Origin of the sequence: Bradyrhizobium sp. NBAIM14 (assembly GCF_020193895.1) — a bacterium.
Classification (GTDB): Bacteria; Pseudomonadota; Alphaproteobacteria; order Rhizobiales; family Xanthobacteraceae; genus Bradyrhizobium; species Bradyrhizobium yuanmingense.
Window position 1 is genome coordinate 1 of the sequence record NZ_JADYVQ010000012.1, and the last position, 55911, is coordinate 55911.

The following is a 55911-nucleotide window of genomic DNA, read 5'->3' on the forward strand; positions in this document are numbered from 1 at the left end:
GCTGGACGTTCAAGGCCGAGTACATCTACATCAATCTCGGAAAGTCGAACGGCAATGCTCTTGCATTCCCCGGCGCGTCCTTCACGGACACCGAGGTTCAGCTTCATACGGCCAAGGGCGGCATCAACTATCGGTTCTGATCCGATCGGCATCAGCTCGTAGGGATGGGTTTCGCCGTTGCGAAACCCATCCTTGTGCCACTCCCGGCGTCGCAGCAGTCTCGTATTGTGATTCAGCTCGTGCTAACCGGCGCAGCTCGTCTTGCAAACGCGGACCAGACTGCTGCTTGTCCAGGGAGACGCCATGAAAGCACCCGCAAATCTCGCCGAGAAGCTCGCAACCTTTACTGATCGCTTCTCCCCGCGCACGGTGGCGACCTATAACGACAACGACATCATGGTGGCCAAGCTTGAGGGGCCGTTTCATTGGCACAAGCACGAGGACACGGACGACTTCTTTCTCGTGCTCAGCGGGACGCTCGACATCGAGCTGCGGGACCGCACGGTCACCCTCAACCCCGGCGAGGTTTTTGTCGTGCCGAAGGGCGTCGAGCACCGGCCGGTGGCGCGTGGGGAAGTGCACATCCTCTTGATCGAACCGACGGGGACGCCGAATTCCGGAGACAGGGCCACGGCGGCGCCTCGTATCCTCGTCTGATCAACCCGCGCCCGTCATCGGGGCCGCGGTGAGGCCCTCGACGCACAGCGCCTTCACCGTCGAGCCATTGGCGGCGAGCTTCGCTTGCGAAATCCATCGCTTGCGCTTCTGCGACATCCAGCGATGTCCGCTATCGCCCTGTGGTTGACAGGGAAGCGGACATCGGGCGCGCCGGAGCCGAACTCGGCTCGCACGAGAATGCAGTCCGAGAAGTGCCTACTCCTCGTCATCATCTTCGTCTTCGTCGTCCTCGTCGTCTTCTTCCACCTGCACGAGCACGGCGAGCGGCAGCGTCTCGCGGAACAGGTCGCCTTCCATGCCCATCCACAGGCACAGCGCCTCGTTCTCCTTCACCTCCGCGACGGTCAGCGGCTGACCGCCGGATTTCAGCATCACGACATCGCCGGCCTTCAGATCCATGGATTGTCCTTTCGGTTGATCGACACGGCCGACGCTAACAGGCCGTCATGACAGGCCGATCACGCCGGCTACCGGTGCCGGAAGGTGTCTCCGCGGTACGGCTCAGCTGCGCTCGCTCGTGACCGGCTGGTTCGGCAGGCACTGGTTGCTGAAATAGCCGATGGCATCGCGCGCGAGCGGAACATGGCAGAAGAAGCCGGTGGGGCGGTATCGCACCCTGATGCGATCCAGCTGCGCCATGGTCAGCGTCATGAACGCGTCCAGCCGGCGGGCCTGAAGCTGTAGCCTGTGCTCATTGCTGTCGCGTGGTTTGTCGAGCTTGCGATCGTTCGGCACGTCGTTGCCGGAGGCCGGAGCTTGCAACGCATTCGGTCCGCCGCGGAGCACCTCGAAGCAATGGTGCATCACCAGGACGTGGTGCTTGGCGCTCCACCAGTTGATGGTCACGACCTTCTGCAACGCATCGATCTCGCCATCCGCCCACCTGGCACAGAGGTTGACGTAGGATTTGAGCCCATTGGCCGTCGGGTCGTTGCACAATTCGTCGCTGGGGCGTCCAGGATCGGCGCCATTGAAGATCGCACCCTTGAACTGCGGAAGGTTGGCGTCGGAATCGCAATCGAAGTTGTACTTGGTGAGCAGCGTTGCCGTCAGGGGATCCTGGTCAAGCGTGTGCTCTGCGGCCGGATCGCGCCCGAGGTCGCTGGGCCAGTCGATGTAGATCTCCGCCTTGCGCGCAAAGATGGCGCCGTTCCGCCGCAGCGACGTGCGCGCCTTCCAATAGTCCGAGAACGAGCCGAATGTCTTGGAGTCCACCGGAATGAAAGCGGGGCTTGCCTGCGCCTTCAGCGAGCCGAACTGCTCGCGCAGCATGGTCTCCTGCTGGATCTGCACGTCGGCGAAGGCGTCCGAGATCTCGAGGAAGGTGTCGGTCGCCTTCTGCATGTCCGCCTTGGCCTGCTCGCCGACCTTCTGTTCATAGGAATTCAGGTACTGGAAATATCCGCCCAGGAAGCCGGTCAGCAGGGTCACGGCCGTCAGTCCCTTGGTGACCGAGAGGCGGCTGTCCCAGGATTGAATTCTCTGCCAGATACCCGCCGCCTTCACCGGGGATCGCGTGCGCGCTGCCTGCTTCGGAAGGTCCTGCTCCATTGTCGCCTCCAACTCGCCACGCCCCATGGCACGAGGCTACCGCAATCCCGGATTGCGGCTTGTGAAGCATTTCACTTCAAGTAAGGCAGGCGGGCTGCCGGATGTCGGGCGGCGGCAGCTCCTCGATCGAACGGGGAGGGTGTCTGGACCACCTCCCACGCGATGCGAACGTCGCCTTGAATTCGCGGTCGGCATCGCCTAGTTTTTCGGCGTGCCGCACGGTGTCCGCCACCATCTTCGTCAACTCGCCAGAACGGCCATGTTCGTGGCGATTTTTGCGTTTGTGCTTCAGGCGGCCCTGATCTCGGTCTCGCAGGTGAAGGCGGCTGTTGGCGCCATGCCGATGCCGTCCGTCACGCTCAGCGGTTCCCTGCATTTCCACGATCAGCTGGCCGGCCACGTGCATTCCCACGCCGGCGACGACGCGGAAGGCCACGTCCATGACGGGCCGGATCACGACGAGGACGGCGCTCCCGGCGTGGCCTGGGACATGTTTGGCACCTCGATCGCCTCAGCGCAGGTCGTTCACCTGCTCAGCGTCTTCGAAGTGCTCGGCGCCATGGACCTGCCGCTCGCGCGGGCCATTGTCGGGGTGCGCCCCGACGGACTCGTCCGGCCACCAAGTACCTTCAGCATCGCGTAGTCCCGGCGGCGCTTCGGTCGCCGCCTTTTCGCATGTCTGAAGGATCTTTCGATGTTGATGAATCAGCGCTGCCCGAAAGGGCTCGCAGCTCTTGGGCTGGCTGGCGCTTTTTGGTTGGCGAGCCTGGTCTTTGCCTTGTCGGGCGCCTTTGGCCATGAGGGGCACGATCACGGCGACGCCGAGAAGACGGCCGTCGTGTCCTCAGCCTATCCGAGGATTGCCGCGCGCTCCGAGCTCTACGAAATCGTCGGCATCCTGAAGGACGGCAGGCTGTCCGTCTTCATCGATGATGCCGCGACGAACGAGCCGGTCTCGGGCGCCGCCTTGCAGGTCACGATCGGCGATTCCGCCCCGATCGAGGCATCGAGCCAGGAGGACGGCGTCTACACCGCCCCGATTCCGAACGGCACACCATCCGGATCGGTCGAGGTGATCTTCTCGATCAACGCTAGCAGGGGAAATGATCTGCTGGTCGACTCGTTCATACCGCGTGCAGAGGCCCGGCCCGCAGAGCAGAAGCACGCGCCCGGCTGGCTTCTCTCGACCCGAGCCGCCATCGCCGCGTCCGTGCTCGCCGCCTTGGGCTTCGGCGGTCTCTTCGCCTATTGGAAGCGGCGTGGCCGCTTCATGGCGGCCTCGATGTCCGCGGTGTTGGCGGGGGCTTTCGTCATTCTCGCCTCCGTCATGTTCGGCGAGGGCCGGACCAATGCAACGCAACCAAGTCCGCCGGATGTTCCCGCGCTGAGCGATGCCCCGCGCCGTCTGCAAGACGGCACCGTCTTCGCGGCCAAGCCGACGCAGCGTCTGCTCGAGGTACGAACCGCTGCAGCCGAGCCGCAGACGATTCATCCCGCCGTCACCCTGATCGGCCGTGTCATGGCCGACCCCAACCGCAGCAGCATCGTGCAGAGCATCTACGGCGGCCGCGTGGTTCCCGGCGATGACGGCATCCCCCGCATCGGGCAAACCGTCCGCAAGGGCGATCTGCTCATCCGGATCGAGCCGCATCTGCCAATCGCCGACCGCACGACGATCCTCGAGAAGGTCGGCGAGATCGAACAGCTGATGGCGATCACGGACAACAAGCTGCGGCGTCTCCGGCCGCTGGCCGAACGCGGCGCGGTGCCGCAAGGGCAGGTCAACGACCTCGAAAGCGAATTGGAGGGTCTGCGGGCGCGCCGCGAGACCGTTCGCAATTCCCGCACCGGCTTCGAGGAACTGCGGGCATCGACCGATGGCATCATCACCGCAGCCAAGGTCGCGCCGGGCCAGGTCATACAGCTCCAAGACGTCCTGTTTCAGATCGCGGACCCAAGCAGTCTTTGGGTCGAGGCGCTCGCCTATGACGAAATCGGCTTGAAGCAGCCTGAAGCCGCAACGGCAATGGCTCCGAACGGGCAGCAGATTGCGCTGAGCTTCGTCGGGACGAGCCGGGCGCTGCGCCAGCATGCGTCCGTGGTTCAGTTCGCCATTCCGGAGCCACCAGCAGGTCTCAACATCGGTCAGCCGTTGAATGTGATGGTCCAGGCCGGAGCGCCCGTGTCTGGCCTGGTCGTGCCGCGCAATGCCGTCGTTCGAAGCGGCAACGGTGAGAATATCGTTTGGCTACACACGGAGCCCGAGCGCTTCGAGCCGAGGCCGGTTCGCGTGGTGCAGGTAGACGCAGCCCGCGTGATCGTGGCCGCCGGTATCAACGAAGGCGAACATGTCGTCGTTCGCGGCACCGACCTCATCAACCAGATCCGGTAGCCGACCATGTTCAAGCTCATCGTCCACACAAGCTTGCGCAATCGCCTGTTCGTGCTGGTGGTCGCCGCCGTCCTGGTCGGCTACGGCCTGTTCGTCCTGCCGAGCGTTTCGGTCGACGTCCTGCCTGACATCAACCGCCCGACCGTCAACATCCTGACCGAGGCAGAGGGACTGGCGCCCCAGGAGGTCGAACAGCTGGTGACGTTCCCGATCGAGACGTCGATGAACGGCATGCCCGGCGTCATTCGCGTGCGCTCGGTCTCGGGCGTTGGTCTGTCGGTCGTCTATGTCGAGTTCGACTGGGGCGTCGAAATCTACCGCGCCCGGCAATTCGTCTCCGAGCGGCTGGCGCTGATCCGCGAGCAATTGCCGTCCGCGGTCAATCCCCAGATGGGCCCGGTGACCTCGATCATGGGCGAGATCATGCTGATCGCGCTGACGAGCGATGGCACGGCTTCACCCATGGACGTGCGCGAGATCGCCGACTTCGTCGTCCGACCGCAACTCCTCGCCATTCCCGGCGTCGCCCAGGTGATACCCATCGGCGGCGAGGTCCGCCAATATCGCGTGACGCCGAACGTCGCCACCATGCAGGCACTCGGCGTCACCCATGATCAGATCGAGCAGGCGGTCGCAAGGTTCGGCACCAACAGCGGCGGCGGCTTCGTCGACCAGCATGGCCGCGAATATCTGATCCGCAATGTCGGTCTCACCAGGCGTATCGAGGACCTCCGCAACACCGTCGTCGTCAACCGCGGAGAGCAGCCGATCCTGCTGAAGCAGATTGCCTCTGTGGATTTTGCCGCGCGGACCAAGCGCGGTGACGCAGGATATAACGGCAAGCCCGCCGTCATCGTCAGCGTCATGAAGCAACCGGCTGCGGATACCGTAGCACTGACGCGCAATGTTGAATCAACGCTGCGGGAGCTGCAACGCACTATGCGCGGGGGCATCAGCGTCACCAACGTGCAGTTCCGGCAGGCCACCTTCATCGAGACCTCGATCGGCAATGTCGAGCGCGTCCTGATCGAGGCCGCGATCGTCGTCGCAATAGTCCTGTTCGTCTTCCTGATGAACGGTCGCGCCGCGTTCGTGTCGCTGACGGCCATTCCAATATCGATCCTGGTGACGGTCCTGGTGTTTCGCGCCTTCGGCCTCACGATCAACACCATGACGCTGGGCGGCCTCGCCATCGCGATCGGTGAGCTGGTCGACGATGCCGTCGTGGACGTCGAAAACATCCTGCGGCGCCTGCGGGAGAACGCTGCGTCGAGCACCCCGCGCCCTGTTCTCGACGTGATCTCCGGCGCGAGCCAGGAGGTTCGTTCCAGCATCGTCTATGCAACGATGATCATCGTTCTCGTCTTTGTGCCGCTGTTCGCCCTTCCGGGAATCGAAGGGCGGCTGTTCACGCCGCTTGGCGTCGCCTATGTGGTCTCGATTCTGGCTTCGCTGCTGACCTCGATCACGGTGACGCCGGTGCTGTCCTACTATCTGCTTTCGGGACGAGCTCATTCAGGTGACCGCGAGAGCTTTGTCGTCACGAAGCTGAAGCAGGCCAATCGGCGGGTGCTCGGCTGGGCCTTCCAGCGGCAGGGTTTGGTGCTGGTCTTCGTCGCCGCTGCGGTCGCGGTGGCAGGCTATGCCGCGAGCCAGATGCCCCGCAGCTTTCTTCCTCCTTTCAACGAGGGGACGCTGGTCCTGTCGCTGCAGTACAATCCAGGCATTTCGCTCGCGGAATCCAACCGTCTTGGCCTATTGGCGGAGCAGTTGCTCGCAAAGGTGCCCGAGGTGAAATCGGTCGGACGGCGCACCGGCCGCGCCGAACTGGATGAACACGCCGAAGGCGTGCACTACAGCGAGGTCGATGTCGATCTCACACCGTCCAAGCGCCAGAAGGCGGACATCTATGCCAGCATCCGGGAAGCCCTGTCCGCGCTGCCGGCGTCGGTGGCCATCGGACAGCCGATCAGCCACCGCCTCGATCATCTCCAGTCCGGTATTCGTGCCCAGATCGTGCTCAAGATCTTCGGCCAGGACATCGAGATGTTGCGGCGGCTGTCCGAAACGGTGCGCCAGCGTCTGTCGACGATCCCGGGTCTGGTCGATCTCCAGGTCGAGAAGCAGGTGCTGATTCCGCAAGTGCGGGTTCAAATCGACCATGCTCGCGCCGCGCTTCACGGCCTGACGCCGGCTGCGGTCACCCAGGCACTCGACGCGCTGTCCAATGGCCGGAAGGTCTCCCAGATCGTCGACGGCAATCGCCGTTTCGACGTCGTGATGCGCCTGTCGGAGCAAGACCGTTCGACCACGGGACTGCACAATTTGCTCATCCCGACCGGCTCGGAGTTCGTCCCGCTGAGCGCTTTGGCCGATATCGTCGAGACAGACGGGCCGAACCAGATTCAGCGGGAGGGGACCCAGCGCAGGATCGTCGTGTACGGCAACGGGGACGGACGCCGCGACATCGCCGATATCGCTGCCGACATTCAGAGGTCGGTTCGCGAGCTCGACTTCCCGCAAGGTTACACGACCAGCCTCGAAGGCGCGTTCCAGGCCCAGCAGGAGGCGACCTGGCGCATCGGCATTCTGTCGCTGGCCTCCATGGCGATGATCTTCGTCGTCCTCTACAGCCGCTACCGGTCGATCGCACTGGCGCTGATCATCATGGGAGGTATTCCGCTCGCCCTGATCGGCAGCGTCGCCGCGCTGAAGATCTCCGGGCAGCCCTTGTCGGTGGCATCGATGATCGGTTTCATCACGCTGGCCGGCATCTCGGCGCGCAACGGGATCTTGAAGATCTCGCACTACATCAATCTCGCCATCCACGAAGGCGAGCGTTTCGGGGCCGGGCTGGTCATTCGCGGCAGCATGGAGCGCCTCAGTCCGGTGCTGATGACGGCGCTTTGCGCAGGACTAGCCCTCACGCCGCTCTTGATCGGCGCGGACGAGCCGGGTCGGGAAATCCTGCACCCGGTGGCCGTGACGATCTTCGGCGGCCTGCTCAGCGCCACGGTCCTCGACACAATCGTGACCCCGATTCTGTTTCTGATGTTCGGCAAACAGCCGCTGCAGCGGCTGGTGGCCGGGCACGCCGCAACGTTCACCCCCGCGGAAGCCTATTGATGCGCGCGGACAACCACCGAGGAGCCTGCAATGAGAACTTATATCGGCCTCGCCATGACGGCTGTGATGATCGTGACGCTGGATGTTGCCGCGGCGCAGACGAAGGGCAGCAACGGCGGCCCTATCGTCAAGTCGCAAGGGCATCCGATCGAATTCGTCAGTAAGGGGACGGACATCGTCTTTTACGTTGGGGATGACGATGGATCGCCGCTGTCGACGAAGGATATGCGGGGACGCGCAACGATTCAGGATGGCGGCAAGACGGTCACCGTTCCGCTTGCGCCGGCCAATCCCAACATGATGACGGGAAAGCTGCAAGCCGAGCTGTCGCCAAAGGCGATCGTGGTGTTCTCCGGCAGCTTGCACGGTCATTCGTTGACCGCGAGATACGCTGCGCAATGATTGGGGCGTGAAAGACCGCGTTTGCGCCCGCAACGCGGCGGAGCTCGCGACCTACATCGCCGAGAAAGGCAAGCCGCTGCTGACGCTCAAGGTGAAGCGTGGGAGTTGAGACAACGCGTAGGCAAAACTCGACAACGCTTGGAAGAGCGAAGCGCCACCCCTCGGCAGGTTTGCACGCCGGCGATTTCACCGCGACAAAGCGCCTGTGATAAATAGTGGATCAATCAATACAATCTGAGCATCAATCGGGATGGCATGTGCACGTAAAATAGGCCCTCAGAAAAATGTCGCAACGGAGGATCGACAATGGGCAATGCTACTTTTTTATCGAAGATTCGATTTGGTGCAGCTGGCATCCTGCTTCTTGCCGCAACCTCGATGGCATACGCGGCCTGGCCGGAAAGGAATATCACCTTTATCGTTCCATTCCCGGCGGGAGGCTCGTCCGACATGGTCGCGCGCGCAATCGGACAGAAGGTCTCCGATACGCTGGGGCAGCCGGTGGTCGTCGAAAACCGCTCCGGCGCAACGGGCGCTCTTGGAGCAACGGCGGTGGCCCGGGCGCCAGCGGACGGATACACCATTCTCGTCGGCTCGATCGGTGTCTATGCGACGAATCCATTTCTTCAGCCTAATCTGAAGTATGATCCTCTGAAGGACTTCGACCTTTTGACGGTCGCCGTGCGCGCACCGAACGTCCTGGTCGCCAACTTGAACTTTCCGGCAAACACCGTCGCCGAATTGGTGGAGCAACTGAAGAAGGCCCCCGGCAAGATCACTTTTGCAAGCTCGGGTGCGGGTTCGTCCGATCATCTCACGGCGGCGCTGTTCTGGCAGCGCACTGGGACGACCGGTCTCCATGTGCCGTATCGCGGCGGGGCGCCCGCTGTGAGTGATCTCCTCGCGGGGCATGTCAACGTATCGTTTCAAAACATCAACGCCGTCATCGGGCAAATTCAATCCAAGCAGCTCAAGGTTCTCGCCATCACCGGTGATGCCAGATCCCGTCTTTTGCCCGAAGTGCCCACCTTGAAGGAACTTGGGATCGATGGTGTCGACGTCTTTTCGTGGCAGGCGGTGGCTGCTCCGAAGGGGCTTCCTGCCGATGTGAAAGCAAAATTGCATGGCGAGATCGTCGCGGCGCTGAAGGCACCGGACGTACGCAAACGAATGGAGGATATCGGCCTCGAAATCGTGGCTAACACCCCGGAGCAATTCCAGGAGTTTCTGGTCTCTGAGTTGGCCCGCTGGAAGCGGGTCATTGAGACCGGCAATATCACCGTGGAATAGGTTGCCTTGGGCGTGCTCGAGCCTCTCGCGGGAGGGACAAGAGCATGATCCGGAAAAGTGCGTAGCGGTTTTCCGAAAAGATCATGCTCAAACAATAAGCTAGAGCGCGATGACGATTCATCCTCATCGCATCGCGCTCTAGGGTCGATGGCAACCCTCGCGACGATGCCACAATACCCCTGTTTTGCCCGACGGGTCAGAAATTTTTCGTAAAATCCGCAAGTCCTTGATTTTACAGCAGCGCGCTACTGTGCATGGGGTTGTTTTTCGAGTCTTGTTTTGACCGGCTGATTACGGCCGGTCCGGCAGCAGTTCGCCGAGCGAGCGGATGATGCGGTCGGGCCTGACCGTCGAGCCCTCGGGCAGGCCCTCGCCATGCACGTCCATCCAGATCGCATAGATGCCGAGGCGCTGCGGCGTCACCACTTCCCATTCCAGATTGTCGCCGATCATCCAGGTGTCCTCAGCGGTGACGCCGAGCGCCTGCATCGCGTGCAGATAGGCGCGCTCCTCGGGCTTGCCGAAGCCGTGCTCGCCCTCGATCTGGATGTGGTCGAAGCGGTGCGCCAGCTCGAAGCGTTCGACCTTGGCGCGCTGCATGTCGGCGGCGCCGTTGGTGACCAGCGCGAGCTTGATGCCAAGCGCCTTGAACTGGTCGATCGCCTCGTGCGCGCCGGGAAAGACGAACATCTCCTCCTCGCGATAGGCGGTGAAGCGGTCGGCGAGGCGAATGGCGAGGTCATCGGGCAGGGCGCGGTGGCCTGCGGCCGCGAGCGCGGCGAAGCCGCCCTTCACGGTCAGGTGCCGCGCCTCGGCGAGCTTCATCCGCCACGCCGGTTCGGCATTGGCCCAGAAGTTTCGCGCGAAGGCCAGCACTGCGGTCGCGACCATCGGCGGTGGCAGCGGGGCGAGCTCCTCGGCGAATTCGGCCGTGATCGTGTTCCAGGCGATCTCGGGCCGGCCATAGGCCGACAGGATGGTGTCGTCCATGTCGATCAGCATGGCGCGGGGCAGCGGCGGCAGCACGGCGTTCATGGCCACTTCACCTCGGGCGGCAGCGACGACAGGATGGAGTCCACGTTGCCGCCGGTCTTCAGTCCGAAGATGGTGCCGCGGTCGTAGAGCAGGTTGAACTCGACGTAGCGGCCGCGGCGGATCAATTGCTCCTCGCGGTCCGCAGGCGTCCAGGTGCTCGCGAAGTTGCGCCGCACGATCTCGGGATAGATCTTCAGGAAGGCGCGGCCGACGTCCTGGGTGAAGGCGAGGTCGGCGTCCCAGTCGCCGCTGTCGTGCCAGTCGTAGAAGATGCCGCCGATGCCGCGCGCCTCTTTCCGGTGCGGCAGGTAGAAATACTCGTCGCACCATTTCTTGTACTTGTCGTAGTCGGCAACACCGCTCGGCTGCACGCAGGCCTGTTTCATCGCGGCATGGAAGGCGATGCTGTCGGGATCGTCCTGCGTCCGCCTTCGCTCCAGCACCGGCGTCAGGTCGGCGCCGCCGCCGAACCAGGCCTTCGTGGTGACGACGAAGCGCGTGTTCATGTGCACGGCGGGGACGTTCGGATTGCGCATATGCGCGATCAGCGAGATGCCGGAGGCCCAGAATTTTGGATCCTCCGCCGCGCCGGGGATCTGGGCCCGGAATTCGGGTGCGAACTCGCCGTGCACCGTCGAACAGTGCACGCCGACCTTCTCGAACAGCCGGCCATGCATCATCGACATCACGCCGCCGCCGCCGGCCGCGCCGGAATGGTCGGTGCGCTGCCAAAGCGTGCGCTTGAAGCGGCCGACCTCGCCCGGATAGAGGCTTTGCGGCGCGTCGTCCTCGAGCCGCTCGAAGCTCGCGCAGATGTCGTCGCGCAAGCGCTCGAACCAGGCGCGGGCGCGGGCCTTGCGGTGTTCGATCGTCGTGACGTCCATCTGCATTCGCGGGTCGCGTCCTATCTGATGCCGAGCGATTTGTGGGTCTGCACGCTGAGCCGCCATTGCGGATGGTGCAGGCAATAATCGATCGCGCGCGCGGTGTTCTCGATGACCTCAGGCCCGTCCATCGGCTGCAGCGAGAAGCGCTCGAAGGCGAGATCCTCAAATGCTTCGGGCATCGCCAAGGCCTGGGGATAGACCAGCTTCAGCTCGTGGCCCTGGCGCAGGACCAGGTCGCTGCCGCCCTTGGGGCTAACGCAGATCCAGTCGAGCCCATCAGGAGCTGCGATCGTGCCGTTGGTCTCGACGCCGATCTCGAAGCCTCTTTCGTGCAGCGCCTCGATCAGCGCGGCGTCGACCTGGAGCAGCGGCTCCCCGCCGGTCAGCACGACGTAGCGATTGGCGGCAGCCGCCGTCCATTGCGCGGCGATGGTATCGGCGAGTTCCGCAGCCGAGCCATAGCGCCCGCCGAGCGTGCCGTCGGTGCCAACGAAATCCGTGTCGCAGAACTTGCAGGTCGCATCCGCGCGGTCGGCCTCCCGCCCGCTCCAGAGGTTGCAGCCGGCAAAGCGGCAGAACACCGACGCGCGCCCGGCATGGGCGCCTTCGCCTTGCAGGGTCAGGAAGATCTCCTTGACCGCGTAACTCAAGCCTCTCTCCTCAACCTGTCAAACCTTGCGGGTTCCGGGTCTGCCGCAGCGCCTCGCCGGCGGCCATGGCTACGCTCATGGCCACATTGAGCGACCGCAGCCCCGCCTTGATCGGGATCACCAGACGCGCATCGGCCGCCTCGACCACTGCGTCGGTGACGCCGGCGCTCTCGCGCCCGAATAGCAGGATGTCCGAGCTCTGGTAATGAAAATCGCGGTAGTCGGTGGCGGCCTTGGTGGTGAACAGCAGCAGCCGGTGGCCCTGGCTTGCACGCCAGTCCTCGAATGTCGCCCAGGAGACGTGGCGGGCCAGCCTGACATGGTCGAGGTAGTCCATTCCCGCCCGGCGGAACAGGCGGTCCGAGATGGGGAAGCCCGCCGGTTCGATGATATGGGCATCGAGCCCCAGGCAGGCGCAGAGGCGAAGAATCGTGCCGGTGTTCTGGGGGATGTCGGGCTGGAAAAGTGCGATCTGCATGGGCGGCGGCGAGTTGGCTTGCGGGCGCAAAATGTCTCAATAAAACATCGCCCGCCCGGGAATTCGTGCATTGCACGCTCCCACGCCGTTAGCGGGCTTGCGCTCGCCCGGCAAGGGTGCCAATAGAACGATTCTGGACTGCTGTTTCACCCGTTTAGAGGTGAACAAGCCAAGTTCTGCCGCCGCGGGGGGCCGCGGGTGCCGGCAGCCTTTCCGGGGACCTCTTGGGCGCCCCTCGGAGCGGTTCCACCGGTAGCGCAAGAAGAAAGGGTTGGAATCGTGACGACAGCGTCTTCGGCGGACCATCCGACACGCCGTGATTTCTTATTCGTTGCAACAGGGGCATTTGCAGCAGTAGGGGGCGCGGCTGCGCTCTGGCCCTTCATCTCCCAAATGAATCCGGATGCCTCGACCATCGCCGCCGGTGCGCCGATCGAGGTCGATCTCAGCCCGATCGCGGAAGGCCAGGACATCAAGGTGTTCTGGCGCGGCAAGCCGATCTACATCAGCCACCGCACCAAGAAGCAGATCGACGAGGCGCGCGCCGTCAACGTGGCGAGCCTGCCGGATCCGCAGACCGACGAGGCCCGGGTCAAGTCGGGCCACGAGCAGTGGCTGGTCGTGATCGGCATCTGCACCCATCTCGGCTGTATCCCGATCGCTCATGAAGGCAGCTACGACGGGTTCTTCTGCCCCTGCCATGGTTCGGTCTACGATACGTCCGGCCGCATCCGCCAGGGCCCAGCGCCCACGAACCTGGCCGTGCCGCCGTACCAGTTCGTTTCCGACACCAAAATCCAGATCGGCTGAGCTTCGGACTCAAGTCCGAAGCTTCGCGCCGTCTCGTCGTACTATTTCCTCAGGATCGCATCATGAGCGGACCATCCGACTACCAGCCGAGCAATCCGGCCCTGCAATGGATCGAGCGGCGCCTGCCGATTTTTGGTCTCATCCATTCCTCCTTCGTCGCCTATCCCACCCCGCGCAACCTGAACTATTGGTGGACCTTCGGCGCCATTCTTTCCTTCATGCTCGGAATGCAGATCCTGACCGGCGTGATCCTGGCGATGCACTACACGCCAAACGCCGATCTCGCCTTCAAGTCGGTCGAGCTGATCGTCCGTGACGTGAACTACGGCTGGCTGCTGCGCAACATGCACGCGGTCGGCGCCTCGATGTTCTTCGTCGCCGTCTACGTCCACATGTTCCGCGGTCTGTACTACGGGTCGTACAAGGAGCCGCGTGAGGTGCTGTGGATCCTCGGCGTCATCATCTACCTCCTGATGATGGCGACCGGCTTCATGGGCTACGTGCTGCCCTGGGGCCAGATGAGCTTCTGGGGCGCCACCGTCATCACCAATTTGTTCTCGGCCGTTCCCTATGTCGGCGAGAGCATCGTGACGCTGCTCTGGGGCGGCTATGCAGTCGGCAACCCGACGCTGAACCGCTTCTTCTCGCTGCACTATCTCTTGCCGTTCGTGATCGCAGGCGTCGTCGTGCTCCACGTCTGGGCGCTGCACGTCGCTGGCCAGAACAACCCTGATGGCGTCGAGCCGAAGACGGAAAAGGACACGGTGCCGTTCACGCCGCATGCGACCATCAAGGACATGTTCGGCGTCGCCTGCTTCCTGCTGCTGTACGCTTGGTTCATCTTCTACATGCCGAACTATCTCGGCGACGCCGACAACTACATTCCCGCGAACCCGGGCGTGACGCCGCCGCACATCGTGCCGGAATGGTATTACCTGCCGTTCTACGCGATCCTGCGCTCGATTCCCGACAAGCTCGCGGGCGTCATCGCGATGTTCGGGGCGATCATCATCCTGTGCTTCCTGCCCTGGCTCGACACCGCCAAGACCAGGTCCTCGAAGTACCGACCGCTCGCCAAGCAGTTCTTCTGGATCTTCGTCGCGGTCTGCATCCTGCTCGGCTATCTCGGCGCACAGCCGCCGGAAGGCATCTACGTCATCGCCGGCCGCATCCTGACGTTCTGCTATTTCGCCTACTTCCTGATCGTGCTGCCGCTGCTCGCGCGCATCGAGAAGCCGCGGCCGGTGCCGAACTCGATCTCGGATGCCGTGCTGGCCAAGACCGGCAGCCGGTCGACGCCGATGGTCTCGACCGCGATCGTGCTGGCGCTCGCCGGCTCGCTGTTCGCGGGCTCGATCGACAGCGCGAAAGCAGCCGAAGGCAGCGATAAGCCGCCAGGCAACACATGGTCGTTCTCGGGCCCTTTCGGTAAGTTCGATCGCGGCGCGCTGCAGCGCGGCCTCAAGGTCTACAAGGAGGTCTGCGCCAGTTGCCACGGCCTGTCCTTCGTCGCCTTCCGTAACCTCGCCGAGCCCGGCGGGCCCGGCTATTCGGTGGCGCAAGCCGCGGCGTTTGCATCCGAGTACAAGGTCAAGGACGGCCCGAACGATGCGGGGGATATGTTCGAGCGTCCGGGCCGGCCGGCGGACTATTTCCCGTCGCCGTTCGCGAATGAGCAGGCCGCGCGTGCCGCGAACGGCGGTGCGGCGCCGCCGGACCTGTCCCTGATCACCAAGGCGCGCTCCTACAAGCGCGGCTTCCCCTGGTTCATCTTCGACGTCTTCACCCAGTACCAGGAGCAGGGGCCTGACTACGTCGCCGCATTGCTCCAAGGCTATGAGGACAAGGTGCCGGAGGGCGTCACCCTCCCGGAGGGCTCGTACTACAACAAGTACTTCCCGGGCCACGCCATCAAGATGCCGAAGCCGATCAGCGACGGCCAGGTGACCTATGACGACGGCTCGCCGACTACCGTCGCGCAGTACTCCAAGGACGTCACCACCTTCCTGATGTGGACCGCCGAGCCGCACATGGAAGCGCGCAAGCGCCTCGGCTTCCAGGTCTTCGTGTTCCTGATCGTCTTCGCGGGCCTGATGTACTTCACCAAGAAGAAGGTCTGGGCCGACTCGCACTGAGCGGCGAAAGACGAGAATGCAAAAGCCCCCGTACGGGGGCTTTTTTGTTGGTCCCGTGTCCCGGACGCGCGAAGCGCGCGAGCCGGGACACTGGATGCGTGGGGCTGGGCCCCGGATCAGCAATGCATCGCCGCAAACGATTTGCGCATCGCCAGGGGCGCGCTGCATTTCATCCGGGCACGAGAGTGTGTTGCTCGGCACGATTGCCTATCGCCCTCCCACCCGCCAAAATGCCGCCAACCGATCCCCCAGAAACTCACCGGAGGACACCATGGGAACCAGCATCACCTTCAAGCGCCCGGACGGTAAGGACGCCTCGGGCTATCTCGCCAATGCCGGGCGCGGCAATGCGCCGGGCGTCGTCGTGATCCAGGAATGGTGGGGCCTGTCCGATCAGATCAAGGGCCTGTGCGACCGCTTCGCGCTGGCCGGCTTCGACGCGCTGGCGCCCGATCTCTACAAGGGCAAGGTGGTGCCGTATCACGACACGGACAGCGCCAACAAGGAGATGAACTCGCTCGACTTCATGGACGCCACCACGCAGACCGTGCGCGGCGCCACGCAATATCTGTCGCGCAACGGTGCCAAGGTCGGGCTGACCGGCTTCTGCCTCGGCGGCGCCGTGACCATCATCGGCGCGACCAAGATCCCGGAGCTCGCGGCGGGCGTCGTGTTCTACGGCATCCCGCCCGAGCAGGCCGCCAAGCCTGCCGACGTCAAGATCCCGCTGCAGGCCCATTTCGCCAACAAGGACGATTGGTGCACGCCGGAGCTGGTCAACGGTTTCGAGAAGGCCATGAAGGCCGCCGGCAAGTCGCTGGAGCTGTTCCGCTATGACGCCGAGCACGCCTTCGTCAACGAGCAGCGCCAGGCCGTGCACGACCGCGAAGCCGCCGAGCTCGCCTGGGGCCGAGCGACGGAGTTTTTCAGGAAGCATCTGGGGTAGGGGCGTGAAGGACAAATCTGAAGCCGATGCGCAGTCGAAGCGTGAGGCCTTCAAGGTCCCGGAGGACCATCGCGCTGCCGTTCTTGAGGGGCTCCGCGAGGCCGATCGAGCCGAGTACGCGACCGATGCAGACATGGCCGCGCTTTGGAAGCGGTGCGGCCTCTAGTCCGTAGCCCGGATGGAGCGAAGCGGAATCCGGGGACTTTCCGATTGTGGACGAACCCCGGATTGCGCTGCGCTCCATCCGGGCTACCGCCTTGCCGCACCCTTGACGGCGCCCCCGCGCCATGGTGATTATCCGCCCATGAGCACCGCCGTCCGCCCAGCCCGTCTTTGGTGGCGCACCTCCTGACGAGGTGGCCGGTGCGATTTCTTTTCCCAAAATCGTCTGAGGTCGCCAGCACAGCGCGGCGGCCTGATCGTTTGTCCTGTGTGGCGTTCCCTCGACAAGTTTCGTAAGAGGACGACATGAACAGGACAGTCTTTGCCCTCCCGGCTCGAAGCGACTACGTGACCCGCGCGGGGCTTGCGATCACGCGTGTGGCCGAGCAGTTCACCGGCGGCGCCAACCGGCTCGACGACCTGATCAACCTGCTCGACCGCCGCCGCGGCGTGGTGCTGTCCTCGGGCACGACCGTGCCCGGCCGCTACGAGAGCTTCGATCTCGGCTTCTCCGACCCGCCGCTCAAGCTCGAGACAGTTGGCGTCAATTTCAAGCTGGAAGCGCTGAACGCGCGCGGAGAGGTGCTGATCGCCTTCCTCGGCGATGTCCTGCGCGAACCCTGTGTCGTCATCTCCGAGAGAACGGCGAGCTGCCTTGCCGGCCACATCATCCGCGGTGATGCGCCGGTCGAGGAGGACCAGCGCACGCGGCGTGCCAGCGTGATGTCGCTGGTGCGCGATCTCGTCGCCGCCTTCTCCGCCAGTGATGACGGCCTGCTCGGCCTGTTCGGCGCCTTTGCCTACGACCTCGTCTTCCAGATCGAGGACCTCGTGCAGAAGCGCCCGCGCGAGGCCGACCAGCGAGACATCGTGCTCTACGTGCCCGATCGTCTGCTTGCTTATGATCGTGCCACCGGCCGCGGCGTCGTGCTCTCTTACGATTTCGCCTGGAAGGGCAAGTCGACCGAAGGCCTGCCGCGCGAGACCGCCGACAGCCCCTATCTGAAGACGCCGCGTCAGGGCTTTGCCGATCACGCGCCGGGCGAATATCAGGCCACGGTCGAGACAGCGCGCGCCGCCTTTGCCCGCGGCGATCTGTTCGAGGCCGTGCCCGGCCAGCTGTTCGCCGAGCCCTGCGACCGCTCGCCGGCCGAAGTGTTCCAGCGCCTCTGCGTCATCAACCCGTCGCCCTATGGTGCGCTGATGAATCTCGGCGAGGGCGAGTTTCTGGTCTCGGCTTCGCCCGAAATGTTCGTGCGTTCGGACGGCCGCCGCGTCGAGACCTGCCCGATCTCGGGCACGATCGCGCGCGGCCTTGATGCGATCGGCGATGCCGAGCAGATCCGCCAGCTGCTGAACTCGCAGAAGGACGAGTTCGAGCTCAACATGTGCACCGACGTCGACCGCAACGACAAGGCGCGCGTCTGCGTACCCGGCACCATCAAGGTCCTGGCGCGCCGCCAGATCGAGACTTACTCAAAGCTGTTCCACACCGTTGATCACGTCGAGGGCATGTTGCGCCCCGGCTTCGATGCGCTCGATGCCTTCCTCACCCACGCCTGGGCTGTCACCGTCACCGGCGCGCCAAAGCTGTGGGCGATGCAGTTCGTCGAGGACCACGAGCGCTCGCCGCGGCGCTGGTATGCCGGCGCGATCGGCGCGGTGAATTTCGACGGCAGCATTAACACCGGCCTCACCATCCGCACCATCCGCATGAAGGATGGCCTCGCCGAAGTGCGCGTCGGCGCCACCTGCCTGTTCGATTCAGACCCCGCCGCAGAAGACCGCGAGTGCCAGGTCAAGGCGGCCGCGCTGTTCCAGGCGCTGCGCGGCGATCCGCCGAAGCCGCTCTCGACCTTTGCGCCTGATGCCACCGGCTCGGGCAAGCAGGTGCTGCTGATCGACCATGACGACAGCTTCGTGCACATGCTCGCCGATTATTTCCGCCAGGTCGGCGCCAGCGTCACCGTGGTCCGCTATGTGCATGCGCTCGACATGCTCAAGCAGAAGAGGTGGGACTTGCTGGTGCTGTCGCCCGGCCCCGGGCGCCCTGAGGATTTCGGGATCAAGGCGACGATCGATGCGGCGCTCGAGAGGAAGCTGCCGGTGTTCGGCGTCTGCCTCGGCGTGCAGGCGATCGGCGAATATTTCGGCGGCGAGCTCGGCCAGCTCACCCATCCCGCCCACGGCCGGCCCTCGCGGGTGCAGGTGCGCGGCGGACGGCTGATGCGCAATTTGCCGAACGAGATCGTCATCGGACGCTATCACTCGCTCTATGTCGAGCGCGACAGCATGCCGGAGGTGCTCAGCGTCACCGCCAGCACCGAGGACGGCGTCGCCATGGCGCTGGAGCACAAGACCCTGCCGGTCGCCGGCGTGCAATTCCATCCGGAATCGCTGATGTCGCTCGGCGGCGAGGTGGGGCTACGTATTGTCGAAAACGCGTTCCGGCTGGATGCGCCGGTCAATTGAGAGGCACGAATGACTTTTGACCACGACATCAAGGCCAGCGTCCGCACCATCCCGGATTATCCCAAGCCCGGGATCATGTTCCGCGACATCACCACCCTGCTCGCGGATGCGCGCGCGTTCCGCCGAGCCGTGGACGAGCTCGTCAACCCCTGGGCCGGCAACAAGATCGACAAGGTCGCCGGCATGGAGGCGCGCGGCTTCATCATCGGCGGCGCGGTGGCGCATCAGCTCTCGGCGGGCTTCGTGCCGATCCGCAAGAAGGGCAAGCTGCCGCATACCACGGTGCGCATCGCCTATTCGCTCGAATACGGCATCGACGAGATGGAGATGCATGTCGACGCGGTCGCACCCGGCGAGCGCGTGATCCTGGTCGACGATCTCATCGCCACCGGCGGCACCGCGGAAGGCGCGGTCAAGCTGCTGCGCCAGATCGGCGCTAACGTGGTTGCCGCCTGCTTCATCGTCGACCTGCCCGAGCTCGGCGGCGCCGCCAAGCTGCGCGCCATGGACGTGCCCGTGCGCACGCTGATGTCGTTCGAGGGGCACTGAGCGTCAACGAGGCAGAACAAGCTTCGGGGGCGGTGTGTGGGCCAAGGACGCGGTTCACCTCTCCCCGCTGGGGAGAGGTGAACACCGGGCTTCCCGATCGAATGCTTCACGACCGCTGCAATATCAGGCTGAGCTCGAGCTCCCGGAAGGCGATGTAGTTGCGCCGGGTCCATTGGTGCAGCTCGGTCGAAGAGTCCTTCTCCTGGCGCAGATAGCCCGTGAAGGAGAAATTCAGCCGGTCGATATAGGTCTTGAGGAAACCGGGCAGCGCGGGAAGGCGGAACAGCCGGCCGCCTCCCATTGCCGGCGGCAGCTCGCCGCGGACGACATATTCGTTGTCCACCGTGACCAGGTTCATCCGCGGGATCCGCCCACGGAGCATCTCGTGGGCGCGGGCCGAGACGCGGTCGGTGTCGGCGACGAACAGGATCATCGGCGCAACGTGGCGCCGCGCCGCCTCCTTCAGCAGGCCGATCTCGTCGGTCATCTTGAAGAACTCGTCGAAGGCGTGGAAGCCGAGGTCGATCACCTTGGCAAGTCCGTCATCGACGATGACGCGGTCCATCAGCTGCATCTTGCCGAAGGTGTCGATCACGTCGGCGGTCTCGGTCACCTTCGGCAGGTAATCGAGCAGCGACGGCTCCTTCAGGTTGACGTCGAAGGCCGCGACGTTGCCGTTCTTGAGCAGCAGGAATTCGCTCAAAAGCCGCGCCAGCAAGGTCTTGCCGACCTGCGGGCGGGGCGAGCAGATGATGTAGACGGGTGTCGCGGGCATCGCCAGCTATATCAGGCCAACTCACCGCCCAATCCAGCCGTATCAGCCCGGCTTGCGCAACTATTTTTCGCTGTTGCGGGTGGCGGATTTCGACCCGACGATGTCAGTCAGGCGGATGCGGTCGTATTCGCTCCAGACATTGGCCAGCCAGTGCCGGACATAACCGCGCAGCACGAAGGAATAGTTCGCGGCCTCGTCGCTGATGCCCTTGTTGGCCACGAATTTCAGGAACGGGACGGAGGAGACCTCGACCTGCTCATAGGCCATTTCGTTGAGCTTGGGGATGGTCAGCTCGGTCGCGTCCTTGATGCGGTGGAAGTAGGAATTGTAGGTCGCCTGGTCCCACTGGAAGAACTGGGTGTCGTTGATGAAGTTCTTCACCAGGAAATATTTCGCGCCCCCCATGAAGCCTGCGGTCTCTGCGATCTCCTCCAGCGAGGCGATCGAGGGTCCGAGGATGTGGAACACGGCGAAGGTGATCTGGCCGGCCTTGGCGGCGTCGAGGAAGCCGATGTCGCGCAGCGAGGCCAGCGCCGGCGAAAGCAGGCCGGCGCGGACGTCGATCACGGTGACCGAAGGGCTGACAGCGTTGAGCGTGTCGAAGATCTTCATCTGATCGGCCGTCGTCGTCATGTCGACGATCTCGGTGATGTCGGGGTGGAAGCGTTTCAGGGTTCCGCGCGGCGACTCCGTATCGAACGCCCGCGTCGGCACGTTGTTGGCCGAGAAATAATCGAGCAGGGTGCGCGATACCGTGGTCTTGCCGACCCCGCCCTTGTCCGCGCCCACCACAACCACTGCCGGCTTTGCCATTGCTGTCCCCTAACGCGCGCCCCCGATCGCGAGGTCGCAATCGGCCGGGCCCCAAATCGATGTCCCGAAAGACGTCCCGAGTCTGCTGTTGGGCGCGAACATGGCAGAAACAAGGGAGAATTCAACCTAGCAACCGAAACTGCGGATCCGGCTGTGTAGACTGTCCTGCATCTAGTGAAAATATCAGCTAGATGGCGGTTCCTCTCGCCCCTTGCGTGTGCATCATAAATTTGGCAATCTCAAATTTTCACAAGAAATTTTAGGGGCGGCCCATGAGCGATGCTGGCGGTCCAGGAACCAACACTGCCGACGAAAAGGACGCAAAACGCGATCCCGGTTGGAAACCAACCGATGCCGAAGTGCTGCGTCGGGAAAACGGTCCAGTTCGCCAGGTGCTCCTTCCTGTATTTCTCGTGATCCTCGGTGCATTGTTCATCGCGTTTGTCGCGCACTGGAATATGTTCAAGTGCGCCGAATACACCATGCTGATCCTGTCCTACGCTCTGCTGTTCGGGGCGGGCGGGCTGACGCTTGGCGGGGCGCTTCGCATCCGCGGCCAGCTTAAGCTCCTTGGTTTGCCATGGACCGTGGATGCTGCTGGTGGAATCGCGGCGGCACTGCTGGCAGGCTCGGTTGCCTATTCGCTCAAACCTGCCTGCGGTCTCGACTGGAAGGTTCGGATCACAGAATTGCCGCTGCTTGAAACAACGAACTTCGCCGAAGCAAAGGCCTTTGCGACGATCGACATCAATTCAGATGGCGTGGTGATGCAGAGGAAGAACAACAACACAATCGGGCTTCACTTTGAGGACAAGGATGATTTCAAAATTACGGTTCGGCTGTATCGCGTGGAGAAGGAGGGCTACAAGCCTTTGGGTACATGCGAGATTGATTTCTTGCACGCTCAACAGGCTCCGGACGAGCAGGCTGAAAATGGCAACTTGGTATTCTGGCTACAGGATAGGTCACCATTGGCGCTTAGTTTCAACAAGCGCTATGTAGATACCCTCGTCGAGGCTGACAGGAATTCGGACGCCGCCGACTACAAGAACCTCTGTCTCACCGGCGTATTCAGCACAGGCAGTGGTCCTGCCGACAAGGTAAACGTCATCACGCCGCTACAATTGGTGCGCAGCAAAGTGGCCTACGTTGGCCCACGTACCGGGCCGCTCAAGATATTCTACACTAAGAAAAAATCCGCCGCGCCCACTGACAGCAAGGCCGCCACTCGGCAGGTCGCGCAGGCGGAGGTGCGATCGTCCAATGAGGTGCTCACCCCGACTGGGACGGGCGGCGTCAGTAGCGCGCCCCCAATCACTACCCCAAAGACAAGCAATACGGTTGTTTCGCAATCCACGCCCGTTGCTGCTCCCGGATGTCAGCCTGATGCTACCATTCGACCACTTATCGATGCCTTCTTGAATGGCGATGATCTGGAGAAGAAGGTGCGTCAGGATCAAATCTATCCGAACTGGCCCAACGTAAATTGCTATGTTCTCCCGATCGCGACGAGTATTAATCCGGGAACTCTCCCGCAGCAGCAATCCCGAGCCCTAAAACTTCTGATCAATGCCATCATCAACAACAGCCTGATCCCGGGTGATCTGACCTACTGGCAATTGGAGGGGACGAAGAAGCGTGATTTCAGGAAATCGCTGCCTTACCTTCAGGACGGGGATATCCTGCGGATATTCGAGTTTGTCGCTTCCGATGAACCGCCTGTTAGAGCCGAAGCGCTTCGCTTCGTGAAACTGCTTCCGGTTGATGCACTTGAACGTCTTTTCAAGCTAAAACTCCAGCGGATGAAGGCCAACGCTGGCGAGAATCGTGACTCGCCAATCAAGACTGAGCGCTTCGCCGTTGCTGCGATATCGCTTTACTACAATCGCATTGTAGAGTCGCTCGACGGAGATGCTGACGCGAGCACGCGATCTGCGTTGGGCGCAGACTTCGCCTCAGGTTCGGAATGGGCCGTGGACGCCTTCTTGAATGGGCGAAGTGCGAAACCCTACGAAGCAATGCTACTCTATGCAAAAGGCATCGTTGAGCGGGAGCTCAAATTCACTGACAGTGGCACCCCGTCGTATCGTGCAACGTTTGCAAAAATGATCTCAAGACTCAAGCTGACTGAAGAATCCTATCCTTTACGGCCCCTGCACATCGCTCAGGCGATGGCCTACACCACTTCGTTGTCTGAGTCGGCTCTGACAGATATGCTGAAACAATTGCAGCAGGCCGAGCAGATCACACCCGCCTTGGCGCTGGACGAGAGCTTTCAGATAGCAGGAAAGTCTTTGCCCATGTTCTCTGGTCCAAGGAAGGATCTTGGGATTGGTGTTGCTGCGAGCACCAAGGATGGAGCGAACATATTGCTGCGTCTTGGAGATTGGTATTTCGTAAGGGGTAACGGGAAGATCGGATGGATTAGCCGCCTCTCCTGACGTCTTCGCTTCGTTGGCATGATCGTCAAGAACGGCTCCAGGGACCCGTTCTAATCTCAATTGTGGCGCCGGAGGAGTTCGGCAGGCCATCGGCCGGCTTAGTGTCGTTCGATGGAATCGCGTGCAGCGAGGGTGGAGCGGCCAGCTGGCCCGCCTGTGCCTCCGGTTGATCGGTTCCTTCAGTCGGTTCGGACAGCGGTCCCGGATCGCGCCCGCCGGCGAACTTGACCAGCGCGTCGACCCGGGACTGCACGGAAGGGTGGGTCGCGAACAGGTCGGCAAAGCCCTCGCGCGGATTGTCGACGCAGAGCTCCATCACCGCCGAGGTCGCGCCCGGCAGCTCGCCGCGGCCCTCGATCTTGCGCAGCGCCGAGATCATCGCGTCGGGGTCTTTCGTCAGCTCGACCGAACCGGCGTCGGCGAGATATTCGCGCGACCGCGACAGTGCGAGCTTCACCACCTGCGACAGCAGCCAGGCCAGCACGATCAGCACGATGGCGATGATGATGACGATGATCGCGCCGCCGCCGGAGCTCTTGCTGTCGCTCGACGACGAGGACGACCGCGACGACGAGGACGAGGAGCCGCCCGAGCTCCAGTTCAGATTCGTGAACAGGCGGAAGAACAATTCGCCGAAGAAGCCGACCACGCCGGCGATGATGACGGCGACCACCATCAGTTGCACATCGCCGTTCTTGATGTGGGTCAGCTCGTGGCCGAGCACCGCCTCGATCTCCTTGTCGTTGAGGGCATCGAGGAGACCCGTGGTGACCGTGATGGAATATTGCCGCGGATTGAGGCCGGTCGCGAACGCGTTCAGCGCCGGGCTCTCCATGATCTTCAGCTTCGGCATGGTGAGGCCGCGCGAGATGCAGAGGTTCTCGAGCAGATTGTAGAGCCGCGGCTGTTCCTGCCGGGTGACGCTGTGGCCGCCGGTCACGGCATCGATCATCGACTGGTGAAAGAAATAGGCGATCACGATCCAGACCGCCGCCACGACCGTTGCAATCGGCGCGGCCTTGAGCAGGTCCGAGAAGGCGTGTCTCAGATAGTACGCGGCGGTCTCACTGTCGTCGATGAACACCTCGGCCACCAGCGCGCCGGCATAGACCAGCACATAGACCAGCGCGAACAGGCCGGCGAGCAGCAGCATCGAACGAAGCTTGTTCGAGGCGATGTGCGTGTAGAGACCATACGCGGCCATGACGCGATGCCCTGCCGGCCTATCGGCTCAAATCAGAACTTCACCTGCGGCACGGTCTCGACCTCGGTGCGGCTGGCGCCGAGATCGAAGAAGTCCTTCTTGGTGAAGCCGAACATGCCCGCGAACAGAGCTGCGGGCAGCTGCTGGATGCCGGTATTGTATTCCTGCACCGCGTTGTTGAAGAAGCGGCGGCTCGCCGCGATCTTGTTTTCGAGGTCGGAGAGCTCGGACGCGAGCTGCTGGAAATTGGCGTTGGCCTTGAGGTCGGGATAGGCCTCCGACAGCGCGATCAGCCGGCCGAGCGCGCCGGAGAGCTGGTTCTCGGCCGCGGACACCTGCGCCGGACCCTGTGCCGACATCGCCGAATTGCGCGCCTTGATGACGTCGTCGAGCGTGCCGCGCTCGTGCGAGGCGTAGCCCTTCACCGTCTCGACCAGGTTCGGGATCAGGTCGTGACGCTGCTTGAGCTGCACGTCGATGTCGGCAAAGGCCTGGCCGACACGCTGGCTCAGCGCCACCAGGCGGTTGTAGGCGCTGAAAGCGATCAGCGCGAGGACGACGATGACGCCGAGAACGATCCAGCCGGTCGACATGGAGAACTCCTGAAGAGGGAAGAAGGCGGGCGCTAGGGTAGACGAAATTAACGCAGGATGAGAGCCCGGCGCGGAGGGAAGGTAAGACTTGGTCGGATCAGGAACGGCCCGAGTTCAAGGCAGGCACGGCCAGCGAAATTAACTTTCGGACATGACGGCATCGCCCCAGCGCCAGCGCCGGGCCTCGGCATAGGCCGCCTTGTCCCGCCGCGGGACGTTTGCCGGCGCAACCCCAGCCTCCGTGCAAAGCTTGGCCGCGATCTCGGCCTTGCCGACGTCCGGCGGTGCCAGCACGCGCGCGGCGCGGCTCGCGGGCGGGGTGCGGGTCAGGGCGACGTAGATGAAGCGCTCGTCCTCGAACGGCACCTCGGCGCCCTTGATCTGCCGGTGCGCCTGCGAGCGCGGCAGGCGCTGGCTGAAATGGCACCAGTCGGGCGCGATGAGCGGGCACGGCCTTTCGTGCGGGCAGGGCGCGGTGACGAAGGCGCCAGCTGCGATCAGCTGCTGGCGCAGGGCGAGGATGCGGGCATAGCCAGCGGGCGTGCCGGGCTCGATCACCACCAGCGCGTGGCGCGCCTTGGCCCACATCGCCTCGGTCAGCTTGCGCTGATCGGCCTCGCTGAGCTCGCCGATGATGTAGCTGGCGATGACGAAATCGGCCTGTGAGACCTCGGCGAGGTTGCCGCCGGCATCGCCGGGCAGATAACGGCACTCCGCCAATCGCGAGCTGCCGTGTGCCAGTTCGAGCGCGAGCCGGCTCAGCGTGGCGTTGGCATCGAGCAGGGTAAAATCCTGTAGCGACGGAAAGGCTTCCGCGGCGGCCCAGCTGGCGGTGCCCGGACCGGCGCCGACGTCGAGCAATGTTTCGGGGGCGAGATCAGGCGCGATCTCGGTGAGCGCATTGAGGCTCGCCGCCACCGCCGCGTAGGTCGCGGGCATGCGCGCCAGCGCATAAGCGAGCGCATCTGCGTCCGACTTGATCGTGCCGGAGGTGCCGCCGGCGCGATACGTAGTCGAGATCCTCTGCGAGCGCCGGGCCGCGTCGCTGCGAGAGAAGCCCTGCAGCTTGCCGTCGAGGGCGGCTTTCAGTTCGGCGGGAAGGGTGGGGGAGATCATCAGCAACCCCACGTCATTCCGGGGCTCGCGAAGCGAGAACCCGGAATCCATTTATCTGCAGCGTCGGTCGTACCATGGATTCCGGGTTCGATGCTGCGCATCGCCCCGGAATGACGGTCCAAGATCACGCCACGTTCTGGTCGAGAATGTCCACGGCCTCGGCGAGGCTCACCGACACCAGCTGCGACACGCCGCGCTCGGCCATGGTGACGCCGAACAGGCGGTTCATCCGCGCCATCGTGATCGGATTGTGCGTGATGATGATGAAGCGCGTGTCGGTCGAGCCGGTCATTTCGTGCAAGAGGTTGCAGTACCGTTCGACGTTGTGGTCGTCGAGCGGCGCGTCGACTTCGTCCAGCACGCAGATCGGCGACGGGTTGGTGAGGAACACCGCGAAGATCAGTGCCATCGCGGTCAGCGCCTGCTCGCCGCCCGAGAGCAGCGACAGCGTCTGCGGCTTCTTGCCCGGCGGCTTGGCGATGATTTCGAGGCCGGCTTCCAAGGGGTCGTCGCTCTCGATCAGGTGCAGCGCGGCTTCGCCGCCGCCGAACAGCTCGACGAACAGGCGCTTGAAGTGGTCGTTGACGACGTCGAACGAGGTCAGCAGCCGCTCGCGAGCTTCCTTGTTGAGGCTCTGGATGCCCTGGCGCAGCCGCTTGATGGCCTCGACCAGGTCGTCGCGCTCGGTGACGAGGCCGGTGTGCTGGGTCTCGACCTCGCGCAGCTCTTCCTCGGCGCGCAGATTGACGGCGCCGAGGCGCTCGCGGTCCCGGCGCATCTTCTCGAGGTCCTCCTCGATCTCGTGCAGCGGCGGCAGTTCGGCGCCGGGCTCGAGCTCGGCAAGGCCGGCGACGGCCTGCGGCTCGACCTCGAGCATGTCGCGGATCTCGCGCTCGATGTCTTCCAGACGGCGGCGGGCGCCTTCCATGCGCTCCTCGGCGCGGGCGGTGGCCTCGCGGGCACTCGACAGTGCTTCGAGCGTCAGCTTGGCGACTCGGTCGGTCTCGGCCATCGCGGTTTCCGCGGTGGCGAGCGCGTCGGCGGCCATGCGGCGGTCGTTCTCGGCGTATTCGATCTCGGTGATCAGCGCGCTGCGCTTTTCGGCGAACACGGCCGGGGCGTTTTCGAGCTCGCTGCGCTCGATCGTGAGCTCGGCGATGCGGGCCTGGATGGTGTCGATATGGGAGGCCGCGCTCTCCTTGCGGTTCTGCCACTCGGTGCGTTCGGCGAGGATCGCCTGCACGCGGCGATCGGCGAGCTCGGCTTCGCGTGCCAGCGCCTGCGCCTCGGCGCGGACCTGGGCGGCCATGCGGCGGCGGCCTTCGATGTCGCTGCGGACGGCGGCGAGCTGGGTTTCGGTGTCCTCGCTTGACGGCAGCTCGCCGATGCCGGCCTGGGCGTATTCGTAGGCGGCCTCGGCTTCGGCGCGATCGGCGGCGAGCCGGCTGTGCGCCTCCGACAGCGTCGCCTTGCGCGCGGCATGGCGGCTGATCTCGCGCTCGGCATTGGCGTGGCGCTCGCGCGCGACGTTGAGCTCGCGCTGCGCGGCGCGCCAGGCCTCGCGGCTAGCGCCCTCGGTGCTGGCCGCCATCTGCAGCTCGGACTCGGCGTTCTCCAGCGCCTGGCGCTTGATCTGCGCGTCGATGCGGGCCTGCTCCAGCTCGTTCTCGATGTCGACGAGGCGGGCACGCTCGGCCAGGCGCCGCGCGGCGCCGGTCGGGGCATGCGCCGCGGCAACAAAACCGTCCCAGCGCCAGACGTCGCCCTCAGGCGAGACTAGCCGCTGGCCGGTCTTGAGCTGCGACACCAGCTCGGCGCCGCGCTCGCGCGGGACGACACCGATCTGCGCGAGGCGACGCGCCAGCTCGGCCGGCGCCTGCACATGGTTGGAGAGCGGAACGGCGCCTTCGGGCAGCTCCGGATCGCCCTCGGTGTGTCCGACATTGGTCCAGCGCATCGGCGCCGACGGATCGATCGGCGCATCGAGATCGTCGCCGAGTGCCGCGCCGATCGCCTTTTCAAAGCCCTTGTCGACGGTGATGCCGTCGATGATCGGCGGCCACAAATTCTTGGTCTCGCCGTTGACGATCTTCGAGATCGTGCGCGCCTCGGTCTCGAGCCGCTGCACGCGCTTGTCGGCCTCGACCAGCGGCGAGCGTGAGGATTCCAGCGTCTGGCGTGCCGCGACATGCGCCGCTTCGCTGGCCTGCGCCGCAGCTTCGGAGGCCGCCAGCGTCTCTTCCGCCGTCTCGACCAGCGCGGTCAGCTCGTCGAGATCGCCGAAGCCGCCGGTTGCTTCGGTGAGCTTCTGCTCTTCCGCCGTGACGTTCGCGATCTCCTGATCGAGCCGGGCGAGCTTGTCGCGATGGGTGCGGACGTTGGCCTCGAGCTGGTTGCGCTTGGCGGTGAGGTCGGCGAGTGCGGTGGTGAGCTCGGCGAAGCGCTGCTCGGTTTCGGTCAGCACCGCCTCGGCCTCGGCAACGCGCTCGTCGACGCCGGAGCGCTTCTCGACGCGCGACTTGATCTCTTCCTTCAGCTCGGCATCTTCGGCGTCGAGCCGCTGCAGCGCGACGTCGGCGTCCATGGTCTGCTGCTGGGCGCGGGAGATGTCGCCCTCGAACTGGGCGAGGCGGCGCTCGAGCTCGGCGACGCGCTCCTTGGCGCGCTCTTCCTCACGGTCGAGCTGCTCGCGGGCATTGGTCAGGCGCTGCAGGCCGGCGGCGGCGCGCGCTTCGGCATCGCGCAGCGCCGGCATCTCGGCGGCGCGGATCGCCTGGATGCGGGCCGCTTCGGCCTGGTGCTGGGTGCGCTCGGCCATCTCGCGCACGGCGAGATCGTGGGTCTGGCCGGATTCGTTGACGTCGGCATGGGCACCGACCCAGCGCAGGTGGAACAGCGTGGCTTCGGCCTTGCGGACCTTGGCGGCGACCTCGCGATAGCGCACGGCCTGGCGGGCCTGCTTCTTCAGGCCTTCCATCTGGCCGGAGAGCTGGCCGATCACATCCTCGACGCGGGTGAGATTGGTTTCGGCCGCCTTCAGCCGCAGCTCGGCCTCGTGACGGCGGGCATGCAGGCCGGCAACGCCCGCGGCATCTTCCAGCACGCGGCGGCGCTGCTCGGGCTTGGCCTGGATGATCTCGCCGATCTTGCCCTGGTGAACGAGGGCGGGCGAGCGTGCGCCGGTGGCGGCGTCCGCGAACAGGATCTGCACGTCGCGGGCCCGCACGTCGCGGCCGTTGATGCGGTAGACCGAGCCCGCCTCGCGCTCGATGCGGCGGGAGATTTCCAGGATCTGGCTGTCGTTCATCGCCGCCGGCGCGGTGCGATCGGCATTGTCGATCGTCATCGTCACTTCGGCATGGTTGCGCGCCGGACGGTTGCCGGAGCCGGCGAAGATCACCGCATCCATGTCGGCCGCGCGCAGCGACTTGTAGGAGGTCTCGCCCATCGCCCAGCGCAGCGCCTCGACGAGATTCGACTTGCCGCAGCCGTTGGGGCCGACAACGCCGGTCAGGCCGGGCTCGATGACGAAGTCCGTGGGCTCAACGAAGGACTTGAAACCGTGAAGGCGCAGGCGGGTGATTTTCATAAGCACGCATCTCTGTTGGCAGGCGCGAATCCCCCTGCCGGGACAATACCATGGAAGGCAATGTCGCTGTCTGGGTGAGTCGCGCGAGGCGCCTCATGCGGCTGGACAATGGCCGCGGTGCGCCGCGAGGGCAACCGGCGAAAGCCGCTTTTCCCAAGGGATTTATGCCGGGAAAGATACGGCTTTCGAGATGCGAATCAGGATCTTGACGCGCGAATCAGCTCTTCAGCAGCGGGTTGATCTTCTTGGCGAACTCCTCGAACGAGGTGTCGCCCTTGATCTTCTCGCCGTTGATGAAGAAGGTCGGCGTCGAATCCACCTTGAGCACGTCGCTGGCATATTTCTGGTCGGCGGCAATCTTGTCGAGCAGCGCCTGGTCCTTCAGGCAGGCCTCGACCTGCTGCTGGGTGAGGCCGGCCTGCTTGCCGATCCGCGTCAGGGTCTCGGTGGTGTTCTTCATCACCCAGTCATTCTGCTGGCGGAACAGCATGTCGGTGACCGCGAAGTATTTCGGCGCATCGTCCTTGGCGATGCAGCGCGACAGCATCGAGCCGGCGGCGGCTTTGATGTCGAGCGGGAACTCGCGGAAGATGTAACGCACCTTGCCGGTGTCGATGTATTCCGTCTTGATCTTCGGGAACACCTGCTCGTTGAAGGCGGCGCAGTGCGGGCACGTCATCGAGGCGTATTCGGTGATGGTGACGGCGGCATCCTTCGGGCCGAGCGCCATGTCGGGCAGCGACACCGGCTTGGCGACGTCGGCGGCCGACTGCGCCATTGCTTCAGGGATCATGGCGTCCGAGATGAACCGCAGCGGCGAGAGCCCGGCGAACGCGGCAAGCCCGGTCAGCGACAGCATCGTGGTGAAGGCGCGGCGGGTGATGATCAAGGTCGGCTCCCGGGATTGGCAAGGTTCGCCCGAAGGACGGGTCAAGGTTTCCTGCTCGGACGGCCTGTCGCTAGCTTGAAACGTCGTTTGAGGCAATGGCGGGCGCTACGGACAGGTCCAGTTTGGCCGCGGAATGAGGCTCAATTTCGCTTGATGGCGGCCCCGAGGCGCGCCAGCGCGGTCTTCAGTTCTTCATCTTCGATCTCGGTCAGGTTCTCCGCCACCTTGGCGACGGCCTTGGGGTCGGGTGGGCCGGGCCGCTTCCGGGCCCGCGGCCGCGACAGGGGTGCCTGGCGGAAGGCCAGCTTGCCGACCGCGCTCCAGCCGAAGAAGCGGTTGACCCGCTCCAGGATCACGTCGGCCGAATGCTGGATCTCCAGCGCCATCGGCCCCTCGACCCGCAGCACCAGGGTTGCCGACTCCTGCGGCTGACCCTCCACCGGCCGCGGCCATTGCATCTTGAGCGGCTCGGCATGGGCCGCGATCTCCGGCCCCGCGATCTGCGCCCACCGCGTCACCAGCTCGCGCGCCGCAAAGCCCTGCTTGGCATAGGCCTCGGCAAAGACGTCGTCGAGCAGGATCCCGAGCGGTTTGGCGCTGACGCGGCCGGGCTTGAAGATGGGGCCGGATTTGGACATGAGCCGTCCGTTATGCCGCGGCGCGAGGCCGGATCGCCTTGAGGTCGCGATCGATCTCGCGCCGTCGTTGCATCAGATCATAGTCCATCTGCAGACCCAGGAAAAAGCCCTCCGACAGACCGAAATAGCGGGCGAGCCGCAGGTCAGTGTCGGCGGTGATGTCGCGCTTGCCGAGGACGATCTCGTTGATCCGCCGCGGCGGGACGTGAACGGCCCGCGCCAGCGCGTTCTGGCTCAGCTCCATCGGCTTCAAAAACTCCTCCAGCAGGATCTCGCCGGGATGGGGATTGCGGAGGAACCCGTTCCTAGTGGTAGTCGACGATTTCGACATCTCTCGGTCCTCCTTCATCGCACACAAAACAGATGCGCCACTGATCGTTGATCCGGATCGAGTGCTGACCTTCGCGGTTGGCTTTCAGGGCTTCCAGCCGATTGCCCGGCGGAACCTTGAGATCCCGCCAACACCCGCGCCTGGTTTAGCAAGCGCAGCTTTCGCAAAGCCACATTCTGAATGTCGGACGGCAGTTTTCGACTTCGCCGACCGGACCAGATCAACTCTGTCTCGGAGTTGGCGAAGCTCTGGATCATGTCTGTGTATAACGCAAGGCGTTATAGGGCGCAACGGTCCGGTCGCGCTGGCCACAGGCGGAATCCTCCTCTAGTAAAGGTGCATGCTCTCCACGACTGCGCGCAAGAAGGAACAGAGTACGGCGTCGTCGGTTCGCCCGCTCGCGCTCCTGCAATGGTACGATCGCCATCGCCGCCGACTGCCTTGGCGCGCCGGGCCGGGCGAGGCGTCCGATCCTTACCGCGTCTGGCTCTCCGAGATCATGCTCCAGCAGACCACCGTGAAGGCGGTCGGCCCTTATTTCGAAAAATTCGTCGCGCGCTGGCCGGATGTCACGGCGCTGGGGCGAGCCTCGCAGGACGACGTGCTGCGGATGTGGGCCGGGCTCGGCTATTACTCGCGCGCACGCAACCTCCATGCCTGCGCCGTGGCGGTGACGCGCGAGCATGGCGGCGTGTTTCCGGATACCGAGGAGGGGCTGCGCGCGCTGCCGGGGATCGGGCCCTACACGGCGGCGGCGATTGCGGCGATCGCGTTCGACCGCCGCACCATGCCGGTCGACGGCAATATCGAGCGCGTGGTGTCGCGGCTGTTCGCGGTCGAGGAGGAGCTGCCGCAAGCCAAGCCGCTCATCCAGCAACTGGCCGCGACGCTGCTGGCGGAGTCTCGCGCCGGCGACAGCGCGCAGGCGCTGATGGATCTCGGCGCCTCGATCTGCACGCCGAAGAAGCCGGCCTGCTCGCTGTGTCCGTTCACAGAGGACTGCACGGCACGCGCGCAGGGCACCCAGGAGACGTTCCCGCGCAAGGCACCGAAGAAGAGCGGGACGCTCAGGCGCGGCGCCGCCTTCGTGGTCACGCGCGGTGCCGAATTGCTGGTTCGCTCGCGGGCCGAAAAGGGGTTGCTCGGCGGCATGACGGAGGTGCCGTGCTCGGACTGGCTCGCCGGCCAGGACGACGCAACGGCGAAGCAGCAGGCGCCGCAGCTCAAGGGGCTGTCGCGCTGGCAGCGCAAGGTGGGCGTCGTCACCCACGTCTTCACGCATTTTCCGCTCGAGCTGGTGGTCTACACGGCCAAGGCCGAGGCCCGGGTCCGCGCGCCCGAGGGCATGCGTTGGGTGCCGATCGCGACTCTGGCAGATGAGGCGCTGCCCAACGTCATGCGCAAGGTCATCGCGCATGGATTGGATCTCTAGCATCCATCCTGCTGACAGCAGGCTGTCAGCAGTCTTGCGCTAACAGGGGGCAAAGGAGATCTCGCATGGTCAAGACCGCGCTCGATAACTTCCCAAGGCCCCCATGCGCCGAGCTGCTCGGCTGGCGCCTGCTCGATGCCCGTCCGGAGGAGGGCTGGATCAAGCTCGGCTTCGACGGCAAGCCGGAGTTCTGCAACCCCGCGGGCTTCATCCAGGGCGGCATGCTCTCGGCGATGCTCGACGACACCATGGGTCCGGCGGTGCTGGTGATGAGCGAGGGCCGGCTCTACACCACCACGATCAGCATGACCGTGAATTTTTTGGCACCCGCAAAGCCCGGTCCGATCACCGGCGAAGCCAAGGTCACGCAGCTCGGCAAGACCATCGCCTTCGTCGAAGCCAAGCTGATGGCAGAGGACGGCACGGTGCTGGCGACGGCAAGCGCCAGCGAGCGATTGTTGGAGGCGGCGAGGGTGGTGGGAAAATAGTTCGGCGGTGCGCACTGCTCTTCCTTCTCCCCTTGCGGGAGAAGGTGGCGCGAAGCGCCGGATGAGGGTTTGCCTCAGCGAATTCTACGGCAAAAGATTTACCTGCGGACAGAACCCCTCACCCAAGTGAGTCCGCTTCTACCTGCGTCGCTGCCCTCTCCCGCAAGGGGAGAGGGCGTATTCGCGCACATCTCGCCTTGAGCAAAGAACTCACCCCTTCGCCCGCGCGTCCTTGCTTACGATCGGCGGCTTCGCATTCAGCGCCTCGACCTGAAATCCCGCAACGCGCTTGTAGTTCGCGGCGATGTCCTCCAGCTCCTTTTGCGACAGCACGTCGGTGACGACCTTGTACCCGTCAGGCGCGCGCTCCTCGACCAGCTGCATCACCTGCTCGGGACCGTTCTTGCGGTTGAGCAGGACGAGGTCGGTGGTTGCGGCCCGCCGCTCGGCCTCATAGGCGAGCAGTGCCGCCTGCGTCGGACCGTGCGCCAGGATTTCGCGCGTGATGACGCGCGCGTCGAGGATCGCCTGCGAGGCGCCGTTCGAGCCGATCGGGTACATCGGATGCGCGGCATCGCCCATCAGCGTGACGCGGCCGAAGGTCCATTGCGACACCGGATCGCGGTCGACCAGCGGATATTCGTAAGCGTGCGGGCAGTTCCTGATCAGGGCGGGCACGTCGAGCCAGTCGAACTGCCAGCTTTCGAACCAGGGCAGGAACTCATCGAGCCGCGCCGTGCGGTTATAGTCCTCGCGACGCCACTGATAGGTCGGCGGCATGTGGCGCTCCGCGACCCAGTTGATGAGGTGGTTGCCGTCGGCGTCCGCTTCTTTCGAGATCGGATAGCAGACGAATTTCAGGATCTCGTGACCGGCCATGATCATGCTGCGGCCGGTGAGGAAGGCTTTGGCCGGCGTGACGCCGCGCCAGAGGATGCGGCCGTTCCAGATCGGCGGGCCTTCGTTCGGATAGAGCTTTTCTCGTGCGGCGGAATGGATGCCGTCGGCGGCGATCAGGATCGTGCCCTCGTAGGTGCCGGCGGCCTTGCCGGTCGCCCTGTCGACAAAGTCGGCGCGCACGCCGCCCGCCGTCTCGCTCCAGCCGGTCAGATGATGGCTGGTGAGGATGTTGTCGCGGCCGAGCCGCTCGAGCGCGGTGTCGAGCAGGATCTGCTGCAGCGTGCCGCGATGGATCGAGAATTGCGGCCATTTGTAGCCGGCCTCAAGGCCGCGCGGCTCGCTCCAGATCGGCTTGCCGTGCTTGGAGAAATATGCGAGCTCGCGCGTCCGCACACCGCTGGCGTCCAGCTTGTCCAGCAGGCCGAGCTCGATCAGCTCGCGCACCGCATGCGGCAGCACGTTGATGCCGACCCCGAGCGGCTTCAGTTCCGCGACACTCTCGAACACTTTCACGGGAACGCCGATTTGATGCAGGCTGAGCGCAAGCGTCAGCCCGCCGATGCCGCCACCGGCGATGAGTACCGTCATGAGAAAACCCCTCCGATGGAGGCGTCTTGGCACAGCCGGGCGGCCGTGGGCAACTGCGAACAGGCCGCCTATGGACGGCGCGGCGGAGGACCGTTAACCTCCGGTTTTCCCCATGAGGTCCGACATGCTCAAGCTCTACTACGCCACCGGCACCTGCGCGCTCGCCACCTACATCACCCTGGAAGAGGCCGGCGCCGACTACACCGCTGAGCGGCTGAGCTTCAAGGATAACCAGCAGAACAGCCCGGACTATCTCGCCATCAACCCGAAGGGCCGGGTGCCGGCGCTGGTCACCGACCGCGGCGTCCTGACCGAGACGCCGGCGATGCTGGCTTACCTCGCGCAGACCTTCCCCAAGGCGAAGCTCGCGCCGCTCGACGATCCCTTCGACTTTGCCCAGGTGCAGTCGTTCAACTCCTATCTCTGCTCGACCGTGCACATCAACCACGCCCACAAGATGCGCGGCGCGCGCTGGGCGACGGAGGAGAGCTCGTTCGCCGACATGAAGGCGATGGTGCCGAAGACCATGGGCGCTTGCTTCAAGCTGATCGAGCAGAAGATGTTTCGGGGACCCTGGGTGATGGGCGATCAGTACACGATCTGCGATCCCTATCTCTATACGCTCTCGACCTGGCTCGAAGGCGACAGCGTCGACATCAATGCGACGCCGAAGATCGCCGATCACTTCAAGCGCATGTCCGATCGCCCCGCGGTGAGCAAGGTGATGGCGGCGCAGAAGGCGTAGGAGCGCAGCTGTTGTGGGGTGGGTTAGCGCAGCGTAACCCACCTCTTCTGTCGCTGCGGAAGCCAAAGTGGTGGGTTACGCCTTCGGCTAACCCACCCTACGAGAGCTTGCTACGGGAGTTTCCGCCTGGCTTGCTCCAGCTGCCGCCCCGTCTCCAGCATCAGCCTTCTCAGCCAGATCGAACCGGGGTCCATCTGCGCGCGCGTCGGGTGGAACATGAACTGCTCGTCGATCCCGGGATCGAACGGCGGCGTCACCGCGACGAGGCCGAGCTGCTTCGACAGCGCGGCGATCAGCCGGCGCGGCACGAAGGCGACGAGATCGGTGCGCGCGGCAACGTGCAAGGCTTCGAGATAGCCTGGCACGACCAGCGAGATATGTCGCTCGACGCCTTTGCTGTGCAGCCAGGTGTCGATGAGATCCTCGGCGTTGCCTCGGATGATCACGCCGACATGGCGGGCGGCCAGGAACGCCTCGCGCCGCTTCAGCCTCGCTCCGACGGGATGGCCGCGCCGCACCGCCAGCGCGTCGCTGTCGGTGTAGAGCAACTGGCGATGAAACCCCTTGAAGGCGTTGCCGATCGAGATCACGAGATCGATGGTGCGGGCGAACTCGGCGTGGAAGATCGCAGGTCCCCGCCACGGCACCACGTCGATGCGGACGTTGGGGGCAAGGCGCGTCACTTTCGCCATCAAGGGCGGCATCAACAGCTCGACCGCGAGATCCGGCATCATCAGGCGGAACTGCCGCTCGCTGCGCGCGGCATCGAAGTCATCGGGCACGAACAGCCCGCGGACCTGGTCGAGCGCCTGCGCCAGCGGCGCACGCAGCGACTGGGCCCGCGGCGTCAGCTCCATCCGTACGCCCGTGCGCACCAGCAGCGGGTCACCGAAGATGTCGCGCAGGCGCTGCAATGCGTGGCTCGTGGCCGGCTGTGACAGGCCAATCCTCAGGGCCGCGCGGCTGACATTGGCTTCGCGGAGCAATGCGTCGAGCGCGGTCAACAGGTTGAGGTCGAGCGTTTTCAAATTCATGAGGTGAATAGATATCATATTTCATATCGATTTGAAGAATGACGTTGGCCCGGCGATGATCTCGGCGTTGTCACCACGAGGAGATGCCGCCATGAACGCGAGCGCCAACAAGAAACTGCTGCAGGATATCTTTGCCGCGGCCGCCAATCCCGATCCCGCCGCGCGCGACCGCGCCCTGTTCAGCGCAAGTCTCGCCGACGACGCCAAATGGGTCGTCACCGGGCAATATTCCTGGTCGCGCACCTTTGCCGGCAAGGAGGCGATCCTCAAGGATCTGCACGGTTATGTCCGCACGCGCTTGCGCGACCGCACGCGTACCGTCGCCCATCGCTTCATCGCCGATGACGACATCGTGGTGGTCGAAGCCAAGGGCGATAACGTCACGCCCGAGGGCGTGCGTTACGACAACGATTATTGCCTCGTGTTTCGTCTGGAGGACGGCAGGATCAAGGAGATTCGCGAGTACTGCGACTCCATGCTGACCGAGAAGGCGCTCGGCCCGTTTCCGCAAGCCCCCGCGAGGGCCGCGGGCTAACGGCTTGGACGAGGTCGCGTCCACCGGCCGCTCCTGTTCGTCACGGCCCGCGATGTTTGTGCGGGCCTGCCGGGCGCTGCTGGAACTCCTGCAGGCGCGGCGCGCGCGGTCTCGGGTCCGCTGCCAGCTCGCGGCCATGACCGAACGCGAGCTTCAGGATTTCGGGATGTCCCGGAGCGAGATCGAGCACGAGCTCAGAAAGCCGGTTCGGCGGAAATGAACGGAGTGGACCCCCGATGTCTCGCCTCTCGCAGTGCCAAGGCCGGCGGAACTATTGCGTGCCGCCGGCGTTCCCTCGGTTGCCGGGCGCGTCGCGCCCGCGGCAACCTGCGTTCTCGGGAATTTCATGCTGGCTGGGGCTTCGGACGTTTCAACGCAGGGAGGCCGCAGCTTCTCCGGACTGCGCGAACGACTAAGAGACGCAACGTCGGCCGCGCACCGCGACCTCGACGCGCAGCTGTCGGCGTTCGATCTGACCGAGCTCTCCGGCTATCGGCGCTTTCTGCAAGCCAGCGCCGGCGCCTTGCTGCCGCTCGAGACGGCACTCGTCGAGGCCGACGTCAGCAGGGCTTTCCCGGACTGGCCGGAGCGGTCGCGAAGCGTGGCAATCCTGGCTGATCTCGAGCGCCTCGGCAGCGCGGTGCCGAGGCTGGTGTCCGTGTCCCCATTGACGCGCAGCGGCGTGCTGGGCACGATGTATGTGCTCGAAGGCTCCCGTCTCGGGGCAAAATTCCTGCTGAAGATGGTCGCGGATTCCGGCAATCCGCGCCTCCGCGAAGCTGTCGCCTATCTCAGTCACGGCACCGGCAGGCGGTTTTGGCAAAGTTTCCTGGCGAAGCTTGCAATCGACGAGCGTTGGGACGAAGACGAGGCGATCGCGGCGGCCCACATCGCCTTCGCCGCATTCGAGCAGGCGGCGGACCGGTCATGAACCAGGCCGTCAATCTCACCAATTGCGATCGCGAGCCGATCCACATTCCTGGCAGCGTGCAGCCGTTTGGCTTCCTGCTGGCCGTGCTCTCGGATTTCACGATCTGCATGGCGTCGGACAACGTCGAGAGCTTCCTTGGAACGGATGTTGCCGACCTGCTGCAGCGGCCGCTGTCGGGCGTGATCTCCGAGGCGGCGGTCGAAACGATCCGCAGCCGGGTCGATCATCTCGGCGGTCCGGATGCGACCGAGCGCCTGTTCGGCGTCGAGCTGCAGCCCGGCAAGCCACCCTTTGATCTTTCGATCCATCTCTCCGGCGTCTATCTGATCGTCGAGGCGGAGCCGAGCGTCCACGAGCCCGGCGTCAATTCCGGCGAGCTCGTGCGCTTGATGCTCGAACGGATCCGCAAGACGCGCGGAATGGCCGATCTTGCGCGCGAGGCGGCGCGTCAGCTTAAGGTGCTGACCGGCTTCGACCGCGTCATGGTCTATCAGTTTCACCCGGACGGGTCTGGCGAGGTGATCGCCGAGACGGCGGAGTCTGGGCTCGAATCCTTTTTCGGTCTGCGTTACCCCGCCTCCGACATCCCAAGGCAGGCGCGCGCGCTCTATCAGCGCAACTGGCTGCGCATCATCGCCGACGTCGACGCGCGGCCTGCCGCGCTGATGTCCACGGCCACGCATAATGCGGGACTGCTAGACCTGTCGATGAGCGTGCTGCGCTCGGTGTCGCCGATCCACATCGAATATCTGCGCAACATGGGCGTTGCCGCCTCCATGTCGGTGTCGATCCTGCGCGACGGCAAGCTGTGGGGTCTGTTTGCCTGCCACCATTATTCGCCGCGTTACATTTCGTTCGACAAGCGCACGGCCTCCGAGCTGTTCGGTCAGATGTTCTCGTGGATCGTGGAAGGCCGCGAGCGCGAGGGCGACGTCGCCTATGAGGCCCGCGCGCATCAGGTCCAGGAGCGATTGATCGAGATCGCGGCCTCGCATGAGCACAGCCGGCGGGCGATCGTCGATTTCCTGGGCGACTATCGCAAGATGATCGAGTGCGACGGCGTCGCAGTCTGGTCCGACAACAATATCGCGCTCGAGGGGGAGACCCCGACCGAAGACGAGGTGAAGGATCTCGTCGCCTTCATCAACCGGACTTCGCCGGGCCGGATCTTCGCCAGCGCCGAGATCGCCCAGGTCTACGCCGCCGGCCAGGCCTTCCGTGACCGCGCGGCGGGCTTTCTCGCCATCCCGATCTCGCGGACCCCGCGCGATTGCCTGATCTTCTTCCGCCGCGAAGTCACGCGATCGGTGAAATGGGCCGCCGATCCCAACAAGGTCTACGACGAAGGGCCGCATGGGCCGCGTCTGACCCCGCGCAAGAGCTTCGAGCTATGGCAGGAAACGGTGGCGGGGCAGTCGAAGCCGTGGTCGGCGGCCGATATCCGCATCGCCGAGAGCCTGCGCGTCACGCTGCTGGAGGTGATCCTGCAACTGTCCGACCTCGCCGCGCGCGAGCGCCGCGGGGCACAGGAGCGGCAGGAACTGATGATCGCCGAGCTCAATCATCGCGTCCGCAACATCCTGAGCCTCGTGCGCGCCCTGGTGGCGCAGAGCAAGGAGACTGCGACCGGCATCGAGGAGTTCGCCAGCGTGCTCGGCGGCCGCATCCAGGCCCTCGCGCGCGCCCACGACCAGATCACGAACCTGAACTGGGCACCCGTCGCGCTCCGCACCCTGGTCGAGTCCGAGGCCGGCGCCTATCTCGGTGCGCGCGCAGACCGGGTGAAGATGGGCGGTCCGGACGTCGCGCTCGATCCAAAGGCGTTCGCGACGCTGGCGCTCGTCGTTCATGAGATGATGACCAATTCCGCCAAGTACGGCGCGCTTGCCGATTCCACCGGCAGTGTCGAGGTGGTCTGGCGCCTCGACCCGTCTTCCAGCCTCGTCATCGAGTGGAAGGAGAGCGGCGGTCCGCCCGTGCAGCCGCCGTCGCGGCGCGGCTTCGGCACCACCATCATCGAGCGGTCGGTGCCGTTCGATCTCAAGGGCGATGCCGAGATCCGTTTCGACCTCCTGGGCGTCCAGGCGAAGTTCGTCATTCCGCCCAACTTCGTCCAGCTCGTCCCATCCATCGCGGGAGCCGCCATGCGTATCGAGGAGCAGCAATCTGCCCGTCCACGGATTTCCGACACGGCCCTGATCGTGGAGGACAACCTGATCATCGCGATGGCCGCGGAGGTCATCCTGCTCGACCTCGGCGCCCGCCACGTCGACACCGCCGCAACCGTCGACCAGGCACTGCGCTCGATCGAGCGTTCGCGGCCGAGCTTTGCTCTGCTCGATCTCAATCTCGGCAGCGAGAGCAGCATCAAGGTGGCGCAGAAGCTAAAGGAGATCGGGGTGCCCTTCATCTTCGCGACCGGCTATGGCGAGCGCGCGCCGATCCCCGAGCCATTGGCCTCCGCGCCGGTGGTCCAGAAGCCCTACACGCTGGAAGTGGTCGAAAATGCCCTCGGCAAATTGCAGCAGGCCGGCGCCCAATAGGCATCCCCTGACGAACAGCATGCATCGGCGTGCATGGCACAGCGGATTCGCATGCGGCTTTGCATAGCTGCCGCCAAAATCGGCAGATTTGGTGCGGGTCGAGATCGGGCGCGCGAGGAATTTGAAGGTTCAATTAAGAAGTGTCCCCCATTGTGTCGCGGTGCAGCGTAGGCCGCCAGGGCGCGGCGTGCGGCTGTCGGAGTGGCCGTGACGATCGCCGGAGTCGTTCGGCCCCTTTAATTCACATGCATCTGGGTGGACAGTGGGAATGCCGAAATTTCGTTTGCGGATCAGGGGACGCCTGTACGCAGGCTTCATGGCCCTGGTGGCGGTGGGTGTCGTGATGGCGGTGGTTGCCGTCTGGAATTTGCGGGACGTGCAGGATCAGGTCGCAAGACAATCCGCCCTCTCGGACAGCACGGCGCGGGTGCTGGAAATATCGGCCCATCTGCAGGCTATTCAGCGGGCCAATTTGCGCTACGTCTACGACGGCAACGAGTCCGCAATGAAGGAAGCGCAAGAGCGCGAGACCGCGGCGAGCGAGCTGCTCCGGGTCGGCGCTCAGGGGGCGCTCTCCGAGGAGCGGCGCGCGCTCTACAACGGCCTGATCGACGAGATCGCGAAAATGCGACGCCTGCGTGACAATCTCGGCGACGCCGTCAACGAGACGAGAACGGGCAAGGCGACGCTGCTGCCGAGTGGCGAGGACCTGGCCACCAAGACGAACAAGCTCGTCGACGTGGCGCGCGCCGCCGTCGATGAAGATACCGCTTCCCTCGTCGCCGATCTCGAATCCCGAATCCTGCTCGTGAGGATCGTAAATTGGCGTTTTCTGGCCCTTCGCGATGCGCAGGGCCCTGCGACCTTCAGGGCGAGCATCGACAGGGCATTACAACGGCTCGGGGCACTCGAAAAGAGCCCGCAGGCGGCGGCGTTGCGCGCCACGCTGGCGCCGGTGAAGACCTCGCTTGAAACCTACAAGACGGCGTTCGAGACGACCTCCGCAGCGATGCTTAAAGCGGACGAGATCTACCACAAGAGCCTCGCGCCCCTCATCGTCGACAGCATCGGCAAGCTCAAGGTGGCGGAAACGACGCTGAAGGAGGACTACCAGGCATCGCGCACCACCGCCGAGGCCGTGATCGCGGGAACGACGACCGTGCAGGAGATCGCCGGCGGCCTTGCCATCCTGTTCGGAGGCATCGTCGCCTTCCTGATCGCCCGCAGCATCGTCGGTCCGCTGACCTCGATGACGCAGGCGATGGGGCGACTTGCCGGCGGCAATCTCGAGGTCGAGATTCCCGGCCGGGGCAGGGCCGACGAGATCGGCGACATGGCCAAGGCGATCCAGGTCTTCAAGGACAACATGATCGAGACCGAGAGCATGCGCGCCGAGCAGGCCGAACTCGAGGCGCGGCAGGCCGAGAACCGCAGGAAAGACATGGCCAGGCTCGCCGATCAGTTCGAGCAGGCCGTCGGCGAGATCGTCAACACGGTGTCGTCGGCATCGGGCGAGCTCGAAGCCTCCGCCGGCACGTTGACGACGACTGCCGCGCGCGCCCAGGACCTCTCGACGGAGGTCGCCAGCGCTTCGCAGGAGGCCTCGGCCAATGTGCAGGCGGTCGCCTCTGCGACCGAGGAGCTCTCCTCCTCGGTCTCCGAGATCGCCCGCCAGGTGCAGGAATCCGCCCGCATCGCCACCGAGGCTGTCGGTCAGGCGAGCCGGACCAACGAGCGCGTCGGCGCGCTCTCCAAGGCCGCCGCGCGGATCGGCGACGTGGTCGAGCTCATCAGCACCATTGCCGGCCAGACCAACCTCTTGGCGCTGAACGCCACGATCGAGGCGGCGCGCGCGGGCGAAGCCGGCCGCGGCTTTGCCGTGGTCGCTACCGAGGTCAAGGCGCTCGCCGAGCAGACGGCAAGGGCCACCGGCGAGATCGCCCAGCAGGTCTCCGGCATCCAGGCCGCGACCGAGGAGTCGGTCGGCTCGATCCGGGAGATCAGCGGCACCATCGAGCGGCTGTCGGAGATCGCCTCGACGGTCGCCGCGGCCGTGGAGCAGCAGGGCGCGGCGACGCAGGAGATCTCCCGCAACGTCCAGCAGGCGGCCCAGGGCACCCAGCTCGTCTCGTCCAACATCGGCGACGTGCAGCGCGGCGCCTCCGAGACCGGCTCGGCCTCCTCGCAGGTGTTGTCGGCGGCGCGCTCGCTCTCGGCCGACAGCAACCGGTTGAAGCAGGAAGTCGCCAAGTTCCTCAGCTCGGTCCACGCCGCCTGACGTCTTGAAAGCAAGAGGCCACGCGGATGCGCGTGGCCTCGAACAGCGGCGCGATCAAGCCACCTTGGTCGTCATGTGCTTGAACATGTTGGCTCGCGCTTCGTCGTCCATCTCGGCCTTGAAGGTGAACTTGTCCTTCAGGGCGACTGCGCGCGCCGCCGCCGGGCGCGCCGAGATCTCGTCGACCAGCCGCTTCACATTCGGGTATCGCGCAAAGGCGTCGTCGCCGAGCTTGAACGGCACCATCCGCGCCCAGCCCCACAGCGCCATGTCGACGATCGAATAGCTGTCGCCGACCATGTAGCGGCGGTCCTTCAGGTGAGCGTCGAGGATCTTGTAGTGGCGGTCGGTCTCGTACTGATAGCGGTTATGGGCGTAGTCGTGGTTCTGGTCCTTCGGTGCGAAATGCTTGAAGTGCACAGCCTGACCGGAAAAGGGCCCGACGCCGCTCGCGACGAACATCAGCCAGGACAAGAGCTCGGCGCGGTTGGAGGGGAGGAATTTGCCGGTCTTCTCGGCGAGATAGAGCAGGATGGCGTTCGAATCGAACACGATGGTGCCGCCATCGTCGATCGCCGGCACCTTGCCGTTCGGATTGATCTTGAGGAATTCCGGCGTGAATTGCTCGCCCTTGCGGGTGTCGATCTTCACCGGCTCGAACGGCAGGCCGGATTCTTCGAGATAGAGCGCGACCTTGGTCGGGTTCGGTGATCCATTGAAATAGAACTTGAGCATCAAGCATCTCCCCGGTGTCTATATTGCCCCGCGCGGCCGCGGCCTCGTTGGGCGAGCCTGTCTTGCCTGAACCTCGCCCGAGAGAGCAACCGGCGAGTTTGCCGGGCGGTGTCTGCGCGGTACGCAGATCAGGCGGCGTAACAGAGGCCGATTGCCGCCGCGAGGACCATGGCCGCGCCCACGGCCTCCAGCCGCAGGCCGAGCCGCGCGGCGAGATGCATGTCGGAGGCCCGTGCCGCGCGCTCCGACCCGCGCGCATAGCCGTGGACGATAACGTCGTGGTTGAAATTGTCGTGCGCCTCGTTGCTGCTGGCGAGCCCGACGCAGATCACGAGCACGCCGAACAGCGCCAGGCCGAAGAATCCGAGCAGCGCGATCAGGAACATCGGAAACATGCCGATCAGGAAGATCGGCAGCAGCGGCACCAGCAGCAATGTCTCGGACTGTCGTCGCATGGGAGCCCAACCGGTCAGGAGGGGGCTAGTCGGGCGAATCTAGTCCTGGTTGGCGCGGCTTTCAACTCACGCCGCTGTCATTCCGGGGCGCGCCTCTTGGCGCGAGCCCGGAATCCATTGGGCGGCATGGGACGTGGCTCGATGGATTCCGGGTTCTCGCTTCGCGAGCCCCGGAATGACGGTGGGAAAGCTACTCCGCCGCCATTCCCGCGCGGATCTCGGCGCGCAGCTCGTCGATCAGCTTGAGGCCCTTCCTGGTCTCGACGTGCCAGAAGGTCCAGCCGTTGCAGGCCTGCGCGCCTTGCGCCACCGCGCCGATCCGGTGGATCGAGCCGACCTTGTCGCCAAGCATGATGGCGCCGTCGGCGCGCACCAGCGCCCCTAACTTCTTCTTGGCGTCGAACAGCTTGGTGCCGGGCATGATCATGCCGCGCTCGATCAGCTCGGAGAACGCAACGCGCGGCGCCTCGCGCGCGGTCATGAACGGGGCAAGGCTTTCTTCCGGCAACGGTTCGACCTTGGCGATGCGCGCCTCGGCCGCCTTGGCGTAGGTCTTGTCGCGCTCGAAGCCGACATAGGAGCGGCCGAGGCGCTTGGCGACCGCGCCGGTGGTGCCGGTGCCGTTGAACGGGTCGATGACGAGATCGCCGGGCTTGGACGAGGACAGCAGCACGCGCGCCAGCAGGCCTTCCGGCTTCTGCGTCGGATGCACTTTCTTGCCGTCGGCGCCCTTGAGGCGCTCCTCGCCGGTGCAGAGCGGGATCAGCCAGTCGGACCGCGCCTGCACGTCCTCGTTGGCCGCTTTCAGCGCCTCGTAGTTGAACGTGTAGCCCTTGGCTTTTTCGTCACGCGCGGCCCAGATCATGGTTTCGTGCGCGTTGGTGAAGCGGCGGCCGCGGAAATTCGGCATCGGATTGGTCTTGCGCCAGACGATGTCGTTCAGCAGCCAGAAGCCGAGGTCCTGCATGATGGCGCCGACGCGGAAGATGTTGTGATAGGAGCCGATCACCCAGATCGTCGCCGACGGCTTCATGGCGCGGCGTGCGGCGAGCAGCCAGGCGCGGGTGAAGTCGTCGTAGGCGGCAAACGAATCGAACTTGTCCCAGTCGTCGTTGACGGCATCGACATGGGATTCGTCGGGGCGCTTGAGGTCGCCCTTGAGCTGCAGATTGTAGGGCGGATCGGCGAACACCAGGTCGACGCTGCCTGCCTGCAGCTTCGACATCTCGGCGACGCAATCACCGACGATGATGCGATGCGAAGGGGACTCAAAATTTGTGCGGGGCGCCCTTGCAGACGCCCCGCGACGCGACTCTACCATGACTCAAGAACTCTGACTCAGGCGACGCTGTCGGCGACGCGGGACCAAACAACCGACTGCCCGTTACATTGAAGGGGCAAAGTAAAAATCGACTTAACCCGCCGCTTTCGTGAGCACTCCCCGCATGATCGTTCGCGCACAAATTGTTGCGCGCATTCGCCTTGTTTTACAGTGTATTTCGCGATTGCGCGGCTCGCGGGATCGATCGTGGCGGGAAAAAGGCTGTAAATTTCTCTCGGAAAAAACTGCTCGGCCCTCGGAAAAATTTGCTGGCATCGACAGGCTGTCGCACTAGGCAATTTTTGCCGGCCACGATATTGATAAAAGCAACGGAAATTTTACGTATGTGGCGCGTTGAGCTTTCGCGTTTCTGTGCGCCGTCGAAACTTAAATCAGGGACCCCAGAGGAAAGGCCGCCATGCGCTACGATGACTTCCGCCGCAGCGACGACATCGAGGATCGTCGCGACGAAGGTGGTGGCTTTGGCGGAGGCGGAGGCGGCGGGTTCGGCCTGCCGATGGGCGGTGGCGGGCTTGGCATCGGCACCATCATCATCCTCGGCCTGGTCGGCTACGCCTTCGGCATCGATCCCCGCATCCTGATCGGCGGCGCCGAGATCCTCTCCGGCGGCGGCCATGCGCCGACCTATCAGACCGATCGTCAGGCCTCCTCCGGCAAGCGCGGCGCGCCGACCGACGAGATGGGCAGCATGATCTCCGGCATCCTCGGCGAGCTCGACGATCGCTGGAGCGAGATCTTCCAGGCCAACGGCCAGTCGTACACCGGTCCGAAGATCGTGCTGTTCCGCAACGCCACCAATGGCGGTCGCTGCGGCATGGCGCAGTCGGCCATGGGGCCGTTCTATTGTCCGCCCGACCGGACCATCTTCCTGGACACCGCCTTCTTCCGCGAGGTCGAGACCCGCTTTCGCGGCTGCTCCGGCAAGTCGGCGTGCAATTTCACCACCGCCTACATCATCGCGCACGAGGTCGGCCATCACATCCAGAACCTGCTCGGCATCATTCCGCGCGTGACGCGGCTGCAGCAGCAGGTCGGCTCGAAGGCCGAGGCCAATGCGCTCCAGGTCAAGGTGGAGTTGCAGGCCGATTGTCTGTCCGGCGTCTGGGTCAACCGTGAGGCGAAGAAGCGTCCGAACTTCCTCGAGCCCGGCGACATCGAGGCGGCGCTGACCACGGCGAGCGCGATCGGCGACGACACGCTGCAACGCCAGGCCACCGGCCGCGTGGTACCCGACTCCTTCACCCACGGCTCGGCGGCGCAACGCAAGCAATGGTTCATGATCGGCTACCAGCAGGGCACGGTCCAGGCCTGCAACACGTTCGGTGCGGGGGCGTTGTAACGCGTCAGCCCCGGAACGACGAGCGAGGGTGAAGAATGGCCTCCATCGACGAATCCAAACAATTCATCCCGCTCAACATTGCGGTGCTCACGGTGTCCGACACGCGCGCGCTTGCGGACGACAAGTCCGGTCAGACCCTCGCCGATCGTCTCACCGCTGCGGGTCATCATCTCGCCGCGCGCGAGATCGTCACCGATGATGTCGAGGCGATCCGCGCCGTGATCCGCCGCTGGATCGCCGATAGCGGCATCGACGTCGTCATCACCACCGGCGGCACCGGCTTTACCGGGCGCGACGTCACGCCCGAGGCGATCGAGCCGCTGTTCGAGAAGCGCATGGACGGCTTCTCGATCGCCTTCCACATGCTGAGCCATGCCAAGATCGGGGCGTCGACGATCCAGAGTCGCGCCACCGCCGGCGTGGCGGGCGCGACCTACATCTTCTGCCTGCCGGGCTCGCCCGGCGCCTGCCGCGACGGCTGGGACGGCATCCTGGCGGCTCAGCTCGACTACCGCACGCGCCCCTGCAATTTCGTCGAGATCATGCCGCGGCTGGACGAGCATCTGCGCCGGCCGAAAGCGCAGGGCGCGACGGTGTGAGTTCTTGCTTTTCTTCCCTTCACCCCTTGTGGGAGAAGGTGGCGCGAAGCGCCGGATGAGGGGTTCTCTCCGCGCGCACCAATGCTTGTGGAGACATACCCCTCACCCAAGCGAGCTTGCGTTTGCTAGTTGACATGCCCTCTCCCGCAAGGGGAGAGGGCGCAGCCACGCGCATCTCGCTCGCTGCGAGATCAGAGATCCAGCTCCCACGTCTCGCCGACCAGGTCGGCACCGAAGCTGTGATGCGGCTCCGTCGCGACCAGCTTGAATCCCGCGCTTTGATAAATCCCGCGCGCAGCCACCAAAATGCTCTGCGTCCACAGCGTCATCTTGCTGTAGCCGCGCTCGCGGGCGCCCTGGATGCATTGCTCGACGAGGGCGCGGCCGACGCCGAGGCCCCGTGCTTTCTTCTCAACCTGCAACAGGCGGAGTTTGGCGATCTCGTCCGTGGCCTTGACCAGGAACACCGAGCCGACCGGCTCGCCACCGACCTCCGCGATCCAGCAGTGCTCGCGCGCGGCGTCGTAATTCCTGATGAACTGTGCGCAGATCTCGGCGACCAGCGCCTCGTAACTGATGTCCCAATTGTAGTCCGCAGCATAGGCGGCGCCCTGGCGGGAGATCACCCAGCCCATGTCGCCGACGCGATGGCTGCGCAGCATGAAAGAAGCGGGCGGGCTTCGGCGTTGCTCCAGCACGGCCTCGATCGTGGCCATCGCCTGCGTGAGCCGGGTCGCATCGCCAGGCGAAAGCTGAGCCAGCATCGCGGCGACCTCGTTTTGCGAGTTCAGGTTCAGCTTGGCGAAAGCCTGCCGGCCTTTGGCGGTCAGGCTGAGCTGGTACTGCCTGCGGTCCGCGGGCAGCGGCTTTCGCGTGATCAGCCCCTTCTCGTCGAAGCTCTGGACGATGCGGCTGAGATAGCCGGGATCGAGACCGAGCTCGTGTCCGATCTCTTTTGCGGCAAGGTCGTCGCGATGGGCGAGCTCGTAGAGCACCCGCGCCTCGCTGAGCGAGAACGGACTCTTGCCGAGGTGCTGGTCGAGCACACCGAGCTTGCGGGTGTAAAAGCGGTTGAAGGCGCGAACCGCCGCGACGGGGTCGCCGGCAGCCTGTTCGGCCACGGCGCTTGACGGCAAAGCTTTCGATAGCATGGGATCACCTCGATATTTGCCATTGTCAATTAATTGATTGACGTTGGCAAGTATCTCGGCGCTTCAGCCGACCATGACAATCCGGCTGCGCAGCATGGTCCGGGACGACCGGCCGAGCCGCCGGAGCAGCCGCGCCTCGGAATGCCGGGCGTGGGGCGGGTATCCGCCGATCCGGTCGTAATGATCGCGCGCGATCAGCAGCCCTTGATCGCCGAGCGGGCCGACGAGCCTGCGCGCCACCGCCCAGAGGACGTCGCGCACTGCGGTATTTGCGTAAGGCGAGCGGGCATAGCGGAACACCGCGGCACGATCCCGGCCGCTGGTGGCGACGGCCTGGATGAACTGGGTGGTTTCCTCGATCCAGCCGGTTTCCAGCACAGCGCCGGCAGGCAGGAACATCAGCCAGGGCGATCGGGCCTGGAGCGCGCCGGCGGCGAGCGCAGCGCCTTGCGAATGCCCTTCGAAGCCGATGAAACGGCAGCCCGCGACGTCGGCAACGCGCTCGATAACGCCGTTGCGCGTGCCGTCGACCAGAAGCACTTCCCGGATTACGCCGGCTGTGGCGCCGGGCACCAGCGCGGCCAGGGTTGCGACCGCCGTCTGCTCGACACCTTCGGTCGGAATGATGACGCTCAGCATGATTGAGGCTTCAGTTTCCGCACTTCGGGAGAAGCGTAGCGTTGCATGATGTTGTCATAAACCCGTCGCGCTGCCGAGTGCAACTTTCGGAAGGGGCTTCGGCGTGCGATGGTAAACTGCCGCGAGTTCATCGCGGCCAGATGTGCCAGGCGCGGCTGGTAATATTGCCGAATGTTTCGGCACAAGCCGATCCTGACGGTATTAACCCCGAATGCTTCGTGGCGACGTTTCGCTGCCCGGGAGAGACTTTGCATGAACGCCGATCACCTCGCCGTTGGCACCGCGCCAACATCGCCGAAGCAGGAGGCCGCGCCGACCTTGCGGATCCGGGCGCTGATGCTGGGCGACCGCATCAACGCGTCTGGCCTCGAGATCGGCACGCTGGTGTCCTCGACGCCGGCCGCCTTCCGCGTTCATGCCGGCCTTGCCGTGATCTTTCGCTACGGCGTCGTCGTGCTGATCGGGCTGTTGCCGTCGGAGGAGAAGGTCCTCGTCGACAACCTGAGATCGCGCGTGACCGGAGAGTTCAGCCCCTACGAGGAGGAGATCGCGCAGGCGCAGCTCTGCAACGAGGAAGCCGGCGAGACGATCCAGCCGGGCGGGCCGATCTGCCTCGCCAAGTTCTCCGACGACCGGCTGCTGCTGGTTGCGGACGCACTCGCCAAGAGCACGTCGCTGGCGCGCGACGAGCGGCGCGTCGCCGCGGTCTTCGACGTCATCGAGCCGTTTGCACGGGAGCTCGCCGAGCGCGGTCGCACGCCGCAACGGCGCAAGGGTATCCTGCAATTGATCGGCAACGCGCTGCTGGTGCAGCAGCGGGTCGCCGGCCGCGTCGCCGTCGCCGAGAAGCCCGACGTGCTCTGGGAGAAGCCCGAGCTCGACCGGCTCTATTCGCGCCTGGAGGACGAATACGAACTGAAGGAGCGCCTCGACACGCTCGAGCGCAAGCTTGCCGCGGTGTCGGAGACCGCCAACGCGCTGACCGATATCATCGATACCCAGCGCTCGCTCCGCCTGGAGATCGCCGTCGTGGTGCTGATCCTGATCGAGGTCGCGATGGGGACTTTTCAGCTCCTGACCGGCCGCGGTCACTAAGCATGATGAGATCAGGTTTGATTGCTATAACGTAAGTGCACTCCCTCTCCCGCTTGCGGAGAGGGTGTTTTCGCAACGGGATAACGCCCTAGATCAGAGCCGCGCAATGGCGCGCGATCATCATCTCTTCGTTGGTGGGAATGACGAAGACCTCGACCATGCTGCCGCTGCCGTTGATGCGCTCGCGCGCGGCATCGTTGCTTGCGGCGTCGATGCGCACGCCCATCCAGGCGAGACGCTCGCCGATCGCGCCGCGGATCTCCTTGGCATGTTCGCCGATGCCGCCGGTGAAGATCAGGCAGTCCAGGCCGCCGAGCGTGGCCGCCATCATCGCGACCTGCTGCGCCGCACGGAAGGTGAAGAGATCCACGGCTTCACGCGCCGCAGCCTCGCGGCTCGCCAGCAGCGTGCGCATGTCGGCGGATATCCCTGAGACGCCGAACAGGCCTGACTCGTGATAGAGCAGGTGCTGGACATCCTCGACCGACATGTTCTCGTGCTGTTGCAGATAGAGCAGCACGCCCGGATCGATCGTACCGCAACGCGTGCCCATCACGAGGCCGTCGAGCGGCGTCAGCCCCATCGTGGTGTCGATGCTGTGGCCATCGCGCAGGGCGCAGAGGCTGGCGCCATTGCCGAGATGCGCGATGACAGTGCGCTTGGCCACGAGCTCCGGCGCGATCTCGGCCAGGCGTCCCGCGACATATTCGAACGAGAGGCCGTGAAAGCCGTACCGCCTGACGCCACGCGCCTCGAATCGCCGGGGAATGGCGAAGCGGCTCGCCGGCGGCGCGAGGCCGTGGTGGAAGGCGGTGTCGAAGCACGCGATCTGCGTCAGCTCGGGCCGGATCGCCGCGAGCGTTCGCGCCGGCGCGAGGCAGCGCGGCTGGTGCAGCGGCGCCAGCGGCGTCAAGGCCTCCAGTTTCGCAATGATGTCGTCTGTCAGGACCTCCGGGCCTGAATAATCCGGCCCGCCGTGGACGATGCGATGGCCGATGGCCCGCAGGCTGCGTCCACCGAACCGGTCCTCGATGAAGGTGAGTACGTCCGCGAACAGATGGCCGCCGGCTGCCGCCGGCGCCTGCTTGCTTGTCTCGAACAGGTCTTCGCCCCTGGGGCCCTTCACCACCAGCCGGGGTTTGGCCTCGTGCTCGTCCAGCAGGCCCTTGCAGAGCAGGGCGGGCTCGGCCGCCGCGACATCGAACAGGCCGAACTTGATGCTCGACGATCCCGAGTTGAGGACGAGGACCGTGTCCGACATCGCTAATCGCCGGCCTCGGCCGGCGTGTTGCCGCCGGCGCTGTTTTGCCAGACCCAGTCACGAATCTCAGGCATGTCTTCACCGTGCTCGCGGACATAACGGGAGTGTTCGATCAGTCTGTCGCGGAATTGCTGCTTCACCTGAGCGGCCTTGGTCGCCAGTCCCGGCACGCGTTCGATCGCCTCGATCGCGAGGTGGTAGCGGTCGAGTTCGTTGAGCACGACCATGTCGAAGGGCGTCGTCGTGGTGCCCTCCTCGGCAAAGCCGCGCACATGCATGCCGGCATGGTTGGTGCGATTATAGGTCAGCCGGTGAATGAGATAGGGATAGCCGTGATAGGCAAAGATCACAGGCTTGTCGCGCGTGAACAGGCTGTCGAAGTCGCGGTCGGACAGGCCGTGCGGATGCTGCTCCCTCGGCTGCAGCGTCATGAGGTCGACGACGTTGACGACGCGGATCTTCAAGTCCGGCAGCGCCTTGCGTAGGAGGTCGACGGCAGCGAGCGTCTCCAGCGTCGGCACGTCGCCGGCGCAGGCCATGACGACGTCGGGCTCGCCCTTTCCGTCCTCCGTGCCCGCCCAGGTCCAGATGCCGATGCCGGCATCGCAATGCGTCGCCGCGTCCTGCATCGACAGCCATTGCGGCGCCGGCTGCTTGCCGGCGACGATTACGTTGATGCGGTTATAGGTGCGCAGGCAGTGGTCGGCGATCCAGAGCAGCGTGTTGGCATCCGGCGGGAAGTAGATGCGGACGATGTCGGCCTTCTTGTTGGCGACGAGATCGACGAAACCGGGGTCCTGATGGCTGAAGCCGTTATGGTCCTGGCGCCAGACATGCGAGGTCAGCAGATAATTGAGCGAGGCGATCGGACGCCGCCACGGCAGCTCCCGCGTCACCTTCAGCCATTTGGCGTGCTGGTTGAACATGGAATCCACGATGTGGATGAAGGCCTCGTAGCAGGAGAAGAAGCCGTGCCGTCCGGTGAGCAGATAGCCCTCCAGCCAGCCCTGGCAGAGATGCTCGCTCAGCACCTCCATGACGCGGCCGTCCTGGGCGAGGTGCACGTCGTAAGGCTCGGTGGGCTCCATCCAGACGCGTTCGGTGGCTTCGAACACTGCGTCGAGCCGGTTCGATGCCGTCTCGTCCGGGCCCATGATGCGGAAGTTGCGCTCCTTCGCGTTGAGGCGGATGACATCGCGCAGGAATTTGCCGAGCTCGCGCGTCGCTTCCGCAACGACTTCGCCGGGCTGCGTCACCTCGATCGCGAAGCTGCGGAAGTCGGGCAGCTTCAGCTCCTTCTTCAGCACGCCGCCATTGGCATGCGGATTGGCGCCCATGCGCCTGACGCCTTCGGGCGCAAGCGCCTGAAGCTCGGCAACGAGCGCGCCGTTGCCATCGAACAGCTTTTCCGGCTCGTAACTGCGCATCCAGTCTTCGAGCACCTTGAGATGCTCCGGGTTCTCGCGGCAGCCTGCGACTGGCACCTGATGCGCGCGCCAGAAGCCCTCCACCTTCTTGCCGTCGACCTCCTTCGGGCCGGTCCAGCCCTTGGGGCTGCGCAGCACGATCATCGGCCAGCGCGGCCGCTCGACGGTTGTGCGGCCGTCGCGGGCATGTTGCTGGATCGAGCGGATGCTGGCGAATGCAACGTCGAGCGCATCGGCCATGGCCTGGTGCATCAATTTGGGATCGTCGCCGCTGACGAACAGCGGCTCGTGGCCGAACCCGCGCAAGAGGTCGCGGATCTCCGCGTCCTGCATCCGCCCAAGCACGGTGGGGCCCGCGATCTTGTAGCCGTTGAGATGCAGGATCGGCAGCACCGCCCCGTCATGGGCAGGGTTCAGGAACTTGTTGGAGTGCCAGGACGCAGCGAGCGGGCCGGTCTCGGCCTCGCCGTCGCCGACCACGCAGGCGACAATCAAATCCGGGTTGTCGAATGCGGCGCCATAGGCGTGCACCAGCGCATAGCCGAGCTCGCCGCCCTCGTGGATCGAGCCCGGCGTTTCCGGCGCCGCGTGGCTCGGGATGCCGCCGGGGAAGGAGAACTGCCGAAACAGCTTGCGCAATCCGTCCGCGTCGCGCGCAATATCGGGATAGATCTCGCTGTAGCTGCCTTCGAGATAAGTGTTGGCGACCATGCCCGGACCGCCATGGCCGGGACCGCAGACATAGATCACGCTGACATCGAGCGCGCGGATGACGCGGTTGAGATGGGCATAGATGAAGTTCAGCCCCGGCGTCGTGCCCCAATGTCCGAGCAGACGCGGCTTGATGTGCTCGGGCCGCAGCGGCTCGCGCAGCAGCGGATTGTCGAGCAGGTAGATTTGCCCGACCGAGAGGTAGTTGGCGGCGCGCCAATAGCGATCGAGCAGATCGAGGTCGCTGCTCGCTTCGGCCGTTTTTTGTTGGATTGTCATGTTCCTGCCGACCTTCACTTCGCGATCGTCACCAACCCGGTTCCGGGGCGATCGATCCGTCGGGCATGAAACGGGATGGTCGTGACGGCCGTGTTGCGTGAGGTCAAAGGCAGGCGCGCGAAGTTTGGGCAGCTCTACTGTGCATGGGGTTGTTTTCACGTTTTTGGTTTGTGTTCTTGATTTGTTCCTATGTCGTGCTATCTTGGCTGCATGAGTCCAGCATCCTCTCATGCTCTCAAGCACCCGCCGGTCACGGCGCCCTCCGAGCCGGCGGGTGCGCCTTCAGATTTCCCCGAGCTTGGCGTCGCCATCGACCGCGCCCGACGGCGAGGGCGGGGCGCGCAGTCCAACGCCAGCGGCCGTTACGAGGCCGAGGCGCGCGTCGCTTTCGACGACGGCTGGCAGAGCCTCGACGAGCTGCCGCCGTTCAAGACGAGTGTCGCCATCGACACCTCGCGCAAGGTGATCACCCGCAACGATTCCCCCGACATCGGTTTCGACCGCTCGATCAATCCCTATCGCGGCTGCGAGCACGGCTGCGTCTATTGCTTCGCGCGGCCGACCCACGCCTATCTCGGTCTGTCGCCGGGGCTCGACTTCGAGTCGAAACTGTTCGTGAAGCCCGAGGCGCCTTCGCTGCTCGAGAAGGAGCTTGCGGCTCCCGGCTACGAGCCGCGGATGATCGCGATCGGCACCAACACCGATCCCTACCAGCCGATCGAGCGCGAGCGCAAAATCATGCGCGGCATTCTGGAAGTGCTGGAGCGCGCAGGGCATCCCGTCGGCATCGTCACCAAGTCGGCGCTGGTGCTGCGCGACATCGACATTCTCCAGCGGATGGCCAAGCGCAACCTCGCCAAGGTCGCGATCTCGGTCACCTCGCTCGATCCGAAGCTGGCGCGCACCATGGAGCCGCGGGCCTCGACGCCGCCGAAACGGCTGGAGGCGCTCAAGCAGCTCTCGGACGCCGGCATTCCCACCACGGTGATGGTCGCGCCCGTGATCCCGGCACTGAACGATTCCGAGATCGAGCGCATCCTCGACGCCGCCGCCCATGCCGGGGTCAAGGAAGCCGCCTATGTGCTGCTGCGGCTGCCACTGGAGGTGCGCGATCTCTTCCGCGAATGGCTGATGGCGAACTATCCGGACCGCTATCGCCACGTCTTCACCCTGATCCGAGACATGCGCGGCGGGCGCGACTACGACGCCAAATGGGGCGAGCGGATGAAGGGCACCGGACCGATGGCTTGGACCATCGGCCGCCGCTTCGAGATCGCCTGCGAGAGGCTCGGCCTCAACAAGCGGCGCTCCAAGCTGACCATTGATCACTTTGCGCGGCCGAAGCGGAACGGTGATCAGCTCAGCCTGTTTTGAGCGGACACGTGCAAGAGGTGTCGCATGCTCAAGGAACTCGCGGTGCCGGTGCCGCGGCTGACCGTCATCACGCTCGGT

The 55911-nt window shown here is 64.7% G+C and carries 50 protein-coding genes and 1 pseudogene (1 of these 51 only partly in view); 26 read left to right on the forward strand and 25 right to left on the reverse strand.

Annotated features, from left to right (window positions below; translation table 11 throughout):
- The first annotated feature begins 303 nt into the window (after positions 1 to 303).
- On the forward strand, positions 304 to 657 hold the full coding sequence (locus tag I6F28_RS24545; RefSeq protein ID WP_109145945.1) for a cupin domain-containing protein: 354 nt from the start codon (positions 304 to 306) through the stop codon (positions 655 to 657).
- A gap of 216 nt (positions 658 to 873) precedes the next feature.
- Here the strand turns inward: I6F28_RS24545 and I6F28_RS24550 are convergent, their stop codons facing one another.
- Together I6F28_RS24550 and I6F28_RS24555 are read right to left on the reverse strand one after the other, a co-directional pair.
- The gene (locus I6F28_RS24550; RefSeq protein WP_036024831.1) at positions 874 to 1077 is read right to left on the reverse strand and encodes a DUF2158 domain-containing protein; all 204 of its coding nucleotides are present in this window, start codon (positions 1075 to 1077) and stop codon (positions 874 to 876) included.
- A 102-nt stretch (positions 1078 to 1179) separates the two neighbouring features.
- Positions 1180 to 2229: a hypothetical protein gene (locus tag I6F28_RS24555; protein WP_225141484.1), complete on the reverse strand. Its 1050-nt coding sequence runs from the start codon at positions 2227 to 2229 to the stop codon at positions 1180 to 1182.
- Between the two features lie 259 nt (positions 2230 to 2488).
- On the opposite strand from I6F28_RS24555, the gene I6F28_RS24560 reads away from it, so the two are divergent.
- The 5 genes from I6F28_RS24560 (at position 2489) to I6F28_RS24580 (ending at position 9439) form a co-directional block, all read left to right on the forward strand.
- A complete protein-coding gene (locus I6F28_RS24560) occupies positions 2489 to 2872 on the forward strand; it encodes a hypothetical protein (RefSeq protein ID WP_225141486.1) in 384 nt (127 codons plus the stop codon).
- 51 nt (positions 2873 to 2923) lie between these two features.
- Positions 2924 to 4621, forward strand: coding sequence for an efflux RND transporter periplasmic adaptor subunit (locus tag I6F28_RS24565; RefSeq protein ID WP_225141488.1), 1698 nt, complete (start codon positions 2924 to 2926; stop codon positions 4619 to 4621).
- Positions 4622 to 4627: 6 nt separating this feature from the next.
- Positions 4628 to 7747 carry an efflux RND transporter permease subunit gene (locus I6F28_RS24570; RefSeq protein WP_225141490.1) on the forward strand — a complete coding sequence of 1040 codons (3120 nt, stop codon included), beginning with the start codon at positions 4628 to 4630 and terminating at the stop codon, positions 7745 to 7747.
- 30 nt (positions 7748 to 7777) lie between these two features.
- Positions 7778 to 8149, forward strand: coding sequence for a hypothetical protein (locus I6F28_RS24575; RefSeq protein ID WP_225141491.1), 372 nt, complete (start codon positions 7778 to 7780; stop codon positions 8147 to 8149).
- 306 nt (positions 8150 to 8455) lie between these two features.
- Positions 8456 to 9439, forward strand: coding sequence for a Bug family tripartite tricarboxylate transporter substrate binding protein (locus I6F28_RS24580; protein ID WP_050995926.1), 984 nt, complete (start codon positions 8456 to 8458; stop codon positions 9437 to 9439).
- Between the two features lie 291 nt (positions 9440 to 9730).
- Here I6F28_RS24580 and I6F28_RS24585 read toward each other — a convergent pair whose 3' ends face one another.
- From I6F28_RS24585 to I6F28_RS24600, 4 genes are read right to left on the reverse strand one after another with little or no spacing between them, the layout of a single operon-like run.
- Complete coding sequence (locus I6F28_RS24585; protein ID WP_036024837.1) at positions 9731 to 10474, reverse strand: HAD family hydrolase; 744 nt, start codon at positions 10472 to 10474, stop codon at positions 9731 to 9733.
- Positions 10471 to 11358 carry an oxygen-dependent coproporphyrinogen oxidase gene (gene hemF / locus I6F28_RS24590; RefSeq protein WP_225141641.1) on the reverse strand — a complete coding sequence of 296 codons (888 nt, stop codon included), beginning with the start codon at positions 11356 to 11358 and terminating at the stop codon, positions 10471 to 10473. The genes I6F28_RS24585 and hemF overlap by 4 nt, the downstream gene beginning before the upstream one ends.
- A gap of 20 nt (positions 11359 to 11378) precedes the next feature.
- Positions 11379 to 12011, reverse strand: coding sequence for a 7-carboxy-7-deazaguanine synthase (gene queE, locus I6F28_RS24595; RefSeq protein WP_225141493.1), 633 nt, complete (start codon positions 12009 to 12011; stop codon positions 11379 to 11381).
- A gap of 10 nt (positions 12012 to 12021) precedes the next feature.
- Positions 12022 to 12489 (reverse strand): tRNA (cytidine(34)-2'-O)-methyltransferase, encoded by a 468-nt coding sequence (locus tag I6F28_RS24600; RefSeq protein ID WP_225141495.1) that lies wholly within the window; start codon positions 12487 to 12489, stop codon positions 12022 to 12024.
- A gap of 279 nt (positions 12490 to 12768) precedes the next feature.
- Here I6F28_RS24600 and petA point away from each other — a divergent pair, with 279 nt between their 5' ends.
- The 6 genes from petA (at position 12769) to I6F28_RS24630 (ending at position 19563) form a co-directional block, all read left to right on the forward strand.
- On the forward strand, positions 12769 to 13299 hold the full coding sequence (gene petA / locus I6F28_RS24605) for a ubiquinol-cytochrome c reductase iron-sulfur subunit (RefSeq protein ID WP_036006265.1): 531 nt from the start codon (positions 12769 to 12771) through the stop codon (positions 13297 to 13299).
- A gap of 62 nt (positions 13300 to 13361) precedes the next feature.
- Positions 13362 to 15434, forward strand: coding sequence for a cytochrome b/c1 (gene fbcH, locus I6F28_RS24610; protein WP_036024843.1), 2073 nt, complete (start codon positions 13362 to 13364; stop codon positions 15432 to 15434).
- A gap of 271 nt (positions 15435 to 15705) precedes the next feature.
- Complete coding sequence (locus I6F28_RS24615) at positions 15706 to 16380, forward strand: dienelactone hydrolase family protein (RefSeq protein ID WP_057026276.1); 675 nt, start codon at positions 15706 to 15708, stop codon at positions 16378 to 16380.
- A gap of 4 nt (positions 16381 to 16384) precedes the next feature.
- Complete coding sequence (locus I6F28_RS24620; RefSeq protein WP_157784007.1) at positions 16385 to 16546, forward strand: hypothetical protein; 162 nt, start codon at positions 16385 to 16387, stop codon at positions 16544 to 16546.
- 302 nt (positions 16547 to 16848) lie between these two features.
- Positions 16849 to 19014, forward strand: a complete 2166-nt coding sequence (locus tag I6F28_RS24625; RefSeq protein ID WP_225141497.1) for an anthranilate synthase component I — start codon at positions 16849 to 16851, stop codon at positions 19012 to 19014.
- 9 nt (positions 19015 to 19023) lie between these two features.
- Positions 19024 to 19563 carry an adenine phosphoribosyltransferase gene (locus I6F28_RS24630; protein WP_036024845.1) on the forward strand — a complete coding sequence of 180 codons (540 nt, stop codon included), beginning with the start codon at positions 19024 to 19026 and terminating at the stop codon, positions 19561 to 19563.
- A gap of 106 nt (positions 19564 to 19669) precedes the next feature.
- On the opposite strand, the gene I6F28_RS24635 is transcribed toward I6F28_RS24630, so the two are convergent.
- Together I6F28_RS24635 and I6F28_RS24640 are read right to left on the reverse strand one after the other, a co-directional pair.
- Entirely contained in the window at positions 19670 to 20338 is a 669-nt protein-coding gene (locus I6F28_RS24635) for a hypothetical protein (protein WP_036006282.1), read from the reverse strand.
- A gap of 60 nt (positions 20339 to 20398) precedes the next feature.
- Positions 20399 to 21151: a P-loop NTPase family protein gene (locus I6F28_RS24640; RefSeq protein WP_036024846.1), complete on the reverse strand. Its 753-nt coding sequence runs from the start codon at positions 21149 to 21151 to the stop codon at positions 20399 to 20401.
- A gap of 272 nt (positions 21152 to 21423) precedes the next feature.
- Here I6F28_RS24640 and I6F28_RS24645 point away from each other — a divergent pair, with 272 nt between their 5' ends.
- Positions 21424 to 23592 carry a hypothetical protein gene (locus I6F28_RS24645; protein ID WP_225141500.1) on the forward strand — a complete coding sequence of 723 codons (2169 nt, stop codon included), beginning with the start codon at positions 21424 to 21426 and terminating at the stop codon, positions 23590 to 23592.
- Positions 23593 to 23617: 25 nt separating this feature from the next.
- On the opposite strand, the gene I6F28_RS24650 is transcribed toward I6F28_RS24645, so the two are convergent.
- From I6F28_RS24650 to I6F28_RS24685, 8 genes and pseudogenes are all read right to left on the reverse strand, one after another.
- Positions 23618 to 24796, reverse strand: a complete 1179-nt coding sequence (locus I6F28_RS24650) for a M48 family metallopeptidase (protein WP_225141502.1) — start codon at positions 24794 to 24796, stop codon at positions 23618 to 23620.
- Positions 24797 to 24828: 32 nt separating this feature from the next.
- The gene (locus I6F28_RS24655; RefSeq protein WP_036006288.1) at positions 24829 to 25389 is read right to left on the reverse strand and encodes a LemA family protein; all 561 of its coding nucleotides are present in this window, start codon (positions 25387 to 25389) and stop codon (positions 24829 to 24831) included.
- Positions 25390 to 25527: 138 nt separating this feature from the next.
- Entirely contained in the window at positions 25528 to 26505 is a 978-nt protein-coding gene (locus tag I6F28_RS24660) for a small ribosomal subunit Rsm22 family protein (RefSeq protein ID WP_225141504.1), read from the reverse strand.
- Positions 26506 to 26629: 124 nt separating this feature from the next.
- On the reverse strand, positions 26630 to 30094 hold the full coding sequence (gene smc, locus I6F28_RS24665; RefSeq protein WP_057026280.1) for a chromosome segregation protein SMC: 3465 nt from the start codon (positions 30092 to 30094) through the stop codon (positions 26630 to 26632).
- A 217-nt stretch (positions 30095 to 30311) separates the two neighbouring features.
- A complete protein-coding gene (locus tag I6F28_RS24670; protein ID WP_036006292.1) occupies positions 30312 to 30983 on the reverse strand; it encodes a DsbA family protein in 672 nt (223 codons plus the stop codon).
- Positions 30984 to 31123: 140 nt separating this feature from the next.
- Positions 31124 to 31621, reverse strand: coding sequence for a DUF721 domain-containing protein (locus tag I6F28_RS24675; protein ID WP_109144991.1), 498 nt, complete (start codon positions 31619 to 31621; stop codon positions 31124 to 31126).
- A 10-nt stretch (positions 31622 to 31631) separates the two neighbouring features.
- Positions 31632 to 31952, reverse strand: a complete 321-nt coding sequence (locus tag I6F28_RS24680; protein WP_036024868.1) for a HigA family addiction module antitoxin — start codon at positions 31950 to 31952, stop codon at positions 31632 to 31634.
- Positions 31927 to 32209 (reverse strand): annotated as a pseudogene (locus I6F28_RS24685) (type II toxin-antitoxin system RelE/ParE family toxin). Before I6F28_RS24685 ends, I6F28_RS24680 begins: the two are co-directional and overlap by 26 nt.
- An 83-nt stretch (positions 32210 to 32292) precedes the next feature.
- Between I6F28_RS24685 and mutY the strand changes: the two are divergent.
- Both mutY and I6F28_RS24695 read left to right on the forward strand, forming a co-directional pair.
- Positions 32293 to 33384, forward strand: coding sequence for an A/G-specific adenine glycosylase (gene mutY / locus I6F28_RS24690; RefSeq protein ID WP_225141505.1), 1092 nt, complete (start codon positions 32293 to 32295; stop codon positions 33382 to 33384).
- A gap of 65 nt (positions 33385 to 33449) precedes the next feature.
- A complete protein-coding gene (locus I6F28_RS24695; RefSeq protein ID WP_036006298.1) occupies positions 33450 to 33872 on the forward strand; it encodes a PaaI family thioesterase in 423 nt (140 codons plus the stop codon).
- Positions 33873 to 34082: 210 nt separating this feature from the next.
- Here the strand turns inward: I6F28_RS24695 and I6F28_RS24700 are convergent, their stop codons facing one another.
- Positions 34083 to 35360, reverse strand: coding sequence for a flavin-dependent oxidoreductase (locus tag I6F28_RS24700; RefSeq protein WP_225141507.1), 1278 nt, complete (start codon positions 35358 to 35360; stop codon positions 34083 to 34085).
- Positions 35361 to 35484: 124 nt separating this feature from the next.
- Here I6F28_RS24700 and I6F28_RS24705 point away from each other — a divergent pair, with 124 nt between their 5' ends.
- Positions 35485 to 36105 (forward strand): glutathione S-transferase family protein, encoded by a 621-nt coding sequence (locus tag I6F28_RS24705; protein ID WP_036006329.1) that lies wholly within the window; start codon positions 35485 to 35487, stop codon positions 36103 to 36105.
- 110 nt (positions 36106 to 36215) lie between these two features.
- Here the strand turns inward: I6F28_RS24705 and I6F28_RS24710 are convergent, their stop codons facing one another.
- Positions 36216 to 37139 (reverse strand): LysR family transcriptional regulator, encoded by a 924-nt coding sequence (locus tag I6F28_RS24710; protein WP_225141508.1) that lies wholly within the window; start codon positions 37137 to 37139, stop codon positions 36216 to 36218.
- Between the two features lie 91 nt (positions 37140 to 37230).
- Between I6F28_RS24710 and I6F28_RS24715 the strand changes: the two genes are divergently transcribed.
- The 5 genes from I6F28_RS24715 (at position 37231) to I6F28_RS24735 (ending at position 43426) form a co-directional block, all read left to right on the forward strand.
- Complete coding sequence (locus I6F28_RS24715; RefSeq protein WP_225141510.1) at positions 37231 to 37674, forward strand: nuclear transport factor 2 family protein; 444 nt, start codon at positions 37231 to 37233, stop codon at positions 37672 to 37674.
- A gap of 4 nt (positions 37675 to 37678) precedes the next feature.
- Positions 37679 to 37894 carry a DUF1127 domain-containing protein gene (locus tag I6F28_RS24720; protein ID WP_225141512.1) on the forward strand — a complete coding sequence of 72 codons (216 nt, stop codon included), beginning with the start codon at positions 37679 to 37681 and terminating at the stop codon, positions 37892 to 37894.
- 126 nt (positions 37895 to 38020) lie between these two features.
- On the forward strand, positions 38021 to 38605 hold the full coding sequence (locus I6F28_RS24725) for a biliverdin-producing heme oxygenase (RefSeq protein ID WP_225141514.1): 585 nt from the start codon (positions 38021 to 38023) through the stop codon (positions 38603 to 38605).
- The gene (locus I6F28_RS24730; protein WP_225141516.1) at positions 38602 to 41148 is read left to right on the forward strand and encodes an HWE histidine kinase domain-containing protein; all 2547 of its coding nucleotides are present in this window, start codon (positions 38602 to 38604) and stop codon (positions 41146 to 41148) included. Before I6F28_RS24725 ends, I6F28_RS24730 begins: the two co-directional genes overlap by 4 nt.
- A gap of 268 nt (positions 41149 to 41416) precedes the next feature.
- Entirely contained in the window at positions 41417 to 43426 is a 2010-nt protein-coding gene (locus tag I6F28_RS24735; protein ID WP_036037221.1) for a methyl-accepting chemotaxis protein, read from the forward strand.
- A 54-nt stretch (positions 43427 to 43480) separates the two neighbouring features.
- Here I6F28_RS24735 and I6F28_RS24740 read toward each other — a convergent pair whose 3' ends face one another.
- The 3 genes from I6F28_RS24740 to I6F28_RS24750 all read right to left on the reverse strand — a co-directional run bounded on the left by I6F28_RS24740 (position 43481) and on the right by I6F28_RS24750 (position 45937).
- On the reverse strand, positions 43481 to 44161 hold the full coding sequence (locus I6F28_RS24740; protein ID WP_225141518.1) for a glutathione S-transferase family protein: 681 nt from the start codon (positions 44159 to 44161) through the stop codon (positions 43481 to 43483).
- A gap of 128 nt (positions 44162 to 44289) precedes the next feature.
- Positions 44290 to 44616: a hypothetical protein gene (locus I6F28_RS24745; RefSeq protein ID WP_036024861.1), complete on the reverse strand. Its 327-nt coding sequence runs from the start codon at positions 44614 to 44616 to the stop codon at positions 44290 to 44292.
- Between the two features lie 190 nt (positions 44617 to 44806).
- Complete coding sequence (locus I6F28_RS24750; RefSeq protein ID WP_036024862.1) at positions 44807 to 45937, reverse strand: site-specific DNA-methyltransferase; 1131 nt, start codon at positions 45935 to 45937, stop codon at positions 44807 to 44809.
- A 418-nt stretch (positions 45938 to 46355) separates the two neighbouring features.
- On the opposite strand from I6F28_RS24750, the gene ypfJ reads away from it, so the two are divergent.
- Together ypfJ and moaB are read left to right on the forward strand one after the other, a co-directional pair.
- Positions 46356 to 47297: a KPN_02809 family neutral zinc metallopeptidase gene (gene ypfJ, locus I6F28_RS24755; protein WP_036006315.1), complete on the forward strand. Its 942-nt coding sequence runs from the start codon at positions 46356 to 46358 to the stop codon at positions 47295 to 47297.
- Positions 47298 to 47332: 35 nt separating this feature from the next.
- Positions 47333 to 47896 carry a molybdenum cofactor biosynthesis protein B gene (gene moaB / locus I6F28_RS24760; protein WP_036037229.1) on the forward strand — a complete coding sequence of 188 codons (564 nt, stop codon included), beginning with the start codon at positions 47333 to 47335 and terminating at the stop codon, positions 47894 to 47896.
- Positions 47897 to 48087: 191 nt separating this feature from the next.
- On the opposite strand, the gene I6F28_RS24765 is transcribed toward moaB, so the two are convergent.
- Positions 48088 to 49047, reverse strand: a complete 960-nt coding sequence (locus I6F28_RS24765) for a bifunctional helix-turn-helix transcriptional regulator/GNAT family N-acetyltransferase (protein WP_225141520.1) — start codon at positions 49045 to 49047, stop codon at positions 48088 to 48090.
- Between the two features lie 63 nt (positions 49048 to 49110).
- The gene (locus I6F28_RS24770) at positions 49111 to 49686 is read right to left on the reverse strand and encodes a glycosyltransferase family protein (protein ID WP_128263049.1); all 576 of its coding nucleotides are present in this window, start codon (positions 49684 to 49686) and stop codon (positions 49111 to 49113) included.
- Positions 49687 to 49938: 252 nt separating this feature from the next.
- Between I6F28_RS24770 and I6F28_RS24775 the strand changes: the two genes are divergently transcribed.
- On the forward strand, positions 49939 to 50781 hold the full coding sequence (locus I6F28_RS24775) for an RMD1 family protein (RefSeq protein ID WP_036024879.1): 843 nt from the start codon (positions 49939 to 49941) through the stop codon (positions 50779 to 50781).
- Positions 50782 to 50869: 88 nt separating this feature from the next.
- On the opposite strand, the gene I6F28_RS24780 is transcribed toward I6F28_RS24775, so the two are convergent.
- Together I6F28_RS24780 and I6F28_RS24785 are read right to left on the reverse strand one after the other, a co-directional pair.
- Entirely contained in the window at positions 50870 to 52042 is a 1173-nt protein-coding gene (locus I6F28_RS24780) for an acetate/propionate family kinase (RefSeq protein ID WP_225141522.1), read from the reverse strand.
- 2 nt (positions 52043 to 52044) lie between these two features.
- Positions 52045 to 54459: a phosphoketolase family protein gene (locus tag I6F28_RS24785; RefSeq protein WP_225141524.1), complete on the reverse strand. Its 2415-nt coding sequence runs from the start codon at positions 54457 to 54459 to the stop codon at positions 52045 to 52047.
- Positions 54460 to 54669: 210 nt separating this feature from the next.
- Here I6F28_RS24785 and I6F28_RS24790 point away from each other — a divergent pair, with 210 nt between their 5' ends.
- Together I6F28_RS24790 and I6F28_RS24795 are read left to right on the forward strand one after the other, a co-directional pair.
- Positions 54670 to 55833, forward strand: coding sequence for a PA0069 family radical SAM protein (locus I6F28_RS24790; RefSeq protein WP_109144977.1), 1164 nt, complete (start codon positions 54670 to 54672; stop codon positions 55831 to 55833).
- Between the two features lie 24 nt (positions 55834 to 55857).
- Positions 55858 to 55911 carry the 5' end (the start) of a VOC family protein gene (locus I6F28_RS24795; RefSeq protein ID WP_225141526.1) on the forward strand. Its footprint extends 402 nt past the window's final position, so only the first 54 of its 456 coding nucleotides appear in the window; its start codon is at positions 55858 to 55860; its stop codon lies beyond the right edge, outside the window.

What these genes read in the sequence shown, in the direction of transcription:
- I6F28_RS24645 (WP_225141500.1), top strand. Translation starts at nt 21,424, where the DNA reads ATGAGCGATGCTGGCGGTCCAGGAACCAACACTGCCGACGAAAAGGAC.
- I6F28_RS24705 (WP_036006329.1), top strand. Translation starts at nt 35,485, where the DNA reads ATGCTCAAGCTCTACTACGCCACCGGCACCTGCGCGCTCGCCACCTAC.
- I6F28_RS24715 (WP_225141510.1), top strand. Translation starts at nt 37,231, where the DNA reads ATGAACGCGAGCGCCAACAAGAAACTGCTGCAGGATATCTTTGCCGCG.
- I6F28_RS24710 (WP_225141508.1), bottom strand. Translation starts at nt 37,139, where the DNA reads ATGAATTTGAAAACGCTCGACCTCAACCTGTTGACCGCGCTCGACGCA.
- I6F28_RS24575 (WP_225141491.1), top strand. Translation starts at nt 7,778, where the DNA reads ATGAGAACTTATATCGGCCTCGCCATGACGGCTGTGATGATCGTGACG.
- I6F28_RS24625 (WP_225141497.1), top strand. Translation starts at nt 16,849, where the DNA reads ATGAACAGGACAGTCTTTGCCCTCCCGGCTCGAAGCGACTACGTGACC.
- I6F28_RS24770 (WP_128263049.1), bottom strand. Translation starts at nt 49,686, where the DNA reads ATGCTGAGCGTCATCATTCCGACCGAAGGTGTCGAGCAGACGGCGGTC.
- moaB (WP_036037229.1), top strand. Translation starts at nt 47,333, where the DNA reads ATGGCCTCCATCGACGAATCCAAACAATTCATCCCGCTCAACATTGCG.
- I6F28_RS24780 (WP_225141522.1), bottom strand. Translation starts at nt 52,042, where the DNA reads ATGTCGGACACGGTCCTCGTCCTCAACTCGGGATCGTCGAGCATCAAG.
- I6F28_RS24630 (WP_036024845.1), top strand. Translation starts at nt 19,024, where the DNA reads ATGACTTTTGACCACGACATCAAGGCCAGCGTCCGCACCATCCCGGAT.
- I6F28_RS24565 (WP_225141488.1), top strand. Translation starts at nt 2,924, where the DNA reads ATGTTGATGAATCAGCGCTGCCCGAAAGGGCTCGCAGCTCTTGGGCTG.
- I6F28_RS24740 (WP_225141518.1), bottom strand. Translation starts at nt 44,161, where the DNA reads ATGCTCAAGTTCTATTTCAATGGATCACCGAACCCGACCAAGGTCGCG.
- I6F28_RS24700 (WP_225141507.1), bottom strand. Translation starts at nt 35,360, where the DNA reads ATGACGGTACTCATCGCCGGTGGCGGCATCGGCGGGCTGACGCTTGCG.
- I6F28_RS24615 (WP_057026276.1), top strand. Translation starts at nt 15,706, where the DNA reads ATGGGAACCAGCATCACCTTCAAGCGCCCGGACGGTAAGGACGCCTCG.
- ypfJ (WP_036006315.1), top strand. Translation starts at nt 46,356, where the DNA reads ATGCGCTACGATGACTTCCGCCGCAGCGACGACATCGAGGATCGTCGC.
- I6F28_RS24775 (WP_036024879.1), top strand. Translation starts at nt 49,939, where the DNA reads ATGAACGCCGATCACCTCGCCGTTGGCACCGCGCCAACATCGCCGAAG.
- I6F28_RS24555 (WP_225141484.1), bottom strand. Translation starts at nt 2,229, where the DNA reads ATGGAGCAGGACCTTCCGAAGCAGGCAGCGCGCACGCGATCCCCGGTG.
- I6F28_RS24570 (WP_225141490.1), top strand. Translation starts at nt 4,628, where the DNA reads ATGTTCAAGCTCATCGTCCACACAAGCTTGCGCAATCGCCTGTTCGTG.
- I6F28_RS24725 (WP_225141514.1), top strand. Translation starts at nt 38,021, where the DNA reads ATGCTGGCTGGGGCTTCGGACGTTTCAACGCAGGGAGGCCGCAGCTTC.
- I6F28_RS24660 (WP_225141504.1), bottom strand. Translation starts at nt 26,505, where the DNA reads ATGATCTCCCCCACCCTTCCCGCCGAACTGAAAGCCGCCCTCGACGGC.
- I6F28_RS24545 (WP_109145945.1), top strand. Translation starts at nt 304, where the DNA reads ATGAAAGCACCCGCAAATCTCGCCGAGAAGCTCGCAACCTTTACTGAT.
- I6F28_RS24650 (WP_225141502.1), bottom strand. Translation starts at nt 24,796, where the DNA reads ATGGCCGCGTATGGTCTCTACACGCACATCGCCTCGAACAAGCTTCGT.
- I6F28_RS24735 (WP_036037221.1), top strand. Translation starts at nt 41,417, where the DNA reads ATGCCGAAATTTCGTTTGCGGATCAGGGGACGCCTGTACGCAGGCTTC.
- I6F28_RS24695 (WP_036006298.1), top strand. Translation starts at nt 33,450, where the DNA reads ATGGTCAAGACCGCGCTCGATAACTTCCCAAGGCCCCCATGCGCCGAG.
- I6F28_RS24750 (WP_036024862.1), bottom strand. Translation starts at nt 45,937, where the DNA reads ATGGTAGAGTCGCGTCGCGGGGCGTCTGCAAGGGCGCCCCGCACAAAT.
- I6F28_RS24680 (WP_036024868.1), bottom strand. Translation starts at nt 31,952, where the DNA reads ATGTCGAAATCGTCGACTACCACTAGGAACGGGTTCCTCCGCAATCCC.
- I6F28_RS24790 (WP_109144977.1), top strand. Translation starts at nt 54,670, where the DNA reads ATGAGTCCAGCATCCTCTCATGCTCTCAAGCACCCGCCGGTCACGGCG.
- I6F28_RS24655 (WP_036006288.1), bottom strand. Translation starts at nt 25,389, where the DNA reads ATGTCGACCGGCTGGATCGTTCTCGGCGTCATCGTCGTCCTCGCGCTG.
- fbcH (WP_036024843.1), top strand. Translation starts at nt 13,362, where the DNA reads ATGAGCGGACCATCCGACTACCAGCCGAGCAATCCGGCCCTGCAATGG.
- I6F28_RS24635 (WP_036006282.1), bottom strand. Translation starts at nt 20,338, where the DNA reads ATGCCCGCGACACCCGTCTACATCATCTGCTCGCCCCGCCCGCAGGTC.
- I6F28_RS24785 (WP_225141524.1), bottom strand. Translation starts at nt 54,459, where the DNA reads ATGACAATCCAACAAAAAACGGCCGAAGCGAGCAGCGACCTCGATCTG.
- I6F28_RS24730 (WP_225141516.1), top strand. Translation starts at nt 38,602, where the DNA reads ATGAACCAGGCCGTCAATCTCACCAATTGCGATCGCGAGCCGATCCAC.
- I6F28_RS24640 (WP_036024846.1), bottom strand. Translation starts at nt 21,151, where the DNA reads ATGGCAAAGCCGGCAGTGGTTGTGGTGGGCGCGGACAAGGGCGGGGTC.
- I6F28_RS24580 (WP_050995926.1), top strand. Translation starts at nt 8,456, where the DNA reads ATGGGCAATGCTACTTTTTTATCGAAGATTCGATTTGGTGCAGCTGGC.
- I6F28_RS24560 (WP_225141486.1), top strand. Translation starts at nt 2,489, where the DNA reads ATGTTCGTGGCGATTTTTGCGTTTGTGCTTCAGGCGGCCCTGATCTCG.
- mutY (WP_225141505.1), top strand. Translation starts at nt 32,293, where the DNA reads ATGCTCTCCACGACTGCGCGCAAGAAGGAACAGAGTACGGCGTCGTCG.
- smc (WP_057026280.1), bottom strand. Translation starts at nt 30,094, where the DNA reads ATGAAAATCACCCGCCTGCGCCTTCACGGTTTCAAGTCCTTCGTTGAG.
- I6F28_RS24675 (WP_109144991.1), bottom strand. Translation starts at nt 31,621, where the DNA reads ATGTCCAAATCCGGCCCCATCTTCAAGCCCGGCCGCGTCAGCGCCAAA.
- I6F28_RS24765 (WP_225141520.1), bottom strand. Translation starts at nt 49,047, where the DNA reads ATGCTATCGAAAGCTTTGCCGTCAAGCGCCGTGGCCGAACAGGCTGCC.
- I6F28_RS24550 (WP_036024831.1), bottom strand. Translation starts at nt 1,077, where the DNA reads ATGGATCTGAAGGCCGGCGATGTCGTGATGCTGAAATCCGGCGGTCAG.
- I6F28_RS24600 (WP_225141495.1), bottom strand. Translation starts at nt 12,489, where the DNA reads ATGCAGATCGCACTTTTCCAGCCCGACATCCCCCAGAACACCGGCACG.
- I6F28_RS24745 (WP_036024861.1), bottom strand. Translation starts at nt 44,616, where the DNA reads ATGCGACGACAGTCCGAGACATTGCTGCTGGTGCCGCTGCTGCCGATC.
- I6F28_RS24585 (WP_036024837.1), bottom strand. Translation starts at nt 10,474, where the DNA reads ATGAACGCCGTGCTGCCGCCGCTGCCCCGCGCCATGCTGATCGACATG.
- hemF (WP_225141641.1), bottom strand. Translation starts at nt 11,358, where the DNA reads ATGGACGTCACGACGATCGAACACCGCAAGGCCCGCGCCCGCGCCTGG.